A 55,210-nucleotide genomic window follows, 5' to 3' on the forward strand; every position below is an offset into this window, starting at 1 on the left:
CACGTGACCAATCGTGCCAACGTTGACGTGCGGCTTGGTCCGCTCAAATTTCTCTTTTGCCATTTTTCAAATCTCCAAAGAACAGGTTCCCGTGTACAGGTTTAATGTCTGCACGGTGTTGCTGGTTCGCCCCGCACGGGAACAGGGCGGCACACCGTCGCAGACAGCTTGAAACTTACTTTGCGCGTGCGGCCACGATGGCTTCAGACACGTTACGGGGAGCTTCAGCGTAGTGCTTGAACTCCATCGTGTACGTGGCACGGCCCTGGGTGGCTGAACGCAGCGTGGTCGAATAACCGAACATTTCGGACAGGGGCACTTCGGCCTTGATGGCCTTGCCGCCACCGACCATGTCTTCCATGCCTTGCACCATGCCGCGACGCGAGGACAGGTCGCCCATCACGGTACCGGCGTAGTCCTCGGGCGTCTCGACTTCCACAGCCATCATGGGCTCCAGAATCACCGGGTTGGCCTTGCGGCAACCTTCCTTGAAACCGAAGATAGCAGCCATCTTGAAGGCGTTTTCGTTCGAGTCCACGTCATGGTAGGAGCCGAAGGTCAGCGTGACCTTGACATCCACCACCGGGAAACCCGCCAGCACACCGGAGTTGATGGCTTCGATCACGCCCTTCTCGACGGCCGGGATGAATTCACGCGGAACCACACCACCCTTGATGGCGTCGACAAACTCAAAGCCCTTGCCGGCCTCGTTCGGCTCGACTGTGAACACGACATGACCGTACTGGCCCTTGCCGCCGGATTGGCGCACGAACTTGCCTTCGACTTCGGTGACCTTCTTGCGGATGGTTTCGCGGTAGGCCACTTGCGGCTTGCCCACGTTGGCTTCCACGCCGAATTCGCGCTTCATGCGATCCACGATGATCTCGAGGTGCAGTTCACCCATGCCGGCAATGATGGTCTGGCCGGACTCTTCGTCGGTCTTGACGCGGAAAGACGGGTCTTCGGCAGCCAGACGCTGCAGGGCGATGCCCATCTTCTCCTGGTCAGCCTTGGTCTTGGGTTCCACGGCCTGCGCAATCACGGGCTCGGGGAACACCATGCGCTCCAGCGTCAGGATGGCATCCGGATCGCACAGGGTTTCACCCGTGGTCACGTCTTTCAGGCCCACGCATGCAGCGATGTCACCGGCGCGGATTTCGTCCACTTCCAGGCGGTTGTTGGCGTGCATCTGCACGATACGGCCGATGCGCTCCTTCTTGCCCTTGATCGGGTTGTAGACCGTGTCGCCCTTGGTCAGCACGCCGGAATAGACGCGCACGAAGGTCAACTGGCCGACAAAGGGGTCGGTCATCAGCTTGAAGGCCAGCGCAGAGAATTTCTCGCTGTCGTCGGCCTTGCGGGAAGTTTCCTTCTCGTCCTCGTCGAGACCGCCCACCGGGGGGATGTCCACCGGCGAAGGCAGGAAGTCGATCACGGCGTCCAGCATGCGCTGCACACCCTTGTTCTTGAAGGCAGTGCCGCACAGCATGGGCTGGATCTCGGCGCCAATCGTGCGGGTACGGATGCCCAGCTTGATTTCGGCTTCGCTCAGGTCGCCTTCCTCAAGGTACTTGTTCATCAGCTCTTCGCTGGCCTCAGCGGCGGCCTCGACCATGCCTTCGCGCCACTTCTTGGCGGACTCCAGCAGTTCAGCGGGGATCTCTTTGTATTCAAACTTCATGCCCTGGGAAGCCTCATCCCAGATGATCGCCTTCATCTTGATCAGGTCGACCACGCCGGTAAAGTTTTCCTCGGCGCCGATCGGGATCACGATCGGCACGGGGCTGGCCTTCAGACGCAGCTTCATCTGGTCATAGACCTTGAAGAAGTTCGCGCCGGTACGGTCCATCTTGTTCACGAAGGCCAGACGCGGCACCTTGTACTTGTTGGCCTGGCGCCAGACAGTCTCAGACTGCGGCTGCACGCCGCCCACGGCGCAGTACACCATGCAGGCACCATCCAGCACGCGCATGGAGCGCTCCACCTCAATGGTGAAGTCCACGTGGCCAGGGGTGTCGATGATGTTGAAGCGGTGCTCGGGATAGGACAGTTCCATGCCCTTCCAGAAACAGGTGGTCGCAGCGGACGTGATCGTGATACCACGCTCCTGCTCCTGCTCCATCCAGTCCATGGTGGCGGCGCCATCATGCACTTCACCAATCTTGTGGTTCACACCGGTGTAGAAAAGAATACGCTCGGTTGTGGTCGTCTTGCCGGCGTCAATGTGAGCGGAAATACCGATATTGCGATATCGCTCAATGGGCGTTTTGCGTGCCATGATGGTCTTTCGTTAAACAGGTAAGGCCCGCTTGTAGCGGGCCTGAACCACTAGATGGGGACGAAGCTTAGAAGCGGAAGTGGCTGAAAGCCTTGTTGGCTTCGGCCATGCGGTGCACCTCATCGCGACGCTTCATGGCGCCGCCACGGCCTTCGGTGGCCTCGATGATTTCGTTGGCCAGACGCAGTGCCATGGACTTCTCGCCACGCTTGCGGGCGGCTTCCTTGATCCAGCGCATGGACAGAGCCAGGCGACGCACCGGGCGCACTTCGACCGGCACCTGGTAGTTGGCACCACCGACGCGGCGGGACTTCACCTCGACCATCGGCTTCACATTGTTGATGGCGACCGTGAACAGCTCCAGCGCATCCTTGCCGGTTTTCTGTCCAATGGTTTCGAGGGCACCGTAAATGATGCGCTCGGCAACCGCCTTCTTGCCGCCTTCCATGATCACGTTCATGAACTTGGAAAGATCGACATTGCCGAACTTGGGATCCGGCAGGATTTCACGTTTAGGGACTTCGCGACGACGTGGCATTTTTTCACCTCATACTGCTTCAGTTGGCATCTTTTCAGACACCGCGAGAGCCATACATAACTCTCACTTACTCGACCCACCCGGACAATTCCGAGCTTCGGGTCACTACGCTCAAACCGTCTGCCTGACGGAACGAGCACCGAAAAACTCAGGCTTGAAAAATCAAGCCTTCTTGGGGCGCTTGGCGCCGTACTTGGAACGCGACTGCTTGCGGTCTTTCACGCCTTGCAGGTCGAGCGAGCCACGCACAATGTGGTAACGCACACCCGGCAGATCCTTGACACGACCACCGCGAACCAGCACCACGCTGTGTTCCTGCAGGTTGTGACCTTCACCGCCGATGTAGGAAATGACTTCGAAACCGTTGGTCAGGCGCACCTTGGCGACCTTACGCAAAGCGGAGTTCGGCTTCTTGGGCGTCGTGGTGTACACACGGGTGCACACGCCGCGGCGCTGCGGAGAGTTCTGCATCGCAGGACTCTTCGACTTGATGGTCTCGACCTCGCGGCCTTGACGCACTAGCTGGTTAATGGTTGGCATTTAAAAACGTCCCTCAACGTTTGATAAAAACGAAAACGTGAAACCCTTCGGAAATTCCGAAAAGCCTTCGAGTGTATCAGGTCGCCCCCTGACTCGCAATCAATCTCTCGGGGAAACGACGGAAGCAAGCACCCTGCAAAGAGTGGAGCACCTCACTGGACCCAGAGCCTGAAGGCGTCCCAGGCCCGGCCAATCAAGCCAGCCTCTTCAACAGATTCCAGCGCAAGCAATGGAATATTTGAGAGTGTGCGCTCGCCTATATAAACCTTCAAGAAGCCGCTGGCCTGGCCTTTCTTGAGCGGCGCGACCAGCGGCTCTGGTCGTGAGGCCTGGGTACGCAACTGGCCCGCCTGTCCTGTTGGTACCGTCACTACCACGGCCTGCGGGCGTCCCAGGCGGATCTGGGCCGACCGCCCTTTCCAGATTGCCGGGGTAAGCACGGGCTGGTCGGCCTCAAACAGCTTGACGGCTTCAAAGGCAGCAAAACCCCAGTTCAGCAGCTTCTGGGTTTCAGTGGCACGCGCGTTTTCGCTGTCGGTGCCCAGCACCACGGCGAGCAGACGCCGGGCACCTGGCGCACCCGCCGGACCCAAATGGGGAAACTCGCGCTGCGCTGTGGCAATCAGGCAGTAACCGGCCGCCTCGGTATGACCGGTCTTGAGGCCATCCACTGAAGGGTCGCGAAACAGCAGCAGGTTGCGGTTGCTGTCGTTGGCCGGTGGGGTACCTTCATAGCGGTACTTGCGGATGGCATGAAAGTGGGTCCGGTCCGGAAAATCACGCAGCAGCCGTGTCGCCAGGCTGGCCAGATCACGCGCCGTGCTCAGCTGGCCGGGCTGGGACAGGCCGGTCGGGTTGAAGAAACGGGTCGCCTTCATCCCCAGGGCCTGGGCCTGCTCGTTCATAAGCTGGACAAAACGCTCCTCGCTGCCCGCCACGCCTTCTGCCAATGCGACGGCGGCGTCATTGCCTGACTGCACCAGCAGCCCCTTGATCAAGTCTTCCACCGGCACCTTCATGCCGGTCTCCAGGAACATGCGCGATCCAGGTTGCCGCTTGGCACGCTCGCTGACCGGCAGCGTCTGCTTCAACTCCAGCCGACCCAGGCGCAATGCATCAAACACCAGGTAGGCCGTCATCAGTTTGGTCAGGGAGGCTGGCTGGACCGGCACGTCGGCCTCCTTGGCCGCCAGTTGCTGGTCGCTGGTCAGGTCCAGCAGCAGATAGGCGCGTGCCGCGATCTCGGGCGGCTGAGGCTGGCCCTGGGCCGAGACGTTGCCCCAGAGCAGCCCACAGGCTGCGGTCAGGAAAACAAGGAGTGTCTTGATCATGGCGCCGCCGTCAGATGACGCACCACGAGGCTTTTGAGCAGGGGCAGTTGCCCGTGGAAAAAATGACTGCCACCAGGCACCACCGTCACCGGCAGCACCTGGGGCCGTGCCCAGTCCATCACGGCTGCCAGGGGCACGGTGTCATCGTGCTCACCGTGGATCACCAGGGTGCTCTCGTGCAGTTCCTGTGGCACCTGGGCCACCTGGAAGCGGCTGGCCGCCGCGCCGACAAACACCAGCTTTTCGATCCGGCGCGCAGGCCACAGGGGAGCCAGTGCCTGGCTCATCACGAAAGAACCAAAGGAAAAACCAGCCAGCGCAAGCAGGCCTTCAGGCGCGCACTGCTGCACCACCGCCAAAAAGTCCTCGGCTTCACCCCGTCCTTCGTCGTGCACACCCTCGGTGGCCCCGACCCCCCGAAAGTTAAACCGCAGAGCCGTCCAGCCACATTGCACAAAGGCGCGCGCCAGCGTTTGCACCACCTTGTTGTCCATGGTGCCGCCAAACAGGGGATGCGGATGGGCGATCAGGGCGGTGCCGCGCGCACTGACGCCGTCGGCAGGCGCGTCACGCAGTGCTTCAATGCGGCCCGCCGGACCGGCCAGCAGCAGGCGCTCAGTCTGGGAATTCACTCAGCGCCCCAGATGCGGTGGTGTCAACAGACGCTCGACCACCTTGCCGTTCTTGAGATGCGATTCGACGATCTCGTCGATATCTGCCAGGTCCACATAGGAATACCAGACTGCTTCCGGGTACACCACCGCCACCGGGCCACCGGCACAGCGGTCCAGGCAGCCGGCGCGGTTCACGCGCACCTTGCCGGGCCCGGCCAGACCGGCCGATTTGACCTGGGACTTGCAGCGTTCGAACGCCGCCTCGGCCTGGTGGTTGGCACAGCAGGACTCACCTGCGGGGCGCTGGTTGAGACAGAAAAAGACATGCCGCTTGTAATAAGTGGCGGGAACCTCGGGGGCGGTGGGGGTGCTCATGCCTGAATTTTAGGGGCAGGCCTGTCCAGGCCGCCCAGACCCCAGACACGGATCAGCACATACAGCAGCACGGCATAGGGCCAAAGCCATCCCAACCACTGAACTACGCCATGAAAGCGAATGAAACGCCCTTGCTCCCAGACCTGCAGGTTGTGAGCAAAGTAGGGGCTGGCCGGCGCCTGGTTGATCAGGACCAGGTACAGGCCCAGGCCCAGCAACAGCAGGGCGGCACAGACCCGGGCGGGAACACGCGACAGCAGCAGAGCGATCACGCCTGCCAGCACCAGGCCGGCCTTCACCGGCAGGCTGAGCCAGGCCCAGGCATGCGCCGGCCCGTAACTCAGGGCGGCCGACAGCAAGGTGGCACCCGTCGCCGCAGCCAGAACAACCAGTACAAAACCAGCGCGGCGAACCCGGGAAGGGATGATGCTGAAGCCCAGCAGGCAGGGGATCAGGGCGCCGAGCAGCACACAGCTCATTTCCACGCCAGGCACCAGCGGCTGCAGCTCGACCGTACGCAGCGGCAACCACTCCAGCAAAGGGGTATCGAGCAGTATTTCGGCCAGGCCAGCCTCTGCCCTCTCAAATACCTGGCCCAGCCCCAGAGGCACGGCGGCCGGGAGCAGCAAGGCCAAGGGCCACAAGGCCAGCAGCACCAGGGCACCACGGGCCTCCGGCACGAACCAGCGCTCCCGGAAGCGCATCCAGCGGTCGAGGGCACCCATCTTCTCCAGCAGTGTCGCCATCACAGCCCCCAGCCAAGCGCCACCCAGGTTCAATAGAAAGTCGATATTGGAGGGTACGCGGGCCGGCAGATAGCCTTGCAGCGTCTCCATCAGCAGGGACAGGCTGCCGGCGCCCAGCGTCGCCAGGCCAACGGCGCGCGCGCCACGCCCGGTACGCAGGGCGCCGAGCGCCAGCAGAAAACCCAGTGGGGCATAGCCCAGCACGTTGGAGAAAAGATCGAAGGCCGTCCAGTAGTGCGGCCAGGGCGCGATCAGGAAGCCCCAGGGCAAAGGCCCTTGGTCGCGCCAGCCCCCAAAGGGATAGAGGCTGGCGTAGACCACCAGCCCCACATAAACCAGGCTCAAGGGCCAGGCGGACGTCTTGTGCACCGACATGGCGCGCCCATCCGGATCAGAACGGCTTGACAACCACCAACACCACGGCGGCCAGCAGCAGCAACACCGGCACCTCGTTGAACCAGCGGTACCAGACATGCCCGCGCTGGTTTTCGCCGCGCCGGAATTTTTTCAGGAGAGCACCACAGGCATGGTGATAGCCCAGCACGAGCACCACCACCACCAGCTTGAGGTGCAGCCAGCCACTGGCCGGGCCCTGGCCTATGCCATAGCCCAGCCAGAGCCACAGGCCGAACCCCAGGGCCGGCACAGCAAGCACCGTCGTGAAGCGCATCAGCTTGCCCGCCATCAGCAGCAAGCGCTCCCGCTCCGCGATCGAGTCAGCCGGCACCAAGGCCAGATTCACGAAGATGCGCGGAAGATAGAACAGGCCGGCAAACCAGCTGGCAACGAAAACAATGTGGAAGGCTTTGACCCAGAGCATGGCCCGAGTTTAGTCGGGCACAGGGCAGGCGGAGCCACAACCGGCACGACTGGTTGCGGCGCAGACAAACTTTGTGCAACAAAGTTAAGCGCAATGTGCCGAAGCCAAAAAAAACCCCGGCCATAAGCCGGGGTTGCAAGCCTTTTTTGCTGTCACACATCAAGGCCCCGCTCAGGGAGGAAAAGCGGGGGGTGGCGAACCACCCAAGCTCTAATCTAACAAAAACGTTAGCCAAAAGCAAGCCGGCGCCCCAAATCTGGGTAGAACGGGCCTTTTTGGCACTTTTACGCACGCATCCGGGTGCCAGCGGAATCGGGCACAATTTTCACCATGGTGCGGCGCTGCCGCTCATTTGGTCCTTGTGACCATCGTATCTAACTCTCGTACGTAACCCGTTTTACCTCGAGAGAACCCTCCTTGTGGGGTCATCACAGAGCACATCGAATTGAATTCGACGTGCATCGAAAACGGCCACAAGCCGTGCTCGAAAACCGGATGGGAACACTCCCAGGGGTGTCCATTCGTTGCTGAAAGACAACAAAAATGCTCGTGAGAGCAAATATTTTTGTTGCGCCTACCGCGTAGCGGAAGGCAGATGTTGATGCGTTCGAGCTGAGAAGCTCAACACGTCTTGTTTCCTTGAAACCACCCCCGGAAGCGGGGTGTCTTGGCCCCTTACTGGGCATGGAGTAATCCGTGCTTGGAGAGCTAGGGATAAACAGCCTGCGCTCGCGCAGAAAACGCCTCGCAAGAGACGTCCACGATCTGAACAGGACTGATCGGGGCTGGCCAAGAAATGGGTACGGGAAATGTAATGTGAATCGTCGTTCGAACCTTCTTGAAAATTGAGTGGCTTACTCCTGCATTCACCCTCACGGGTGAGAGCCACAGCCAAAAGGCACTCGGGCTGGGGTCATGTGTCATGGCTCATGACTCGCTTCTCTAACGCCCGAAGGAGGATAGACGGTCCCTAACCCCTACTGCTGACCGCCAGTCAGCGGGGCGTGTTGGGTAAGGCGATAAGCCCCACTCTCCGCCACCACTCGTGGTGGCAACCCGCAAGGGCCACGGAGGAGGGGGTAGAGGATGCAGTAGGAAGCAAATGCTCTCGTGTAATGCGAGAGATAGGGGGCCATCCCCCGCACGAAAGTGAGCTGACTTGCTGCTGGCGTAACGTGCGTAATGCCGTTGCTTCTTAAGACGACCCGGAGGGTATGAGCCTCCGGGCCCATACCTCACTCCGGGTTCATTCCTAAATCGGAGGAAGGTATGGAAAATGATCGCAAGGTCTCTGCGCCTCCGCACGAGCCGACGGACTGGTTCTCCATCAACTGGAAGCAAGTCCTGATGTTTGTGGGAAAGGCGCAGCGAGTAATTGCGCAGGCTGAGAAAGATCGAGACTATCGACGGGTCAAGCGACTCCAACGTAGTCTTATCCGCTCGTGGCAGGCTAGGGCTCTGGCCGTTAAACGAGTGACCGAAAACCGGGGAAAGCGGACGAGTGGCATCGACCGCGAACTCTGGGACTCGCCTGAGAGTAAATGGACCGCTATATGGCGGTTGAAGACCCAAGGGTACCGTGCACGCCCACTAAAGCGCGCATGGATCCCAAAACCGAATGGTGACGAACGCCCACTGGGTATTCCCACCATGCTGGATCGCGCAATGCAGGCCCTATTCCACTTGGGACTGGACCCTGCTGCGGAGTGTCACGCGGACCCGAATTCATACGGATTCAGGAAAGCGCGCTCGACGCATGATGCGATGTCACAGCTATTCAATGTTCTGTCCGGCGCCAACGGCGCCCAATGGATATTGGATGCGGACATTAAAGGGTTCTTTGACAACATTAATCACGACTGGCTACTCGCCAATGTTCACATGAACAAGCGGGTGCTACGAACGTGGTTGCGGTCTGGTGTAGTGGATAAACGGCAACTCTGGGCGCTGCAGAAAACGGAGAAAGGTACCCCGCAAGGGGGCGTCATCTCCCCTCTGCTGGCTAACCTGACGTTGGACGGTCTTGAACGCGGCCTGAAGGAGCACTTGGTGGCTCTGTACGGTGTGGCGAAGACCCGAAAGCTGAAGGTGCATCTCGTCCGATATGCCGATGACTTCGTCATTACGGGCGCCTCTCCCGAGGTGCTCAACGACACGGTCATGCCATGGGTGACATCCTTCCTAACGGATAGGGGCCTCACTCTGAACGCGACCAAAACGAAAGTTGTCCATGTGGATGAGGGCTTTGACTTCCTGGGCTGGAACTTCCGTAAATACGGAGGGAAACTGCTCATCAAACCAAGCCGGAAGAATGTTAAGGCGTTCTACCGCAAGTTGGAGGAAGAAGTGACCTCATCACTGCATCTACACACCGACGTCATGATCTTGAACCTGAACCGCAAGCTTCGCGGTTGGGCCGAGTACCACAAGGGTGTGGTGGCAAAGCAGGCTTTCACCAAAATGGATCACCGCCTTTACTGGCGGCTCATGCGGTGGGGTCTGCGGCGTCACCCGCGCTGGGACAAGCACAAGGTATTCCGTCATTACTGGACGGATGCCTCTGGTCGCTTTGAATTCAGCGCCGACACCGTGGATCGCTCGGGAGACAAGCTGACAATCCGGCTATACCGCCTGGCAGACACGAAAATTGTCCGCCACAAGAAGGTTCGTGAGGAATACAACCCTTACGACCCGGCTTGGGAGGTATATGGCGAGGAGCTGAGAGTGAACCGGATGGCCGCGAGCCTCTGGGACACGCAACGCGCCTCGCTCTGGCTGGATCAAGGCGGGCTGTGTGCACATTGCGGCACAGCCATCGAGATCGACGACCGTGACATGCATGACCACCACATCATCCCTCTGGGGTTGGGTGGTACGAATGCACTCTCAAACCGGGTGCTCCTGCACACGGTTTGCCACAGGCAGGTCCACATCCTCGGGGTGATGGTTACCAAGCCGGCCCGCGTATGACGGGTTACTGCCGGTGACGTCAGGAAACTGACCCACCGGGTGTTACGTTGAAGCCGTGCGCGGGGAAACTCGCACACACGGTTTTTAGGGGGGGATATAGTAGTAATACTATGTCCCTACCCTCCACACCCTATGCCCCCTACCCCATGGGCCGACCGCGTCGGTTGCGCCGCGACGAGTTCACCCGCAACCTGGTACGCGAGCACGCACTCAGCGTCAATGACCTGATTTATCCGGTATTCGTCCTCGACGGCCAGAGCCGCCGTGAAGCCGTAGCCTCCATGCCCGGCGTGGAGCGTCTGAGCCTGGACCTGCTGCTGCCGCTGGCCGAAGAGTGCGTCAAGCTGGGCATCCCGGCTATCGCCCTGTTCCCCGTGATTGACAGCAAGCTCAAGAGCCTGGACGGCAAGGAAGCCTGCAACCCCGAGGGCCTGGTTCCCCGCGTGGTACGCGGCCTGAAAGAGCGTTTCCCCGAACTCGGGATCATGACGGACGTGGCCCTGGACCCCTACACCAGCCACGGCCAGGACGGCGTGCTCGACCCGAGCGGCTACATCCTGAACGATGAAACGGTGGCCATCCTGGAAAAGCAGGCCCTGACGCAGGCGCAAGCCGGTGTGGACATCGTGGCGCCCAGCGACATGATGGACGGGCGCATTGGCGCCATCCGCAGCGTGCTCGAGGCCAACCGTCTGGTGCACACACGCATCATGGCCTACAGCGCCAAATACGCCAGCGCCTTCTACGGCCCCTTCCGCGACGCCGTGGGATCCGCTGCCAACCTGGGCAAGAGCAACAAGAAGGTCTACCAGATGGACCCGGGCAACACGGACGAGGCCATCCGCGAGGTGGCCATGGACATCGCCGAAGGTGCAGACATGGTGATGGTCAAGCCCGGCATGCCTTACCTGGACGTGGTGCGCCGCGTGAAGGACGAGTTCCGCGTACCGACCTTCGCCTACCAGGTCTCTGGTGAATACGCCATGCTCAAAGCCGCTGCACAGAACGGCTGGCTGGACCACGATGCGGTGATGATGGAAAGCCTGCTGGGCTTCAAGCGTGCTGGCGCCGATGGGGTGTTGACTTATTTCGCCGTGGCGGCAGCGCGCCTTCTGAAGCGCTGAGCACGCCAGCATGCGCGTCTTCAGCATCAGTCCCGGCGGTGTCAGCGAAAGCAGCGCACCGCCCCAGCAGCTGCCTCCGCTGGGTCATGTCTGGATCGCCTGCACACGCCAGGAGTTCGAAACCGGCTGGTCCCAGCTGCAGGCTACGCTGCAGACCCTGTGCGGCCTGCAGCTGGTGGACCTGCACGTCTCGGACCTGCTCAACGCGCAACTGCCTTCGCATTTCGACTACACCTCGCAATACGACCTGCTGGTCTTTCGCCGCCTGGCCACCGGGGCCCCGCACCACGGGGAGCCGGCCGCCACCAAGCGCGGTGGCCCACCCATCCTGCGACACATCGACACCAGCCCCGTGGGCTTTGCGGTCTTCGAACGGGTGCTGCTCTCGGTCCATCCAGCCGATTGCGCGGCGCGCGATGCCTATGCTTCCCGGCTGCTACAGGTCGTCTCGAACGACGTGCGCACCGCCAGCAGCCGCCTGCCCGCCTCCCCGGCCGACCTGATGCTGCGCATCGTCAACCAGATGGTCGACGGCTTTCTGGAACTGCGACGCGAACTCACACGCCAGCTCGACCATTGGCAGACCGAGTTGCTCAACCCACGCACGCGTTTCAACAATTGGGCAGCCCTGCTGAACACACGGCTGGCCTTGCACCAGCTCGACGAAATCTGCGAAGACCAACGGTCGGCCGTGCAGGACTGGATCGAATCCGTCAAGACCTGGCCCGAGGCCGACACGCCCGCAACGCAGCGCGACCGTGACCTGCTGCTGGTGCGCAGCCGCGACCTGCTGGAGCACATCGAGCGTGTGGTGCACCATGTGCGCCGGCTGGAACAGAGCGTGGAGACCGCCGTGCAGATCCACTTCAACGCCCAGAGCAACCGCACCAACGACATCATGCGTACGCTCACGGTGCTGACCGCCATCTTCCTTCCGCTGAACCTGATTGCCGGCATCTTCGGCATGAACTTCGAGTTCATCCCGCTGATCCACAACGACGAAGGTTTCTGGTGGGCCATGGGGTCGATGGGCTTGACCGCCGTGGCCCTGGTCCTGCTGTTCTGGCGCAAGCGCTACCTGGAGCGCAGCGGGCGCTAGCTAGTTCGGCCCTGGGCCGGCCCCGGCCTCCGGTCCGGTGCCGATCTTCAGATGCACCAGCAGGTCGGCCACCAGTTCCAGCCTGAACAGAGGGCTGTCCACCGCCAGGAACTGCTGCTTGAGCTGGGGACTCACCGGCAGGATGTCGCACCAGCGGTTCGCCAGCCAGCCGCAGTCGTCCCACTGCAGCGGCGGCTGGATAGGCAGCTCGTCGCTGGACTTGGCCTGCGTCTGCATGTGCTGCAACAGGCGTTCCAGGCCGACGCGGACGTGGGCGAGGTCCGCTGGCACCGGCAACGGCGTGTCCTCCTCCAGGTACTCAGCCTCGCCGGTCCATAGGCCGTGTTTCAGTTGCTCGCTGCGCAAGAGGCGAAAGCGCCGTCCTCCGCGGCAGCGGATCAACATCAGCCCCGGCTGTGGTCGCTCGAAAGAGGTGATGTGCGCCATCGTGCCGACGAGATGAAACACCTCAGGCCCGAACGCTGCGTCGCCGGCACGCGGCGGCTGCTTCACCTCGCTGCCACTGCTGAGGCAGACGACACCGAAAGGGGCACCCTCCTTCTGGCAGCGCTGGATCAGGTCCAGGTAGCGCACCTCGAAGATGCGCAGGGGCAGCAGCCCGCCGGGAAACAGCACGGTCTGCAGGGGGAACAATGGCAAGGGAAAGGTGGCGCTCATCTCAGGGTCGGCTCAGCTGGAACAGGCTCGCTCCGTTGTCCCAGGCGATGCGGCGCGCCACGTCAGGAGGCAGCTCGCCCAGCCAGCGCCGGTAAGCGCGCATCAGCTCGTCGTACTGCTGCCAGCGCTGGTTGACCCAGGTGTCCGAGCCGAGCAGAAAGCGATCCGGGTATTTCAGCAGCAGCGCGCGCCATTCGGGGCACAGGCTGCCCTCGCCACAGGTCAGTCCGGGCCGGTAGGACAACTCACCCATCAGCCCGGGGTATTTGTCCAGCAAGGCCTGCACACGTGTGACCGGCGCGCCGCCGATCCCGGTGTGGGCCCAGATCAGGCGCGCGCCGGGCGCATGGGCCATCAGCAGGTCGATGGCCACGTCGTCCACATGGGCCAGCACGGCCAGTTGGTTCTGCGCGGCAAACTGCATCAGCTTCTTTGCCACCGGGCCGTTGGCATTGGCGCTGTCGTACAGATGGAATTCACCGATGCCGCGGTAGGGACCGGCCGCCGTGCCGCGCGCAAACTCGGTCTGCACCATGGTGTAGATGCTCTCGTCACGAAACCAGTTGTCGTAATCGGCCCGGTTGCGATACAGGCGGATGAAAGGCACCACCGTCACGCCAGCGGCGCGGGTCTGCGCCTGGGCCCCGGCCAGAGTCTTGGTGCCGTCATTGGGCCGGCTGTTGGCGACGATGGCCCGCACGCCGTTGCGCTGCATGCGGGCCAGCACGTCCGCCAACGGGTGCGGGCCTTCATAAGCTTCAACGTTGTAGTGCAGGTGGGCATCCAGCAGGGGGCCGTTGTAATCGGCGGCCTGCGCAAGGCCTGCCGTCGCCAGCAACAAGATCCAGGCCGGGAAGCGCCTCAAGGTTTCAGCCCACATGTTTGGCGAAGAAGGCCAGGGTGCGCTCACGGGCCAGAGCGGCGGCGGTGGCGTCATAAGCACCACGATGGTCGCAATTGAAGCCGTGGTTGGCCGCGTAAACATGCACCTCAACGTCCGGGTGGGCTTTCTGGAAAGCCGCCACCCCCTCCAGCGGTATCCAGTGGTCTTTCTCACCGAAGTGCGCCAGCACCGGCACCTTGGGCGTGCGCGCAATCTCGGCCTCGGTGGTGACACCGCCACCGTAATAGGGCACGGCCGCGCTCACACCTTTCAGCAGGCAGGCCGTGCGCCAGGTCAGCAAGCCGCCCCAGCAGTAGCCCACCACACCGACCTTGCCGGCCTGGGCTGCATGGTGGATGGCTGCCTGGATGTCCTGCAGCACACCCGAGGTCGTCGGGTTCATGCCCAGGGCCTCGACCGTGGCCTTGAGCGCCTGGCCCGCACTCATGTCGTCGGGTGTATAGCGCAATTCGACGCCAGGCTTGCTGCGATGGAAGGTGGCGGGCGCCACCGCCAGATAACCCGCGGCCGCATAACCGTCGGTCACGGCACGGATATGGGCGTTGACGCCGAAGATCTCCTGCAGCACCACCACACCGCCACGCGGCTTGCCTGCCGGTTGCGCCACATAGGCGGGAAAGGTGAAGCCGTCGGTGGCTTTGAGGTCGATGAACTGTCCCATGCTTGGCATCTCCAAGTGTGTCGTTTCAGAGGGTGACGCCGAGCTTGCGCGCCACGAAGTCGAGTCGGTCCTGGCCCCAGAAAATTTCGCCGTCGATGACGTAGCTGGGGGCCCCGAAGACGCCGGCAGCAATGGCCTGCTGGGTGTAAGCCTCGTACCGCTCGCGCACTTCTTGGCTGTCCGCCTGCGTCAGCCGCTTCGTGTCCAGGCCGCATTCGGCGAGCAATTCGGCCAGCACCTTGTCGTCGCCTATATTGCGCTCCTGCGCCCAGACGGCGGACAACACGGCACCGGTGATCTTCATGGCGGCTTCGCTGCCGTCGTGCAGATCCACGGCAATGATCAGGCAGGCCGCGTCATCACCGCCAACCGGGAAGTATTTGGGCTGCGGATGCATGGGTATCTTCAGATGCTCACTGAAACGCCGGATTTCCAGCAGCCGGTAAGCCTGGCGCTGCGGTGCGCGCTTCGCCAGGGGCAGACCGCCGGAAGTCGGGAAGACCTTGCCGCCCAGGTCCACGGGCAACACGCGGACGTTGACACCCGCGGCCTGCGCCATGGCTGCGAAACGTGCATGGCCCAGATAGGTCCAGGGGCTTTGCGGAGCGAAGTAATAGTCCACCATGCGGCTCATCGTGTCTCCTCTTGCGTGACTAGGGCCTGTTCACACTCATTTCTGCGGCAATGGTATCTTGTCGTCATCACACCTGCAGGAGCTGGGATTTGGACAAGGTTCTACTGGTCACCGGGGGCGGTCGCGGCATCGGTGCCGCCACGGCATTGTTGGCCGCGCAACGGGGTTATGCCGTCGCCGTCAACTACACGGCCAACTCGCTGGCCGCCGACGAGGTGGTGCGGCAGATCCGCGCCGGCGGTGGCACGGCCATGGCGGTGCGCGCCGATGTGGCCGATGAGGCCCAGGTGCTGGCCATGTTCGGACAGGTCGACGCCAAGATGGGCCGCCTGAGCGCCCTGGTCAACAACGCCGGCGTGGTGGACACCACGCAACGCGTGGACGAGCAGAGCCTGGCACGCTGGCAACGCATGTTCGGCATCAATGTCTACGGCACCATGCTGTGCGCGCGCGAGGCCGTGCGCCGCATGAGCACGCGCCATGGCGGCAGTGGCGGCGCCATTGTCAACGTCGGCAGCGTGGCCTCCATCCACGGCGCGGCCGGGCAGTATGTGGACTACGCGGCCGCCAAGGGCGCCGTGGATGTCTTCACGCTCGGGCTGGCACGCGAAGTCGCTGCCGAGGGCATCCGGGTCAATGCAGTACGCCCCGGCATCGTCGATACCGAAATCCACGCCAGCGGCGGCCAGCCCGGCCGCGCGCAGCGCCTGGCGCCCCAGATCCCCCTGCAACGCCCCGGTACAGCGCAGGAAATCGCCAATGCCATCGTCTGGCTGCTTTCGGATGAGGCCAGCTACGCGACCGGCTCCCTGATGGACGTGACCGGAGGACGCTGATGACCACCAAAACCTTCAAGTACTACTGGGAAGATCTGGCCGTGGGCAGCACGCGCGAGCTGGGCAGCGTGAGCCCGACGCGCGAACAGATCCTGGACTTCGCACGCCAGTTCGACCCTCAGCCCTTCCACCTGGACGAAGCCGCCGCCCAAGCCTCGGTGTTCGGCGGGCTGTGCGCCAGCGGCTGGCACACCTGTGCCATGGCCATGCGCCTGATGGTGGACAACTTCCTCTCCGACGCGGCGGCCCTGGGCTCGCCAGGACTGGAGAGCCTGAAGTGGACCAAGCCCGTTTTCCCCGGTGATGTGCTGAGCCTGCGCCATATCGTGGTGGACAGTCGCCCCATGAACAGCCGGCCCGACGTAGGTCTGGTGCGCACGGTCTGGGAAATGCACAACCAGCAGGGTGACAAGGTGCTGCACATGGAGGGCTGGGGCATGTTCCGCCGGCGCACACCGGCCGCAGCGTCGGCTACCAAGGACTGAGATGGACTTCAAGCCTCTGGTCACCCTGCTGGCCATCGTCAACCCGCTGGCCATCGTGCCCTTTTTCATCCACTACACCCAGGGTTTCACGCGCGAGCAACGCCTGCGTACGATCTGGATCTCCTCGCTGAGCGCGTTTGCGGTGATCGCCATCAGCGCCCTGCTGGGCCTGCAGATCCTGGCCTTCTTCGGCATATCGCTGGCCAGCTTCCAGGTGGGCGGCGGCATGCTGCTGCTGACCTCGGCCCTGGCCATGCTCAATGCGCAACCGGCCGAAGCCAAATCGAACGCCGAGGAAATGCAGAGTGCTGCCGAACGCTCGGCCGCGCGCGCCAGCATCGCCGTGGTGCCCCTGACCATCCCGCTGCTGACCGGACCAGCCACCATGTCCACCGTGGTGATCTACGCCGACAAGGCCCGCGACCTGCTGCAGCTGGGCGCCCTGGTGGGCTACGGCGTGGTGGTGGCGCTGGCTACAGCCCTGTGCTTCGGCCTGGCCGAACCGATCGCGCGCGTGCTGGGCAAGACCGGCATCAACGTGATGACGCGGCTCATGGGCCTGATCCTCGCGGCCCTGGCGGTGGAGGTGATGTCCGACGGCCTGATCAAGCTGTTCCCTGCCCTCGGTCGCTAATAAGAAGCGACTGCGCCATTGGAGCGGGGGTCGTAGCCGCCCTCCAACACACCATTGGGGTGGCGCCGCAACATGCCGGCGTGACCCACCCCCTCGTCCCAGGCACCGATCGTTTCCACCTCGTGGCCCATGGCGCGCAGCTGCGCCACCACCGCGGGGTCGAAACGGCTCTCGAGCTTGAGCGAGTCGCTGGACTGGCCCCAGGTACGGCCCAGCAACCAGCGCGGCCGCTCGATGGCCTGCTGCGGATGGTCACCAAAGCGCATGACGCGGTTGAAGATGGTGGCCTGGGTCTGCGGCTGGCCGTCGCCGCCCATGGTGCCGTAGACCATGGTGCCCCCATCGGCCAACTGGGCCATGGCGGGGTTGAGCGTGTGGAAGGGCTTCTTGCGCGGCGCCAGCGTGTTCACGTGTGCCGGGTCCAGCGAGAAGCTGCAACCGCGGTTCTGCCAGTTCACGCCGCTGGTGGGCAGCACCACGCCCGAACCGAACTCATGGTAGATGCTCTGGATGAAAGAAACCGCAATGCCGTTCTTGTCGATCACACCCATCCAGATGGTGTCGCCCGGCTTGGCCGTCTTGCCCCAGGGCAACGCTGTGTCGGGCTTGAACTCGCGCGCCAGTTCATTGATGCGAGCCGACGTCAGCAGTTCGGCCGGTGGCAGGGTCATGAAGTCGGGGTCGGTCAGGTAGCGGTCACGCACGCGGAAGGCCAGCTTGGTGGCCTCCACCTGTGCGTGAATGAAGGCGGCACTTTCCGGCCCCTGCTGCCAGGCCGGAAAGCGCTCCATCAGCGCCAGGATCAGCAAGGACACCAGGCCCTGCGAAGGCGGCACCATGTTGTGCAGCTGCGCGCCCCCCACGGGCACGGTCAGCGGATCGACCAGCTTGGCCTGGTGCGCCTGCAGGTCGGCCAAAGTCAGCGGGCTGCCCACGGCCGCCAGTTCGGCGGCCATCTGCTTCGCGAGCGCGCCGCGGTAGTACTCGTCCGTGCCCTTGCGGGCGATCAGCGCCAGGGTGGCCGCCAGCCGGGACTGCTTGAACAACTCGCCTTCCTGGGGAACCTGACCCTGCGTGAGGAAAGTCTGCGCAAAACCCGGGCGATCCTTGAGTTCGGCCAGCTTGGCCTGCGTGAGGCTGGCCTGGCTGCGCGTGACGGGGATGCCCTCGCGCGCGAGAAAGATCGCGTCGTCGAGCAGGCGGGACAGCGGCAAGCGCCCACCAAGAGATTGTGAGGACAGCTGCTGCGCCGCGCCCCAGCCCGAGATCGTGCCGGCCACGGTCAGCGCAGCCGTGCCACCGCGAAACGGGATGCTGCCCGTGATGCCCTGGGCCGCATACCATTCGCGGCTCGCGGCGGCGGCACTGCGGCCACTGGCATCGATGCCACCAGGGCGCTTGCCCGGGCCATTGATGACCCAGAAGCTGTCGCCACCGATGGAGTTCATGTGCGGATAGACCACGGCGATGGTGGCTGCGGCGGCGATCATCGCCTCCAGCGCATTGCCGCCCTCGCGCAACACGGACACAGCCGACTCTGCGGCCAGGGAATGGGGCGCCACCGCGATACCGCGGCGGCCGTAGACGGACTGGGACATCAGAACTCCAAACAGAAGAAGCGGACGCACAAACGAAGATGGCGCCACCCACAGGTGACGCCATGCTACCGCGTCGCAGGCCCGGGATGCGCCGGGCCGGGCTCAGGCCTTCTTGGCGGCGCTTTTGGGCGGGTTGCTGTAGGCGAAGCTGGAGTAGGTGTGCTCGGCAAACCGGTGCCAGAGCATGATCTCGGCACGGAACTTCTTCCAGGGCTCGTAGATCTTCTTGAAGGCCGGGTTCTTGGCGGCCTCTTCCTCGTACAGGTCGAAGGCAGCATCCTGGGCCTTGCGCATCAACTCGACCGGGTAGGCATGCAGCTTCACGCCGGCGCCGACCAGTCGCTTGAGCGCATCAGGGTTCTTGAAGTCGTACTTGGCCATCATGTCCAGATTGGCCTCGGCCGCAGCAGCTTCGAAAGCGGCCTGGAAGTCCTTGGGCAGGCTGTCCCAGGCCTTGCTGTTGATGTAGAAGGAGTACATCGAGTTGCTCTCCCACCAGCCGGGGTAGTAGTAGTGCGGGGCCACCTTGTAGAAGCCGAGCTTCTCGTCGTCGTAGGGACCCACCCACTCGGCCGCGTCGATGGTGCCTTTTTCCAGTGCGGGGTAGATGTCACCACCGGCGATCTGCTGCGGCACGGCGCCCAGGCGGGACATGACCTCACCGCCCAGGCCGGCGATGCGCATCTTCAGGCCCTTGAGGTCGGCCGTGCTCTTGATCTCACGACGGAACCAGCCGCCCATCTGCACGCCGGTGTTGCCGCCGGGAAAACTCACGATGTTGTAGTCGCGTAGGAAATCGCGCACCAGCTGCAGGCCGCCGCCATAGTACATCCAGGCGTTCTGCTGGCGCTGGTTCATGCCGAAGGGCACCGTGGTCTCGAAGCCAAAGGCTCGGTTCTTGCCCACGAAGTAGTAGCTGGCCGTGTGCCCGAGCTCCACGCTGCCGGTCTGCACGGCGTCGACCACGCCAAAAGCGGGAACGATCTCGCCGGCCGCATGCACCGTGATCTGGAACTTGCCGCCGGTGATTTCCGCCAGCCGCTTGGACAGCACCTCGGCACCGCCATAGATGGTGTCCAGGCTCTTGGGAAAACTCGAAGCCAGACGCCAGCGCACCGTGGGGCTGGTCTGGGCAACCGCAACCATGGGCACAGCCAGGGCGGCACCGGCCGCGCCGGCAGTCACACTCTTGGAAACAAACGAACGACGATCCAGTTTCATGGGTAAGCTCCTCAGCTAGTAAAAGGATGCTTACTTGGCCGCAAGGACCATGCCTGATTCAGGACACGCATGGTGTGCGGCCACGCACCAAGCTGGCGTCATTGGTTTTTATTGGTCGTGCATCAACGCTGCATCTGCAGCCATTGCACCAATTCGGTCACCGCCGTTTCGGTCGCCGCGTTGAGCGCCCGTACGCCGCCAGCCGCATCGGCGCTGGGCGCCGGCTGTTGCAATTGCCAGTCCCGCTGCGCCAGCAACTGCTCGCCGCCAGCCATGCGTTGCAGCAGACTGGCGCGCAGGCGCAGCAGACCGCTGCTTTCCTGCGCCGCGGTGAACAGCTGGCTGAACTCCTCGAGCTCGATGTGCAGGACTCTGGGCGCCGTCTCACCCGAGGGCGGCAGCGCAAACGAACGCCCCAGGCCTTCGCGCAGACGCTGCTGCAAAAGCTCGGCCGGCGCCATGGCCCAGCGCGCCTGGCTGTAGGCGCGCAGCTGCTGCGCATCGGCATAAGCCAGACGGTAGAGCATGGCCGGGCTGTCCAGCGCCGGACTGGCCTGTACGCGCAGGGCCAGCATCGGGCGGAGATTCGAAGGACTTACGGAGGTTGTGGCAACGGGCGGGCCGAAGTCGTAGCGCAAGGGCGCCGGGGCCCGCTCGGGCAGGGCGCAGGCGCTCAGCAAAGTGGCGGTCAGCAGCCAGGACCAGCGCGTCACGGTAGACACATCGATGCTCCTCATCTTGTACCTCGCGGCACGGAAAAACCGGGCTCGCCCGGACCGGGCAGGGCCAGGGCCGGGCCGTAGATCAGGGCCTGGGGATTCTCGTCCAGGGCAGCAGCCGTGCGGCCCAACTGACGCACCGTGCGCGCGGCCTCGTCAAGCGTGCGGTTCAGGCGCGGCAGGCTGCTCTGCTGCACGGCCTGGCCAGTGCCTGCCAGCGCGCCCACGCCCTGCTGCAGCTGGTCCAGCGTGCCGCCGGGCTGCTGCAGGCGCAGCGCCAGGCGGCCGTATTCATCAGCGGTCTTGCGCACCTGGTCGGCGCTGGCACCCACGGTATTGGCCGATTCGCGCATCGCCTGGAAAGACACGCGCGCCTCCTGCATCGCCGGTGGCACGGCCGCGGCGGCCTCACCAAGGGCATCGATGCTCTTGCGCAGGGCCCGCTGGTTGTCGCTGGCCAGCAGCTGGTTGACACGGCGCGTGGTCTCCTCCAGCTGGGCCAGGATGCGTTCGCCCTGACGCGACCACTGATCCACCAGCCCCGGGCGCATGGGGATGCGCGGCGTCTGGCCGCCCGCAGCGGCCAGCGGATCGCGTGATTCGCCACTGTCATCGAGCTGCACAAAAGCGATGCCGGTCAACCCCTGGTAACCCAGCGTGGCATAGGTCGAGCGGGTGATGGGGGCGCCGGCGTCGAGATCCAGGCGCACCAGCACCTGGCCCGGGTTCAGCGGGTCGAAACCGATGTCGGCCACCTTGCCGATCTTGACCCCGCGAAAGCGCACCGAGGCCTGCGACTGCAGGCCGGTGACGGCATCGCGCGTGGACACCTCGTAGCTGCGCACCGCCCCCGCCTCGCGCGTGAGCCAGACGGCCAGGGCCACCAGCAATGCAGCGATCACCAGCACGAAGGCGCCAGCCGCCAGCGCATGAGCCTTGTTTTCCATAAGCTGCTTTCTACCTATTTCGGCGAATCATGCAACACGGTCTGGGCCCGTCGTCCGCGCTCGCCGAGGAAGAAGTCACGGATGAAGGGGTGGGGAAAGGCCATGACCTCCTGCGGCGTTCCGCTGACGATGACACGTTGCTCGGCCAGCACCGCCACCCGCGTGCTCAGTTCGAAGATGGTATCGAGATCGTGCGTGACCATCACCACGGTCAGGCCCAGTTCATGGTGCAGTGAGCGCAGCAGCACGCAAAAATCGTCAGCGCTGTCGGGGTCGAGGCCGGCGGTGGGCTCGTCCAGCAGCAGCAGAGGCGGATCCATGATCAGGGCACGCGCCAGCGCCACCCGCTTGACCATGCCGCCCGAGAGATCGGACGGCATCTTGTGCGCGTGCGACGGGTCCAGCCCCACCATCTGCAATTTCACTAGCGCCGCGTCACGCACCAGTTCGTCCGGTAGGGTACGCAGCTCCCGCAGGGGGAAGGCGATGTTGTCCAGCACGCTGAACGCAGAGAACAACGCGCCGTGCTGGAACAGCATGCCCACGCGACTGGCCGCGCCAGGAGCGCCGAGCTCGCTGGCCGGCCGGCCCAGCACACTGACGCGCCCGCGCGCGGGCCGCTCCAGCCCCAGCATCTGGCGTAGCAGCACGGTCTTGCCGCTGCCCGAGCCACCGACGACGGACATCAGCTCGCCGTTGTCGATGCGCAGATTCAGCCGGTTGTGCACCACGGACTTGCGCCCGGCGCTGCGAAACACCGAGGACAATCCTTCGATCTCGACCACCGGTGCGCTGCTCATATGCCTATGTTCCTGAACACCACGGCGAACAGCGCATCGACCAGGATGACCACCGTGATTGACACCACCACCGAGGCCGTGGTGCCCTGGCCCAGGCTTTCGGTATTGGGTTTGACGCGCAGGCCGAAATGGCAGCCCACCAGGGCGATGAACACACCGAAGACCACCGACTTGGCCGTGGCCAGGCTCAGGTTGGAGGCCTGCACCGCGTCGGGCAGGGCCAGCAGGAAATAGGCCGGCGACACGCCCATGGTGAGATCGGCCGCGATCATGCCGCCCAACAGGGCGGCCAGCGTGGTCCAGACCGAGACCAGGGGCATGGCCACGGCCAAGGCCAGCACCCTAGGCAGCACCAGTCGCCAGCCGCGCGCGATGCCCAGCACGCGCATGGCGTCGATCTCCTCGGTCACCCGCATCACACCGATCTGCGCCGTGATGGTCGAGCCCGAACGCCCGGCCACCAGGATGGCGCCCAGCACCGGCCCCAGTTCGCGGATCACCGAGATGCCCAGCAGGTTGACGATATAGGGATCGGCGCCGAAAAGCTGCAGCTGTTGCGCCATCAGGTAGGCCAGCACCACGCCGATCAGGAAGCCCACCAGGGCCGTGATGGGCAGGGCCGTGGCACCGATGTGATACAGGTGGCCCGAGAAGTCACGCCAGGGCCCGAGCCGTGGCGCGCGCAGCAGGCGCAGCAGGTCCAGTGCCAGCTGGCCGACCAGGCGCAGCATGCCCTGCAGATGGCCCAGCACCAGCAGGACCTGGCCACCCAGGCGCTGCCAGAGATAGACCGGCCCATGGTGTTCGCGCGGCGGCATGGCCACCGTGTAACGCGCGACGCGTTCGAGCATGGTGCGCTGGGCCGGCAGGGTTTCGAGCTGGCCCGGCCAGCGCCGGCCCCAGCTGTTCCAAAGCAGCTGCGCACCCGTATGGTCCAGGCGCTGGATCTCGCGCAAGTCCCAGGCCTGCAGCGCGGCACTGTCCCGCAGAATGCCCTGCAAGGCCTTCCAGGTCTGCGGTTCGGCCAGCCGCGCAGCGGTCCACTGGCCCTGCAGCACAGCCCCCGCTCCCTGTGCGAGGGGCTGCCGGCTGATGCGGGGCGGGAGGTCGGCCATGTCAGCGTTTTGTGCGGTTGTTGTGGGCTAGTCTGCGATGGTAAGCGGGATTTCACCGCCACAATAGCGGCATCACATGCAGACCTCAGGAGAGCCCATGAGCGCCACCCCCGCCACCGATGAACTGCTGATCGAGCAACGCGGCCCCGTGCTGTGGCTGACGATCCACCGCGAAGCGCGCCGCAACGCGGTCAGCCACAGTGTGTTGGGGGCGATGGCCAGCGCCATCGACACCGCCCAGCGGCAACGTGAGCTGCGCGCCATCGTCGTCACCGGCACGGGCAACAAGGCCTTCTGCGCCGGCGCCGACCTGCAGGCCGACCAGGCCTTCACCACCGACTACTCCGAGCCCCAGGGCCACGTGGCGCGTGTGCTGCGCGCGGCCAAGGCCAGCACCGTGCCGCTGATCGCGCGGGTCAACGGCGCCTGCATGGCCGGTGGCATGGGCCTGCTCGCCATGTGTGACCTGGCGGTGGCGGCCCGCCATGCCACCTTCGGCCTGCCGGAAGTGAAAGTCGGTGTGTTCCCCGCACAGGTACTCAGCGTGCTGCAGCACCAGATCCCGCGGCGCAAGCTGGCCGAACTCTGCCTGACCGGTGAACCGCTGACCTCCGCCGAGGCGCTGGAATATGGCCTGGTGAACTACGTGGACGACGATGTGGACGCGCGCCTCCAATGGCTGCTGGAACGCTTGCTGGACAAGTCCCCGGCCGCCATCCGCCGCGGTCTGTACACCATGAAGAAGATCGAGAGCATGGCCTTCGAGGAGGCCATGTCCTTCACCGAAAGCCAGATCGCGCTTTTCACCTTGACCGAAGACGCCAAGGAGGGGCAGGCCGCCTTCAAGGAAAAGCGCAAGCCGGTCTGGCCGGGACGCTGAGGCAGAACTGTCACAAAACCGGGAGCTGGTTCGTCTAGGGTTCTATGGACGACACAACCCGTTTTTTCAATACCCTGCGCCCCCGCCTGCAGGCCATCGCCTATCGCATGCTGGGCACTGTGGCCGAGGCCGAAGAACTGGTACAGGACGTCTGGCTGCGCTGGCACGAGGCCGAGCAAGCGGAGCTGGACAACGCCGAGGCCTGGCTGGTCACAGTGACCACCCGCCTGGCCATCGACCGCCTGCGCGCGGCCAAGGTCCAGCGCGAGCACTACACCGGCTTCTGGCTGCCCGAGCCCCAGCTCACCCCCGCAGATGGGCCCGCCAGCCCCGAGCAGGTGCTGGAACGCGCCGACGACATCTCCATGGCCTTCCTGGCCCTGCTGGAACGCCTGGCGCCCGAGGCGCGGGCAGCTTTCCTGCTGCGCGAAGTCTTCGATGCCGACTACGACGAGGTGGCGCGCGCCCTGGGCAAGAGCGAAGCCGCCTGCCGCCAGATCGTTTCGCGCGCCAAGGCCCAGTTGAAAGAAGGCCGGGTGCGCCAGCCAGTTTCGCCCGACACCCACTACAAATTGCTCAGCGGTTTCGCCGATGCCGCGCGGCGTGGTGACTTCTCTGCCCTGCAGGCCCTGTTGGCCGAAGACGCCGAGCTGATCGGCGACGGCGGCGGCAAGGTACCGAGCTTTGGCAAGGTGCTGGCCGGCGGCGCGCGCATTGCCCAGCTCTACCTGGCCCTCTGGATGCGCGGTGACAAGGGCGAGCTGTCCCTGCGCCTGGAACTGGCCCACCTCAATGGCCAGTGGGGACTGCTGCGCTTCGTCGACGGCCAGCTGGAATCGGCGCAGAGCTTTGAAAGCGACGGTCGGCGCATCACACGCATCCATGTGCAGCGCAACCCGGACAAGCTGCAGCGCCTGGCCCAGGCCTGGGCTGTCACAAAAGCAGGGGGTACTCCGTCTTGAGGAGTGGAAGCATCGTCTTCACAACCCTCATCACCGGAGTACCCCACCATGACCCAACGCCTTGATTACGCCCGCCTGTCGTCCGAGCTGTTCCGCAAATACCTGGACTTCAGCCTGGCGCTGAAGAAGAGCAGCCTTGAAGCCGGCCTGCAACACCTCGTCACCCTGCGCGCCTCGCAACTCAACGGCTGCGCCTTCTGTGTCGACATGCACGTCAAGGAAGCCCGCATCGACGGCGAACGCGAGTTGCGCCTGCACCATGTGGCCATCTGGCACGAATCGCCCCTGTTCTCGCCGCGTGAGCGCGCCGCTCTGGCCTGGACCGAACTGCTCACGCGCCTGCCCGCCCACGGCGTGAGCGACGCCGACTATCAGGCTGCGCGCGCCGAGTTCAGCGAGCAGGAAATGGCCGACCTGAGCTTTGCCATCGTGGGCATCAACGGCTGGAACCGCCTTTCCATCGGTTTCGCTGCGGTGCCGGGGTCCATGGACAAGGCCTATGGACTGGACAAGGCCGGCCTGCTCTGACCGGCCTGGCCGCGGCGCCCGGGCTTGATCCATATCAAACCACGCCGCGGTCCAGGGCCTAGCATGGCGTCACCCCAACTCAAGGAGGAGACACCATGGTCACCCAGGAAAGCTCCAAGGAATCCGTCCACGTCGCAGGCTTGCTGGCCGCGCTGGCTGGCCTCGTCGGCGTCATGCTGCTGCCCCAGCCTACCGGCCTGCCGGTGGCCGGGCAGATCATGCTGGGCCTGCTGCTGTTCTCCGTCATCCTCTGGGTGACGGAAGCAGTGGACTACGCGATCAGCGCCGTACTCATCACGACGCTCATGGCCTTCATGCTCGGCCTGGCACCCAATGCGGCCAAGCCCGATGCCGATCTGGGCACCAGCGCGGCGCTCACACTCGCGCTCGGCGGCTTTGCCAACACCGCGCTGGCGCTGGTGGCGGCGGCCTGCTTCCTTTCGGCGGCCATGACCATCACCGGGCTGGACAAGCGCATCGCACTCTTCATCCTGTCCAAGGTCGGTGCGCAGACCCATCATGTGCTGATTGGCGCCATCCTGGTAGGCATCGTGCTGTCCTTCCTGGTGCCTTCGACCACCGCGCGCGTCGCCTGCCTGGTTCCCATTATCCTGGGCATCATCCATGCCTTCGGCGTGGACCAGCGCTCGCGTTTTGCCGGCCTGCTGATGATCGCCACCGCGCAGGCCGCCTCGATCTGGAACGTGGGCGTCAAGACCGCCGCTGCGCAGAACATGGTGGCCATCGGTTTCATCGAAAAAGCCTACGGACAGACCATCACCTGGAGCGACTGGCTGATCGCCGCGGCGCCCTGGTCCATCGGAATGTCCATCGCGCTGTATTTCGTGATGATCAAGATGATGCCGCCCGAGACGAAGGAAATCGCCGGCGGCAAGGAAACCATACGCCTGGCTCTGCATGCCCTGGGCCCCATGAGCTGGGCCGAGAAGAAGCTGCTGTTCATCACCCTGGCCCTGCTGGGTTTCTGGGCCACCGAGAAAGTGCTGCACCCCTTCGACACCTCGTCCACCACCATCGCCGCGATCGCGCTGATGTTCACCCCCGGCATCGGCGTCATGGGCTGGAAGCAGGCGCAATCACGCATCCCCTGGGGCACCATCGTGCTCTTCGGCACCGGCATCAGCCTGGGCACCGCCCTCTTGCAGACCAAGGCCGCGGCCTGGCTGGCCAACATCATCGTAGCCAACCTGGGCCTGGTGGGCGCCTCCGCCTTCACGATCCTGGCCCTGCTCTCGCTCTTCCTGATCGTGGTGCACCTGGGTTTTGCCAGCGCCACCGCCCTGGCCTCGGCCATGATCCCCATCATGATCAGCGTGCTGCAGCAGATCGCCGGCGGCCCGGATGCGGCGCCCATGAACCTGGTGGGCATGACCATGCTGCTGCAGTTCGTCGTGAGCTTTGGTTTCATCCTGCCCGTCAACGCGCCACAGAACATGGTGGCCTACGGCACCGACACCTTCACGGTGAAGGACTTCGTGCGCACGGGACTCGTGCTCACGGTGATCGGCTTTGCGTTGGTGCTGCTGCTGGGGGCGACCTACTGGCAGTGGATGGGGTATCTGGGCAAATAGGGCTCAGCGCCAGACCTGCCCGAGCGCCGCCCAGGCGCTGACCAGCACCGGCTCGCTGCGGCGCGCACGCAGGCAGACGAAGCACAGCTGGCAGTCCAGGCTCACGCGGTCGGCCACTACGAGGCCCCGCGCCTGGCTCTCGGTGATCGCGATCGATTCACGCACCAGGGACAATCCCACGCCAGAGCGCACCAGGTCCAGCATGGAGGCCTCCTGGTCCACCAGGGCCACCTGGCGCGGTGTCACCCCCAGCGGGCCGAACACGCCCGCCAGCAGGCGGTGGTGGGCCGAAGCCGGCGGTGTGGCGATCCAGGGCAGAGCGGCCAGGGCCTTCCAGTCGCGGCCCAACACCTGCTCGCCCCAGCCGGCCGGCGCCAGCACGCGGTAGCTGAAGCGCGAGAGCACGCGGGTCTCGTAGGGGCCCGCCGCCTCCGTCTCCCCCGGCAATCCGAGGTAGAAACCCACATCGAGCTCCCCGCGCGCCACCTGCGCCAGCACCTCGCCACTCATGCCCTGGCGCAGCTCGGTCTCGATCTGCGGCGCGGTCTCCACCAGTTCCTTGAGAAAAGCGCCCAGGCGCGTGAACTCGGGATCGAGGATGGTGCCTATGCGCAGGCGTCCGCGCACCGTACTGTGCAGGCTTTGCGCGGCCTGGCTGAAGTCGGCCAGCGCGGCCAGGGCCTTTTCCGCTTGCGGCAGCAGCGCCGCGCCATCGGGCGTGAGGGCCAGGCCGTGGGGCGTGCGCGTGAAGAGCTGCAAGCCTGTAAGTTCGGCGAGAGCCTTGAGCTGTAGGCTCACGGCGGGCTGGCTCAGGTGCAGGCGGGTGGCTGCGCGCGATACATTGCCCTCCCGCGCCACCGCTACGAAGGCGCGCAGGGCCTGGAGTTCGGGTGGGGCGTTCATATTTGGAATATTTATATCACCCTTGAGGGCAAATCATTGGAAAAGCGCCCGGACTTCCCCGACACTTGCGCATTCCCAGGAGACAACATCATGAGCATTACAAATATTGGCCATGCCATTGCCGGCCACATTACGGCGGGCAATTCGGGCCGCGCACAGGACGTCTACAACCCCGCCACGGGCACCGTCAGCAGGCGCGCAGCACTGGCCAATGCGGCCGAGGTCAGCCAGGCCGTGGCCGCTGCGCAAGCAGCCTTTCCCGCCTGGGCCGATACCTCGCCATTGCGTCGCGCGCGCATCCTCTTCAAGTTCCTCGAGCTCATGAACCAGCACCGCGACGAACTCGCGCGCCTGATCACGGCCGAGCACGGCAAGGTCTTCACTGACGCGCAGGGTGAGGTAACGCGTGGCATCGAGATCCTCGAATTCGCCACCGGCATCCCGCAGCTGCTCAAGGGCGACTACACCGAGCAGGTCTCCACCGGCATGGACAACTGGACCATGCGCCAGCCCCTGGGCGTGGTGGCCGGCATCACGCCCTTCAACTTCCCGGTCATGGTGCCCATGTGGATGTACCCCGTGGCCATCGCCTGCGGCAACACCTTCGTGCTCAAGCCCAGCCCCATCGACCCCAGCCCCTCTCTGCTGATGGCCGAGCTGCTGAAAAAAGCCGGCCTGCCCGACGGCGTGTTCAACGTGGTGCAGGGCGACAAGGAGGCCGTGGATGCCCTGCTGGCCCACCCGGACGTGAAGGCCGTGAGTTTTGTGGGCTCCACGCCCATCGCCAACTACATCTACGAAACCGGCGCGCACCACGGCAAGCGCGTGCAGGCCCTGGGCGGTGCCAAGAACCACATGGTGGTCATGCCCGACGCCGACCTGGACCAGGCCGTGGATGGCCTGATCGGTGCGGCCTTTGGCTCGGCCGGTGAACGCTGCATGGCGATCTCGGTGGCGGTGCTGGTGGGCGATGTGGCCGACAAGATCATGCCCAGGCTCATCGAGCGCACCAAGGCGCTGAAAATCAAGAATGGCATGGAGCTGGACGCCGAGATGGGCCCCATCGTGACCGGCATCGCGCACCAGCGCATCACGGGCTACATCGAGCAGGGCGTGAAGGAAGGCGCCAAGCTGCTGGTCGATGGGCGCGGCTTTCAGGGCAAGGCCGCCGGCGCTGGCTGCGACAACGGCTTCTGGCTGGGCGGCACGCTGTTTGATCACGTCACGCCATCCATGCGCATCTACAAGGAAGAGATCTTCGGCCCCGTGCTCTCCTGCGTGCGTGTGCCTGACTTCGCCACCGCCGTAAAACTCATCAACGACCACGAGTTCGGCAACGGTGTCTCCTGCTACACGCGTGACGGCCATGTGGCCCGCGAGTTCTCGCACCGCATCCAGGTGGGCATGGTGGGCATCAACGTACCCATTCCCGTGCCCATGGCCTGGCATGGCTTCGGCGGCTGGAAACGTTCGCTCTTCGGCGACATGCACGCCTACGGCGAAGAGGGCGTGCGTTTCTATACCAAGCAGAAGTCCATCATGCAACGCTGGCCCGAGAGCATAGGCAAGGGCGCCGAGTTCGCGATGCCGACGAGTAAATAGGCCCCCCTGAGTCGGCCCGAAGGCCGCCTTCCCCCCCAGGGGACGCCACCAGCAGCCCGGCGAAGCCGGTTCCGCGGTGGCCCCCGATTTGGCTTGGTTAGCGCATAAAGGTCTCTGCGATGAGCGACATGACTTTCGACTACATCATCATCGGCGCCGGCACTGCCGGCTGCCTGCTGGCCAACCGGCTCAGCATGGACGCGAGCAAGCGCGTGCTGCTGATCGAGGCCGGTCGCAAGGACGATTACCACTGGATCCATATCCCCGTGGGTTACCTCTACTGCATCGGTAACCCGCGCACCGACTGGCTCTACAACACCGAGCCGGCGGCCGGGCTGAACGGCCGCAGCCTGCGTTACCCGCGCGGCAAGACCCTGGGCGGTTGCTCCAGCATCAACGGCATGATCTATATGCGCGGCCAGTCGCGCGACTACGATCAGTGGGCGCAGCTGACTGGTGAGGACAGCTGGCGCTGGGACCGGGTTCTGCCCTATTTCAAGCACCACGAGGATTACTACAAGGGCGCCGATGCCCTGCACGGCACCCGGGGCGTGCCAACGGAGCTGCTCGACACGACGAAGCAACCCCCCGACCTCTACCGCAAGCTGATGCGCCACCACCAGACCGGCGGCGAATGGCGCATCGAGAAACAGCGCCTGCGCTGGGACGTGCTGGACGCCTTTGCCCAGGCTGCGCAACAGGCCGGCATCCCGGCCAGCGAGGACTTCAACCGCGGCAACAACGAGGGTGTGGGTTACTTCGAGGTCAACCAGAAGAGCGGTTGGCGCTGGAACACGGCCCAGGCCTTCCTGCGCCCGACCTGCTATGGCCGCCCCAACTTCGAACTCTGGACTTCGGCCCAGGCTGCGCAATTGGTGATCGAAACCGCGGCGGACGGCAACAAGGCCTGTACCGGCGTGCAGGTCTGGACCGGCCAGGAGATGGTCACGGCCACCGCCACACGCGAGGTGGTGCTGGCCGCCGGGAGCGTGGGCTCCACGCAGATCCTGCAGCTATCAGGCATCGGCCCCGCCGCGCTGCTGCGCCGGCAAGGTGTGCCCCTGGTGCACGAACTGCCAGGTGTCGGCGCCAATCTGCAGGACCACCTGCAGATCCGGTCCGTCTACAAGGTGCAGGGCGTGAAGACGCTCAACACCATGGCCAACTCACTGTGGGGCAAAGCCATGATCGGCCTGGAATACGCCTTCAAACGCAGCGGGCCCATGAGCATGGCGCCCAGCCAGCTTGGCGCCTTCACCAAAAGCGATCCCTCGCAGGCTTGGCCGAATCTTGAATACCACGTGCAGCCGCTTTCGCTGGACGCCTTCGGCGAGCCCTTGCACAGCTTCAATGCCTTCACCGCCAGCGTCTGCAACCTGAACCCGACGAGCCGCGGCAGCATCCAGATCCGCAGCAATCGCTTCGAGGATGCGCCGGCCATCGCACCGAACTATCTGAGCACAGAGCAGGACCGCAAGGTGGCGGCCGACTCACTGCGCGTGACACGCCGCATCGTGGAGCAACCCGCCCTGGCCCCCTACCAGCCGCAGGAATGGAAACCCGGCACGCAGTACCAGAGCGACGAGGAACTGGCGCGCCTGGCAGGCGACATTGCCACCACCATCTTCCATCCGGTGGGCACCACCCGCATGGGCCGGGCCGACGACCCCATGGCGGTCGTGGACCCGCAGCTGCGTGTGCGCGGCATCCGTGGCCTGCGCGTGGCCGATGCCGGCGTGATGCCCACCATCACCAGCGGGAATACCAACTCACCGACGCTGATGATCGCCGAGCGTGCAGCACATTGGATGATTCTGGACGCGAACGCCTAGGACAGATTCACACCGATTTCTCGGGCCAGAACGGGCCCTAGCGTATGCCCCGCACATAACGCTGCGCCTCGACCTCGGCACTTTCAGCGGCCGGCGGAACCAGTGTTTCCACGAGCGCGATCGGGCCGGGCTTGCGACGGCCGCGCTCACCCAGGGCCAGCGCGGCTTCAAGCTTGTCGGCCCACTCGGCCAGGTCCGGGTGGCCGTCTTCCTGGGCACTGGCGCGCGCAAAGCGCACCACTTCGACGGCATATTCCACATTGCTCGCCATCCATTCGGTGTCCGTGACACGTCCGGTCTTGCGTCGGAGCAAGACGTGCAGATGGGCGGCAATCGCCAGTTTCTCGCTCTCAAGCATGGTGGGCCTGCCTGTTCATACAAAAGTTTCTCAGGTGCGAACGAAGGGTGAGGGGACGATGCCTAGCTCCCCATGTGTTCCCGGTGCTGGGAAATGTCCAGTCCGGTCACTTCGGAGCGCTCGTCCACACGCAGCCCGAGGGTCGACTTGATCAGCAGCAAGAGCACGGCGCTGACCACGGCGCTGTAGGCCATCACCGCGACGACCCCCACGAGCTGCACCATGACGCTGCCCTCCACCCCGGAGATGGACTTGCTGGCCAGCAACCCCGTCAGCAGCGAGCCGACAATGCCGCCGATGCCGTGCACGCCGAAGACATCGAGCGAGTCATCGGCGCTGAGCATGCGCTTGAGGCCCGTCGCGCCCCAGTAGCAGGCCAGGCCCGCCACGGCACCAATAAAGAGCGCGCTGCGCGGCGTGACAAAACCGGCGGCCGGCGTGATGGCCACCAGGCCGGCGACCAGCCCTGAGCAAAGGCCCAGCAGGGAAGGGCGGCGGCGCACCAGCCACTCGCCCGCCATCCAGGCCAGCGCACCGGCCGCTGCGGCAATGTGCGTGACGGCCAGGGCCAGCCCCGCACGTCCGTCGGACGCCACCGCTGAACCCGCGTTAAACCCGAACCAGCCCACCCACAGCAGACCCGCACCGGCCATGGTCAGGCCCAGGTTGAAAGGTTCGAAGGCTTCCTTGCCGTAGTGGTGGCGAGGACCCAGGAAGTAGGCGCACATCAGCCCGGACACCCCGGCGTTGATGTGCACGACGGAGCCGCCTGCAAAATCCAGCACACCCATCTGGGCCAGCCAGCCCCCCGGCTCCCACACCCAGTGCGCCACCGGGGCATACACCAGGATGGACCACAGGGCGATGAACCAGAGCATGGCCGAGAAGCGCATGCGCTCGACGAAGGCGCCCACGATCAGGGCGGGGGTGATGATGGCGAAGGTCAGCTGGAACATCGCGTACACCGACTCAGGTACGTTGGGTGCCACATGGCTGACCGCCACCTTGCCGGCATCCTTCAGATAGTCCAGCCCCGCAAAACCGATGCGCCCCAGGCCACCCAGCCACTCGTTGCCCGGCATGAAGGCCAGGGAATAGCCCAGGCCGAACCACAGGATGCTGATCAGGGCGGCGATCGCCGTCACACTGGCCATGGTGTTGATGACACTCTTACGCCGCACCAGGCCGCCGTAGAACAGGGCGATGCCCGGCAAGGTCATGAGCAGCACAAGGGCCGTGGAGGTCATCATCCAGGCCGTATCAGCCCCATTGATCTTGTCCACGCTCACCAGGCCCGGCCGCGTGAGCGGCGGCTCCGCCGGGGGCGGGCTGGGGCTCACCACGGGGGCGGAGGGCGCCGGGCTGACCGGCTCGCCCACCACAGGACCCGCAGCGGCACTGAGCGGCGCAGGAGCCGCAGCGACGGCAGGTTCGGAGGGTGGCACCTGCGCCCCGAGGTTCCAACTGAGACAAAGCGCCAAGATGCCCGGGGCAAGCCGTCCAACGATGTGCATTTTTCTTCCCAACCGTGGTTTGTAAGCCGATTAAGCAAAACCTATGCCACGATGCGAAAGACCTGGGTACACGGTGCGGGCAAACCCCTAGGTTCGGGCCTGCCCCACTGCATTAAATTACGGCCACTCGCAAGCGCGCCACGAGCGCCGCATGAGAGGAACCGAGGAAGACTTTCGATCACACGAACAACAATATTGATACCATCCAGAGCAGATGGCGTTCCCAAGGCACCGCTAACCCCGGTGCCTTTTTATTTGTAGTTTCGGGTTCTCATGGAATTTTTTCTCGTCACGCTGGCCTCGCTGCTGGCCGGTTTTGTCGATGCCGTCGTGGGCGGCGGGGGTCTGGTCCTGCTGCCCGCGCTGTTCGCCACCTATCCCACGGCCCACGCGGCCACCCTGCTGGGCACCAACAAGTCCGCCTCGGTTTGGGGCACGGCCTTTGCCTCGGTGCAGTACGCCCGCCGCGTGGAGATACGCTGGAGCGCCCTGCTGCCCGCCATGGGCCTGTCCTTTGCCGGGTCCCTGGCCGGGGCCTGGGTTGTCACGCTGATCTCGCCGGATTTCCTGCGCCGGCTGCTGCCTGCCGTGCTGGTCGGGGTGCTGGCCTACACGCTGATGAAGAAGGAACTGGGGCGCCACCATGCGCCGCGTTTCACCGGCCGCCAGGAGCTGCTGGCCGCCGGCAGCGTGGGCGGGGTGATCGGCTTTTACGACGGCTTCTTCGGCCCGGGCACGGGCAGCTTCTTTGTCTTCCTGCTGGTGCGCTGGCTGGGGTATGACTTCCTGCACGCCTCGGCCAGCGCCAAGCTGCTGAACCTGAGCAGCAACCTGGCCGCGCTGATCCTGTTCGCCGTCAAGGGCTATGTCTGGTGGCATTTCGCACTGGCACTGGCACTGGCCAATGTCGTCGGCAGCCTGCTGGGCACGCGCATGGCGCTCAAACACGGCGCCGGTTTCGTGCGCGGAGTGTTCATCCTGGTGGTCAGCGCGCTGATCCTCAAGACCGGCTACGACGCCTTTCTGCGCTAGGCCCTTGCCTCAGGGCTCCACGCTCACCTGCACACCGGCCTTGCCCTTGGGCGGCCAGGCCACCTCGGCCGCCAGGCGCGGCTTGCCGATGGGGAAGGCCGCGCGGCCCTGCTTGACGGCGGCCAGGTCTTCCTCGCTCGGGTATTGGCCCAGCAGCCAGTAGTCGAAGACACGGCGCGCCATCGGGGCGGCGTGTTCGGCGCCGAAGCCGGCGTTCTCGACGATCACCGCCAGCGCAATCTTGGGGTCATCCACCGGCGCGAAGGCCATGTACAAGGCATGGTCACGCTGGTGCTCTTCCATCTTGCGCGCGTCATACTTTTCTTTTTGCCCGATGGTCACGGCCTGGGCGGTGCCGGTCTTGCCCGCGCTGAGGTACTTGGCGCCGGCAAAGGAGCGTGCCGAGGTGCCGTCCTGCGTCACCGCCGCCAGCGCCCGGCGCACTATGGCCAGGTTCTGCTGGCCATAGTGCAGGTCCTCTGACGGCCTCTTGGCCACATCCTGGATCGTCTGGCTGCCGGCATCCTGCGTGCCGATCACGAGATGCGGGATGTTCTTGACGCCGTTGTTGGCCAGGGTGGCCGTGGCCGAGGCCAGCTGCAGCATGGTGAAGGTGTTGTATCCCTGGCCGATGCCCAATGAAATGGTCTCACCGGCGTACCACTTCTTCTGCTCGGGCCGCTTGTAGGTCTTGCGTTTCCACTCCTGGCTGGGCAGGACACCGCGCACCTCGCCCTGGATGTCGATGCCGGTGATCTGACCGAAACCCAGGGGTTTCATGAAGTCGTGGATGACGTCCACGCCCAGATCGTTGGCCAGGGAGTAGTAATAGACGTTGCTGGACTTGACGATGCTGCGGTGCATGTCCACCGGCCCCAGCCCGCCGTCCCCGTGGCTGCGAAAGGTGTGGTCACCGAAGGTCCAGGAACCGCCGTCGTAGATGATGGCCGTGGGCGAGCGCTTTCCGGTCTCCAGCGCCGCCATGGCCATGAAAGGCTTGTAGGTCGAGCCCGGCGGGTAGGTGCCGCGCAGGGCCCGGTTCAACAGGGGCTTCTCGATCGATTCGTTGAGGGCCTGCCAGGACTCGGAGTCGATGCCTTCGACGAACATGTTCGGGTCGAAGGTGGGCTTGCTGACAAAGGCCAGGACCTCGCCGTTGCTGGGATCGAGCGCCACCAGCGCCCCGCGCCGCTGGCCGAACATCTCCTCGACCAGGTTCTGCAGCTTGATGTCGATGGACAGCACCACGTTGTTGCCCGGCTTGGCCGTGCTGCTGGCGAGCTTGCGCACGGCGCGGCCGCCGGCCGACGTCTCGACACGCTCGAAGCCGGTGACGCCGTGCAGGTGTTTCTCGAAGCTCTGCTCCACACCGAGTTTGCCGATGTAGTCGGTGCCGCGGTAGTTGGCCTGGTCCTCGTCGTCCCACTCCTCCTGTTCCTTTTTCTCGGCCGGGTTGATGCGTCCGATGTAACCCACCACATGGCTGCCGAGCTCACCCCAGGGGTAGTTGCGGAACAGGCGTGCGCGGATGTCCACGCCGCTGAAGCGATAACGCTGCACCGCGAAGCGCGCCACCTCCTCGTCGGACAGGCGGGTTCGGATGGGCAGGGACTCGACCCCCTTGGTTTCCTCCATCAGCTTGCGGAAACGCCGGCGGTCGCGCGGTGTGATGTCCACCAGTTCGGCCAGCTGGTTGATGGTGCCCTCCAGGTTGTCCACCTGGGCGGGCGTGATCTCCAGCGTGTAGGCCGAGTAGTTGGTCGCCAGCGGGATGCCATTGCGGTCCAGGATCAGGCCGCGCGTGGGCACCAGGGGAACGACCGTGGTGCGGTTGATCTCGGCCTGTTCCTGCAACTCGGCGTGGCGCACCACCTGCAGATAGAGCAGGCGGAAAAAGAGAATCAGGAAACAGGCGAAAACCAGCACCGAGACGACCAGCACGCGCGCACGGAAGCGATGCAGGTCGGCTTCGACGTTGCGCAGTTCGGTCATGACAGACAGTACTCTACAAGGGCCGGTTGGCGTCGGGGTCGGGCGCGCGCCGCTGCGGCAGCAGCAGCAGCAGGGAGGCCACCGGCCACAGCAGGGCTTCGATCAACGGGGCCAGCAGCAAGGAAAAACCCGGGAAATTGCCCCCCACCATCAGGCGCACGGCCAGGGCCACCGCATGGGCGGCGATCAACAGGGGCAGCACGTGCACCGACTGCGAGGCCAGCGTGAACCACAGGAGTCGGCGATGGATGGCAATGGCCAGGAAATTCAGCACGGCGTAGGCCAGGGCGTGTTGCCCCAGCACGCTGCCCTGGTGCACGTCCATCAGCAGGCCGAACATGAAGGCCGCGCCGATGCCGATGCGCTGCGGCTGATGCACGCCCCAGAAGACCAGGGCCAGGGCCAGCAGATCAGGTGCCCAGGCAGCGCGCCCCCACAAGGCGATATTGAGCAGCAGATTGAGGCCGAAGGCAGCAAAGAGGCTGCCCCAGATGAACAGGGGATTGGCCGGCAAAAGCAGCTGCTGGCCGGGACGCATGATCATTTCTGCACCCCCTTGCTGCCGTCTCGTCGACCCGTCTTCAAGGCGAGCGGAGCCTTTTCCTGCGGCCGCGACGGCTGCTGCCCAGCCAGGCTGGGCAGCACCAGCACCTGCGAGGCACCCGCCACCCGGGCCTGCGGCACGCAGTAGATAAGGGCAAAGGGCAGCTCCACGCGGCGTTCGACCTTCTCGACACGCGCCACTGGCAGGCCAGGCGGGAAGACACCGTCGATGCCACTGGTGGTCAGGATGTCGCCGGGCTGCACATCGGCATTGCTGCCCATGTAGCGCAGCTCCAGCGCCCCGCCGTGCAGGCTGGGGTCGCCAAAGGCCACGGCGCGCACGCCGGTGCGGATGTTGAGCACGGGGATGGCCTGGTCGGCGTCGATCACCAGCGTCACCTCGCTCAGCGAAGGGTAGACGCGGGTTACCTGGCCCAATACGCCGGATTCGTCCAGCACCGGGGAGCCGGCGCTCACGCCGTGGATCAGGCCCTTGTCGATGATGACCTTGTGGGCGTAGGGATCGGCCGCGTCGTAGAGCACCTGCGCGGCCAGCCCCGGCGTGGGCATGCGTTCGCGCAGGTCCAGCAGCTGGCGCAGGCGCTTGTTCTCCTGGGACAACTGATCGAATTGCTGCACGCGTGGCGACTGCAGACGCAGCTGCTCGCGGTAGGTCTGCGCGTCTTCCTGCGCACTGCGCAGCGACTGCATCTGGCGGAAGCCGTCGCGGGTCCAGGTCACGGGCTGCACCAGGGCCCATTGCACGGGATAGAGCACCGAGGCGATGGTCATGCGCACCGGGCCGGTCAGCTGAAAGCGCGTGTCGGCCACCATGAGGAACAGCGCCAGGGCGCTGAACAGCATGAGCTTGGACAGGGCCGAGGCGCCCTGCCGGAAGAAGGGGGGAGGAGTCCTGTCCAGCGTACCGAAAGGCATCGCTGTACCTGCCGATTATTCGTTCGTGAAGATGGCGCCCAGACGGTCCATGCGTTCGAGGGCGATGCCACAGCCGCGCACCACGCAGGTCAGCGGGTCCTCGGCCACCAGCACGGGCAGGCCGGTTTCTTCGGACAGCAGACGGTCCAGATCACGCAGCAGCGCGCCGCCGCCAGTCAGCATCATGCCGCGGTCGGCGATGTCGGCGCCCAGTTCGGGCGGGGTCTGCTCCAGCGCGTTCTTCACGGCCGAGACGATGTTGTTGAGCGGGTCGGTCAGGGCTTCCAGGATCTCGTTGGAAGAGATCGTGAAACTGCGCGGCACGCCTTCGGACAGGTTGCGACCGCGCACTTCCATCTCGCGCACCTCGCTGCCGGGAAAGGCCGAGCCGATGTTCTTCTTGATGGACTCGGCCGTGGGTTCACCGATCAGCATGCCGTAGTTGCGGCGGATGTAGTTGATGATGGCTTCGTCGAACTTGTCGCCACCCACACGCACCGAGCCCTTGTAGACCATGCCGCCCAGGGAGATCACGCCAACTTCGGTGGTACCACCGCCGATGTCGACCACCATGGAGCCCGAGGCCTCGGAGACGGGCAGGCCGGAACCGATGGCCGCGGCCATGGGTTCCTCGATCAGGTAGACGTCGCTGGCACCGGCGCCCAGGGCCGATTCACGGATGGCGCGGCGCTCGACCTGGGTCGAGCCGCAGGGCACGCAGATGATGATGCGCGGGCTGGGCTTGAACACACCACGCGGGTGGACCATCTTGATGAACTGCTTGAGCATCTGCTCGGTGACGGTGAAGTCGGCGATCACGCCGTCCTTCATCGGGCGGATCGCCTCGATGTTGCCAGGCACTTTGCCCAGCATGGCTTTGGCTTCGTGGCCGACCGCCTGGATGGTCTTCTTGCCCTGCGGGCCGCCTTCGTGGCGGATGGCCACCACCGAGGGCTCGTCCAGGACGATGCCGCGGTCGCGCACGTAAATCAGGGTGTTGGCCGTGCCCAGGTCGATGGCCAGGTCAGTGGAGAAATACTGACGGAAAGCTCCAAACATTACTCGTTCCTCTCTGAGGGCACGAGCGAGCTTCGCTCGCCCGTCGCCCGGTGCGCAGGATGCGCGGTTGTGACTCGGTGCGCAGCGCCGTAATCCCCGGGAGCAGGAAAGGGCGCCACTAAAGGCGGGATAATACCCTATCCCCTGTGTATAACCCGCTGTTCCGGGGCCCCTCGGCCCCCGGGATTACACCCGGTTTCAACCTGCCCGCCATGTCCCTGACCTCTGCAGACATCTCGCGCATCGCCAATCTGGCCCGGCTCGAGCTCAGCCCGGCCGAAAGCGAACGCATGCGCACGCGCATCAACGGCTTCTTCGACATCGTCGAGCAGATGCGCGCCGTCGACACTGCGGGCATCGAGCCCCTGGCCCATCCCACCATGGCCGCCGCCACCGGCCAGGCCGCGCTGCGCCTGCGCGAGGACCGCGCCACCGAGCCCAACCAGCGCGAAGCCAACCAGCAAAGCGCGCCGGCCGTCGAACGCGGCCTCTTCCTGGTTCCCAAAGTCATTGAATGATGTCTGAACTGCACCAACTCAGCGTGGCCGAACTGGCCCGCCTGCTGCGCGACAAGAAGGTCTCGGCCGTCGAGACAGCCCGGCATTTCCTCGGCCGTATGTCGGCCCACCAAGACCTCGCCGCCTTCGTGGCCGTGGACGAAGAGGCCACCCTGGCCCAGGCCCGCGCGGCCGATGTGGCCCTGGCCGCGGGCTCAGCCACCCCGCTGGCAGGCGTGCCCATCGCGCACAAGGACATCTTCGTCACCAAGGATTTCCCCTCCACCGCCGGCTCGAAGATTCTGGCCGGCTACCGCTCGCCCTTCGACGCAACCGTGGTCCGTCGTCTTGCAGAAGCGGGCACCGTGACCCTGGGCAAGCTCAGCTGCGATGAGTTCGCCATGGGCTCGGCCAATGAAAGCGTGGCCGTACCGGCCGTGGGCCACAGCGCCCCCGCTCCGGTGCGCAACCCCTGGGACAAAAGCCGTGTACCTGGCGGTTCCTCGGGCGGCAGCGCCGCTGCCGTGGCTGCCCGCCTTGCCCCGGCCGCCACGGGCACGGACACCGGTGGCTCCATCCGCCAGCCAGCCTCCTTCTGCGGCCTCACGGGCATCAAGCCCACCTATGGCCGCGCCAGCCGCTACGGCATGATCGCCTACGCCTCCAGCCTGGACCAGGCCGGCCCCATGGCCCGCTCAGCCGAAGACTGCGCCCTGCTGCTCTCGGCCCTGTGCGGCCCGGACCTGGACCGCGACTCGACTTCGCTGGATGTGCCCGCGGAAGATTTCAGCCGCAGTCTCGGCGACAAGCTCCACGGCTTGCGCATCGGCATCCCCAAGGAATTCTTCGGCGCCGGCCTGGCCGCGGACGTGCGTGCAGCCATCGACGCTGCACTGAAAGCCTACGAAAAACTCGGCGCCAAGCTGGTGGAGATCTCTCTGCCGCTCACCGAGCTGGCCATCCCCGTCTACTACATCATTGCCCCGGCTGAAGCCAGCTCCAACCTCTCGCGCTTCGATGGCGTGAAGTTCGGCCACCGTGCCGACCAGTACACCGATCTGCTCGATATGTACAAAAAAACCCGCGCCGAAGGCTTTGGCGATGAGGTCAAGCGCCGCATCATGATCGGCACCTATGTGCTGAGCCACGGCTACTACGACGCCTACTACCTGCAGGCGCAGAAGATCCGCCGCATGATCGCCGATGACTTCCAGCAGGCCTTCAAGGACTGCGACGTGATCGCCGGCCCCGTGGCCCCCACGGTGGCCTGGAAGCTCGGCGACAAGAGCGAGGACCCGGTTGCAGCCTACCTGGCCGATATCTACACCCTGCCTGGCTCCCTGGCCGGCCTGCCGGGCATGAGCCTGCCCGTGGGTTTTGGTGAGGGGAACATGCCTGTGGGTCTGCAGCTGATCGGCAACTACCTGCAGGAAAGCAAGCTGCTCAACGCCGCCCACGGCTACCAGCAGGCCACCGACTTCCACCTCCGCACGCCAGGAGGTTTTTGAGATGACCGCCAAACTCGTCCAGGGCTACGAAGTCGTGATCGGCTTCGAGACGCATGCCCAGCTTTCCACCGAAAGCAAGATCTTCAGTCGGGCTTCGGTCGCGTTCGGTGCCGAGCCCAACACCCAGGCCTGTGCGGTGGACCTGGCCTTGCCAGGCACCCTGCCCGTGATGAACCGCGGTGCGGTGGAACGTGCCATCCGCCTGGGCCTGGCCATCGGTTCGCACATCGCACCACGCAGCATCTTTGCACGCAAAAACTACTTCTACCCCGATCTGCCCAAGGGTTACCAGATCAGCCAGTTCGAGATCCCCGTGGTGCAGGGCGGCGAGGTGTCCTTCTTCCTGGGCGAAGAGAAAAAGACCGTGCGCCTCGTGCGCGCCCACCTCGAAGAAGACGCGGGCAAGTCCCTGCACGAAGACTTCATCGGCCAGAGCGGCATCGACCTGAACCGCGCTGGCACCCCGCTGCTGGAGATCGTGACCGAACCCGACATCCGCTCGAGCGACGAAGCCGTGGCCTATGCCAAGGAGCTACACAAGATCGTGACCTGGATAGGCATCTGCGATGGCAATATGCAGGAGGGCAGCTTCCGTTGCGACGCCAATGTCTCCGTGCGCAAGCCCGGGGCACCGCTGGGCACACGCCGCGAGATCAAGAACCTGAACAGCTTCAAGTTCATGCAGCAGGCCATCGACTTCGAGGTGCGCTGGCAGATCGAACAGATCGAAGACGGTCACGCCATCCAGCAGGCCACCGTGCTCTTCGACCCCGACACCGGCGAGACGCGGTCCATGCGCACCAAGGAAGACGCTGCCGACTACCGTTACTTCCCCGACCCCGACTTGCCGCCCCTGGTGATCGAGTCCGAGTGGATCGAGCGCGTGCGCAGCGAACTGCCCGAACTGCCACGTGCCATGGCCGCGCGGTTCGTGGCCGACTACGGCCTGCCCGAATACGACGCCACCACGCTGACACAGAGCAAGGCCATGGCGACCTATTTCGAGACCACCGCACAAGCCTGCAAGCAACCCAAGCTGGCCAGCAACTGGATCATGGGCGAGGTGTCGCGCCGCCTGAATGCCGGCGAGACGGTCATTGAACAGGCTCCGGTCAGCGCAGCCCAGCTGGCCGCGCTGATCACGCGCATCGCCGACGGCACCATCTCCAACAACGCAGGCCGGCAGGTCTTTGACTCGCTCTGGAGTGGCGAAGGCCAGGATGTGGATGCCCTCATCGAAGCCAAGGGCCTCAAGCAGATGAACGACAGCGGTGCGCTGGAAAAGATCATCGACGACGTCATCGCCGCCAATCCCGACAACGTGGCCCAGTTCAAGGCCGGCAAGGACAAGGCCTTCAATGCGCTGGTGGGTCAGATCATGAAAGCCAGCAAGGGCAAGGCCAACCCGCAACAGGTCAACGACCTGCTACGCAGCAAGCTGGCTTGATCGATCGGGGCAGACGCAGACCGGTCGGCACCGGCCTGCCCGGCTCAGCTGGCTGGCGCGCCGATCTGGGCCCAGAGCTGTTGCAGGCGCAGCAGCTCTTCGTCGAAACGGGCGTTCACACGGACCAATTCGGCGTCCTGGTCGGCGATGAACCGCTCCTGCACGGCCATGCTCTTCTCGTTTTCATCCACCAGACGCTGAAGTGAAGGCGGCACCTTGCTGGGGTCCTTCGCATAGAACTCCAGTTCGACGTCAAGCTCCTTGCGCTGGCGTTGCAGCTCCCGGACGCGGTTCATGGCAGCTTGGCGCACCACAGTGATCTGGGCGAGGGCTTCGGAACGCTCCTTGTCATGCACAGAGCGGCTGGGGTAACGCACCAGCAGGGCGCGCTCGCGACGTTTTTCCTCGGCCTGCCGCGCCTGCTCCTCGGCTTCACGGCGCTTTTTGGCCTCCAGCGCAGCGCGCTCAGGCCCGGTCAGGGTAGGGGGAATGATGGCGCGCACCGTGCCACTGGGGTTGAGCAGCCTCTGCTCGCGGTCGGCACATTCACGGATGGGGCGGTCGGAAGTGAGCTTGCGCCCCTTGGCATCCACACAGGTGTAAATGCCGCCTTCGACGCTGGCCTGTGCGTGCACCTGCAACGCGCTGCCCGCCAGCAGCACGCCCATTCCTACCACCCCTGCCAATCGCTTCATGTTGATCAATCCTGGACGCCGTATTTTTGCCGGTACGCCAGCACACGCTGATGGTCAGCGGCCAGGCCGGTACGGCTGTGTTGTTCCAGATAGTGCAATAAATCAGCCAGTTTCGCAATGGCGGCCACCTGCAATCCCAAGCGATTTCGTACGTATTGCACAGCGCTGTAGGGCACGTCCTGGCCGTTTTCGGTGGCCATTTCCTGCCGGTCCAGGGCGATCACCACGCCATGGGGCGTGGCACCGGCCGCCTCGATCAAGGCGATGGACTCGCGTGCAGCCGTGCCCGCAGACATGACATCGTCCACGATCAGGACCCGGCCCTTGAGCGGCGCGCCGACCAGGGTGCCGCCTTCGCCATGGTTCTTGGCTTCCTTGCGGTTATAGGCAAAGGGCACGTTGCGCCCGTGCCGCGCCAGCTCCACGGCCAGGGCCGCCCCCAGCGGGATGCCCTTGTAGGCCGGGCCGAAGATCATGTCGAACTCGATGCCGGACGCGATCAGGCGGCGGGCATAGAATTCGGCCAGCCGGCCCAGCTTGGCCCCGTCGTCGAACAGCCCCGCATTGAAGAAATAGGGGGAGAGCCGGCCGGCCTTGGTCTTGAATTCGCCGAAACGCAGCACGCCGCACTCGACGGCGAAAGCCACAAAATCCTGGGCCAGGCTGTCCTGCCCACTCACCACACCGTCCGCCATGGGAAATTCCTTGTTCAAACTTGTCAGCCTCAACCTCAACGGCATACGCTCGGCCACCGGCAAGGGGCTGGAGGCCTGGCTGGACCAGACTCGTCCGGATTGTATGGGGGTACAGGAGGTCAAGGCCCAGGCGGAAGACGTGGCGGGCCGCTTCGAAGAGCTGGCCGGCCTGCGCGGCTACTTCCATTACGCGGAGAAAAAGGGCTACTCCGGCGTGGGTCTCTACACCCGGCACGAGCCAAGCGATGTCGTCATAGGCTACGGCTCACCCGAATTCGATGCCGAGGGCCGCTACGTGGAGCTGCGCTTCGACACCCCGCACAGCAAGCTGTCTTTGGTCAGCTGCTACTTCCCCAGCGGCTCTTCAGGCGAGGAACGCCAGCAGGCCAAATTCCGCTTTCTCGACCAGATCTACCCGCACCTGCAGACTCTCAAGCGCGGGCGCGAGTTCATTCTTGTGGGCGACGTCAACATCGCCCACAAGGAAATGGACCTGAAGAACTGGAAGGGCAACCTCAAGAACTCCGGCTTCCTGCCCGAAGAGCGCGCCTGGATGACCAAGCTGCTGGACGAGGGCGGCTTGGTCGACGTCTATCGCCAGCTGGAACCCGAGGCGACCGATGCCGCCTACACCTGGTGGAGCAACCGCGGCCAGGCCTACGCCAAGAACGTGGGCTGGCGCATCGACTACCAGCTGGCCACGCCGGCACTGGCGGCCTATGCACGCAGCGTATCGGTCTACAAGGGTGAGAAATTCAGCGACCACGCGCCGCTGACGGTCAGCTACGAAGGCGTGCTGTAACGCCCGCCGTGGCTCAGTTCCCGGCGTGCAGCTTGGCATGGATGCGCCGTGTCGTGCGCCACACCGCCCAGAGCACCAGCGGGATCAGGGCACCCACGGCCATCTCGGGATTGAGCGGCGCACCTGCGGCCTTGGCCGCCTTGACAACATACAGCAGCAGGCTGACCACGTAGTAGGAAATCGCCGCAATGGACAGGCCCTCCACCGTGGTCTGCAGGCGCAGTTGCAGTTCCTGGCCGCGCGTGAGCTTCTCCAGCAACTGCTGGTTCTGCGCCTCGGTGGCGATATCCACCCGCGTGCGCAGCAAGGCGCTCGCACGTGAAACGCGTTCGGACAGCGAGGTCAGGCGCTGCGAGGTGGCGGCCACTGTGGCCATGGCCGGCGACAGACGGCGCTGCAGAAATTCGCCCAGGGTCTGAGTACCCGGCACGGGCTGCTCGCGCAACTCGACCAGGCGCTGGCCGACCAAGCTGTCATAGGCCCGTGTGGCCGCGAAACGGTAGTCGTGCTCGGCGGTAGCCCGCTCCACGCGCGCGGCCAGTGCGATCAGGATATCGAGCAGCTCCTGTTCCGATGCCTGTTTATTTTCCAGCTGTGCCGTGATGCCAGCGAGTTGCCCCTCGGCCTCGGCCAGCATGGGCCCCAGGCTCTTGGCCACGGGCAGGCCACGCAGGGCCATCAGGCGGTAGGTCTCCAGCTCCAGCAGGCGCTGCGACACACGACCGGCCCGCGTCTCTGTCGTCGCGGTCGGCGCGATCACCAGCAGGCGCTCGAAACCGCTGTCGCGCAGCTGGAAATCCGTGACCACCAGCGAGTGGCCGTTGTTGCCCAGGACCGAAGCCACCACCGGGTGGTCGCCGAACCAGCGACGCGCTTGCGCCAGGCTGGCCTCCGGCGGGGACACCTCGCCATGCACCATGGCCAGCTTGATGGCCGCGATGGTACGGCCCGGTATCTCGCGCAACCACTGGGGGCTCACCACCAGCGCGCGCAGCAATTCCGGATCATCGGCACCCAGGCGCGCATGCGGGGGCAGCGGCTGCACGATGGAGTACCGCGTGAACTCGGTGTGACGCTCCCACTTGACGGTGTAGCCCTCGAAGCGCAGGCGCAGGAAATTGGCCTGCAGGCGCTCCGGCGTCAAATCCTGCTGGCCCGGCAACAGGCGCAGGTGCTCGCACTCCCGCTCGCGACAGATGCCATCGTTGAGTACAGCCACATAGATCACCAGGGCTGGCAGGCGGATGCGCGCCGAGGGACGGGCGTGCACCTCGTTGTGCAACATGGCACGCTGGGTATCGTCGGCTGGCAGCAGGCGGGCGGTTTCAGCAGAAGCGTTCACGTTCATGAGCCGCATTTTGCCGGCATAACGCGATGCCGCCGTGCAAAATGCGACTTTCGCCGCCTGTTTCACCCTCCCTTTTCCCGGCCATGCTCAAGTACCAGACCGTTCCCGTCACTGCCTTCGAACAGAACTGCTCCATCGTCTGGTGCGACGAAACGATGGAGGCTGCCGTCATCGACCCGGGCGGCGACCTGCCGCGCATCACCCAGGTGGCCGCCCAGCTGGGCGTCAAGCTCAAGGCGATCTGGCTGACCCATGCGCACATCGACCACGCCGGCGGCACGGCCGAGCTCGCCCGCCAGCTCCAGCTGCCCATCATTGGCCCCCATCCCGGCGACCAGTTCTGGATCGACCAGTTGGCCGAACAGAGCCGCATGTTCCGTTTCCCGCAATCGGAGCGCTTTACGCCTTCACGCTGGCTGCGGGACGGCGACACGGTGACCATAGGCCACTGCACCCTCAACGTGCGCCATTGCCCCGGCCATACGCCCGGGCACGTGGTCTTCCACTCCCCGGAGGCGCAACGCGCTTTCGTCGGTGACGTGTTGTTTGCCGGGTCCATCGGGCGCACCGACTTTCCCCAGGGCAACCACGGCGACCTGATCCGTAGCATCACCGAACGACTGTGGCCCATGGGCAACGACACTGTGTTCATTCCCGGTCACGGACCCGAAAGCACCTTCGGTCGTGAACGCCAGTCCAATCCATTCGTGGGCGGAACGTAAGCACACGCTACTGTTCATCTTCTCATGTGGCAGGGCGTACAGAAACCCTGTCAGACACTTCAGTAAACGGCGCGGCAGGCCGATCTCCTGAATAATCAAACCCAGTTTGAAACTCAGGAACCATCATGAATCCGCTGCGCGCCCGTCTGCTGGCGCTGGCCCTCTTTACTGCAGCGGCCGGCCCGGCGCCGGCACAAGTTGCCTATGCCGGCCCGGGCCTCTATAGCCTGAGTTACACCCTGCCCGTCAGCGGCAGCTGGGGCCTGCGCAGCGACTACAGCCCGGGCCTGAAGTGGAAAGCTCCTGATAACCGTCTGGATGCCGGCGGCCCTGTCGACATCAACCGCGCCAGCCTGTATGCCGACTGGTTTCCCTTCGGCAGCGGCTTTCGGGTGGTGGGCGGCCTGAATTTCAATGACACCCGCAACGGCCAGGGCATCCTGGGCAGTTATACGGCGGCACCAGCCAGCAGCCCCTATCAGTTGCGCGGCAAATACCCCAGCACCTCCACCTATGTCGGTGTGGGTTATGGCCAGCAAGGCCAGGCCGTCAAGGGGCTGGGTTTTTATGCCGACATGGGGGTTTCGCTGGGCGCCCTGCCCAGCGACGCAGACGCCAGCCAGGGCAGCAATGCCACCGTGGACATGGATGGATGGCGTACGCAAAGCAATGGCTGGCTGGGTTTCCGCTACCTGCCCAGCGTGTCGCTGGGCCTGATCTACCGCTACTGAGCGGCAACCTGGATCCAGATCCTGTTTAGACCGATAGGATCGGTCGTTCATTTTGCCAACGTCCGGCGCCCTCAAAATGAAAAAACGCCTTGTCAGCTCGATCCTCCTGGCCAGCCTCGGTGGTCACATCCAGGCGCAAGACATCTACGGCGGCATCGGCTTGCCCGGCCTGTACACCCTGGGTTATGCCCAGCCCCTGGGCACCAAGTGGGGGGTGCGTGGCGAATATGCGGGCGGCCTGTCGGCCAGCGCCAGCGGCACGGACAACGGTGTGCGCTACGACGCCAACTTCAAGTCCAACCGCGCCGGCCTGTTTGCCGACTGGTTCCCTTTCAGTGGCGGGTTTCGTCTGGTCGGCGGCGTCACAGCCAACGACACCAAACTGAACGTGAATGGCGTGGGCGGCCCCAATACCACCATCGGCAGCGTCACCACCGACACCACAGGCAAGAAATTCAACGTCAGCCTGAAATACCCGAGCACCACCGCCTACCTGGGCCTGGGTTATGGCCACCACGTCTCGACCAAGGGTCTGGGCTTCTACGCCGATGTCGGCGTCACCCTCGGCTCATTCACAGCCGAGATCGATACCGACCTGGTGGGCTACAACGGCATCACCCAGGCCGATGTCGATGCGCAGAAGAAGAAAATGAACGACTCCCTGGGAGGCCTGGGCTACCTGCCCAGTGTCTCCGTGGGCATGGTCTATCGCTTCTAAGTCCTGAGCCCTTCAAGGCACACGCCACTGAAACCGGCCCTACCGGTTTTCACGAACGCGCGGGCGCACGGCGAGCCCGCTCGTAGAGGGGCAGCACCTTGGGCAGGTTCTTTTCGATCTCCGAAATGCGCGTCTTGCCCGAGGGATGGGTGGAGAGCCATTGCGGCGGTGCCCCTTTGCTTGCAGCACCCATCTTGCGCCACAGGCTGACACCGGCACGCGGGTCGTAGCCGGCACGCGCGGCCAGTTCCAGTCCGACCAGATCGGCTTCGGACTCGTCGCTGCGGCTGAATTCCAGCGTCAGCAAATTGGCGCCGCCGCGCGCCACGCCATCGGTCAGACGCGGGTCCACGCCCAGCCAGGCGGCCACCACGGCACCCCCCACGCGGGCCACGCCCTGGGTCACGGCCCCCTTGCCCATGCGCTCACGCGCGTGCTCGCGCAGTGCGTGCGCCATCTCGTGACCCATGACCATCGCCACTTCGTCATCGCTGAGCTCCAGCCGCTCCAGGATGCCGGTGTAGAAGGCGATCTTGCCGCCCGGCATGCAGAAGGCATTGATCTGGGGCGACTTGATCAGGCTGATCGACCATTTCCAGTCCTGCGCGCGCGGATTCCAGGCCAACGCATGGGGAATGATCCTCCTGGCAATGGCCTGCAGCCGCTGGGCCTGCGGATGATCCCTGGGCAGCAGGGCATGCTTGTTGGCAGCCTGCATCTGGAGCTGGGTGTATTGCTGCTCGGCCGTCTTCTCGACCTGCTCGGCTGACACCAGCTTGGTAAAGGCCGAGTTCTTGCCCACGTCCACGCCGTCGCGCTGCGGCTCGGAGCGCTCATTGCAGCCCGCCAGCAGCGCAGCCGCCAGCAGCAGGACGCTCAGAGTTGCAGGGGGGTGTCGTTTTGTTTTGTTCATGGAAGTGGAACGCGAGGGCTGCGCTTATTATTCCCGTATGACACCAAGTGCGCCCGAACCGGCCCAACTCAAGCCCAGCTGGGGCGCCACCCTGCGGGTCTACCTCGAACCCGCCACCCTGCGCATGCTGGCCCTGGGTTTCGCCGCCGGCCTGCCCCTGCTGCTGGTGCTGGGCACGCTGAGCTTTCGCCTGCGCGAGGCTGGCGTCGATCGCGGCACCATCGGCGAACTCAGCTGGGTCGGCCTGGCCTACGCCTTCAAGTGGGCATGGGCGCCCCTGGTAGACCGCCTGCCCCTGCCGGGCCTGACCCGCTGGCTGGGCTTGCGCCGCAGCTGGCTGCTGCTCTCGCAAGCGGCCATCGTGGCCGGGCTGACCGGCATGGCCCTGAACAATCCGCAAAACGGGCTGCAAACCGTGGTCTGGTGCGCGCTGGTCGTGGCCTTCGCCTCGGCCACGCAGGACATTGCGCTGGACGCCTTCCGCATCGAATCGGCCGGGGCCGAGCGCCAGGCCGCGCTGGCGGCGGCCTACCAGACCGGCTACCGCATGGCCATGATCTGGGCCGGGGCCGGCGTGTTGTGGCTGGCCGCACGGGCCGAAGTGGACGCTACCGGCTACCAGGATGCCGCCTGGGCCACGGCCTACCTGATCATGGCCGCGAGCATGCTGCCCGGCATGCTGACCGTGCTGTTCTCGTCCGAACCCGCGCGCCACGAACTGCCGCCGGCACGCAGTGTGGGCGAATGGCTGCAAGGCGCCGTGGTGGAACCCTTCACCGACTTCCTGGGTCGCTACAAGTGGCAGGCAGGCCTGATCCTGGCGCTGATCGCCGTCTACCGCATCAGCGACGTGGTCATGGGCATCATGGCCAACCCCTTCTATGTGGACATGGGTTACACCAAGGATGAGGTCGCCGCCGTGACCAAGGTCTACGGCGTCATCATGACCCTTGTGGGCGCCTTCGTGGGCGGTGTGCTGGCCATGCGTCTGGGCGTGATGCGCGTGCTCATGCTGGGCGCCCTGCTCAGCGCGGCCAGCAACCTGCTGTTCGCCTGGCTGGGCTCGCGCGGGCATGACGTGACGGCGCTGATTTTCGTGATCTCGGCCGACAACCTCTCCAGCGGCATCGCTTCGGCAGCCTTCATCGCCTACCTCTCCAGCCTGACCAACATCAGCTATTCGGCCACACAGTACGCACTGTTCAGCTCCATGATGCTGCTGGCGCCCAAATTCATCGCGGGTTTCTCGGGCCACTACGTGGACGCCTACGGCTACAGCCACTTCTTCGTCTCCACCGCCCTGCTGGGCCTGCCCGTGCTCTTGCTGGTGGGACTGGCGGCACGCGCCGCCCGGCGGGCCCGCAACTGAGGCGTTTACCTATCTTTACAGCCGCGACAAGCGCGGCTGACCGCTCGCCCCCACCATGGCGGCATGAGCGATAGACTTGCTGACATGAGCCAGCCCCTGCTGATGATCGAAGACGATGCCCGTCTGGCCGCCATGGTCAGCGAGTACCTGGCGCAATCCGGCTACGCCGTTGAAGTCGCCGGCAGCGGCGAAGACGGTCTGGCACGGCTGCAGGCCGCAAATCCTGCACCCCAGCTGCTGGTGCTCGACCTCATGCTGCCCGACATGGACGGGCTGGAGATCTGCCGCCGCATCCGCGCCCTGCCCTCGGCCCTGGCGCAGACCCCCATCCTGATGCTCACTGCCAAGGGCGACCCCATGGACCGCGTGATCGGCCTGGAGATGGGGGCCGACGACTACCTGGCCAAACCTTTCGAGCCGCGCGAGCTGCTGGCGCGCATCCGTGCCGTGCTGCGCCGCCGTAGCGGCGGCAATGGCCCGGCACCTGCCAGCCAGCTGCGCTTCGGTTCGCTGGCCATCGACCGCGACGCACGTACCGTCAGCGTCAACAGCCAGGCCTGCGAACTGACCTCCTACCAGTTCGACCTGCTGGTCACCTTGGCCGAGCGCGCCGGGCGCGTGCTCACGCGCGACCAGATCATGGAGGCCGTACGCGGCCGTGAGCTCGAAGCCTTCGACCGCTCAATCGACGTCCACATGGGCCGCATTCGCGCAGCCATCGAGGCCGACCCCAAGGCGCCCAAACGCATCCTGACCGTACGCGGTGTAGGTTACGTCTTCGCGCGCCAGCAGGACTGACGCGTCCGCAGCATGACCACGCCGCTGATACAGCGCCTCTACATCCGCATCTGGCTGGCCGTGGTGGCCGCCATCGTGCTGCTGACCCTGATCTTCGGCTGGATCTGGCGCCAGGAGGCGGAGCGTGAACGCGCCCAGCGCCCAGGCCGCGAGATCATCCTGCGCAACGCGCAGGGCGAGGTGCTGGGCCAGGCCCAGACACGAGGCTCGCGCGTGCCCGGCCAGGGCTGGGAATTCGAAGTGCCCCTGCGCGATGGTCAGACGGTCTTTGTGCAGTTGCCGCGCCCCGGCAACCGGCCACCTCCCGCACCCCCGCTGGGGCCGGCCAGCCTGCCCCCCCCCTACAACCTGCTCGTGATGCTCGGCCTGGTGGCCGCCGCCGTGGCCCTGGGCGCCTACCCCATCGTGCGCCGCCTGACCAAACGGCTCGAGGCGCTGCAGCAGGGCGTGGAGCGCTGGGGCGAGGGTGACCTGGCACGCCGCCTGCCCGAGGACGGACAGGACGAAGTGGCCTTCCTGGCCCAGCGCTTCAACATCGCCGCCGCCCGCGTACAGGCCCTACTGCTCTCGCACAAGGCCCTGCTGGCCAACGCCTCGCACGAGCTGCGCTCGCCGCTGGCGCGCATCCGCATGGGCCTGGAGCTCATGCAGGCCCAGCCCAGTCCAGCGACCCACGAGGAAATCGCGCGCAACATCCGCGAGCTGGACCAGCTGATCGACGAAATCCTGCTGGCCAGCCGGCTCGATGCCAGCCCCGACGATCTGGGGCCGCTGGAGCCTGTCGAACTGGTCGGCCTGTGCGCCGAGGAATGCGCCCGCACCGGTGCGGAGCTGGATACACCCGCCGGCACCACCAGCGTGCTGGTCATGGGCCTCACCCGGCTGCTGCGCCGCGCCCTGCGCAACCTGCTGGAGAACGCCCGCCGGCATGGCGGCGGTGAGGTAACCCTGACCCTGCAAACCCAGGGCACCCACGTCGAGATCCGGGTCTGCGACCAAGGGCCGGGTGTGCCACCCGCCCTGCGCGAACGCATCTTCGAGCCCTTCTTCCGCCTGCCAGGCGCTTCCGAACGCGAGGGCGGCGTGGGCCTGGGCCTGGCCCTGGTGCGCACCATTGCCCAGCGACACGGCGGCACGGTTCGGTGTGAAGAGCGGTCGGGCGGGGGAGCCTGCTTCGTGCTGCGCCTGCCACTGACGGGCTGAGCAGGCAAACACCTAAGGCGTGAAAAACCGCACAGCGCCGGCCCTGCGGGGGCTGGCGCAGACGACCTGTGTTTCCTATGGTTAGGCCAGCTTGGGGGAACACACCATGAGCGCAACCACATCCCGCCCATCGCGGCCCGATCGATCAGACTTCGTCACGCGGCACCAGTGCTACCGCGGCCTGAAAGTCGAGCAGAACCTGCTCAGCCCGTTCACCATGTATGTCGTGGAGCTGGACCAGTTCGGTCTGTTTATCTCGGATTCGCGGCCCGCGGCCTTCGATATGGCTTTCGAGGCTCTGTTCAGCACCATCCCCTTGGTTAAAACGGCCTGACAAGCACCCTGAATGTCTTATTTCGCGACACTTCTAACGCCATATCCCCAATTTGTGGGATATGCCAAAGGCAAACTGCTGGCTATATTTGGTTCCGTACTGCTGTCACAGTCAATTTTTTCCAAATACCGCCGGTTTGCGTTTTCCTCTAGCAGCGCAGGCCAGCGTCAATGATCCCAACGACGTCCTTTCGAGGACTTTTCAAAGCCACCCGCAAGGGTGGCTTTTTTTTATCCGGAATGCGCTAGACCGAAGCGGCCAGGGCCGTGCGCACGCGGTCGGCCGTGATGTCGTTGAGGCAGCGCAGGTGGCCCAGCGGGCATTCGCGCTGGAAACAGGGCGCGCAATCCAGCGGGGGCTGGTAATCCGGGTCCTGCTTGAGCCAGAGCACCTGGGCCCGCGCGCTCAACGGTGGCGTGTGCTCGGGACTGCTGGAGCCAAAGATCGCCACCTGGGGCACGTCCAGCGCGGCGGCCACATGCATGAGGCCGGTGTCGTTGCTGATGACCCGGCGAGCAGCGGCGATCAGGGCAAAGGCTTCGGCCAGGCTCGTGGTACCGGCCAGGTTGCGGCAGTCGACCCCGGAGGCCAGGGCCGAGATCTCGGTACCCAGCGGTGCCTCCTTGCCTGAACCCAGCACGATCACCGGAGCGTCGAGTTGTCGTGCCAGTTCCGCATAACGCTGCACCGGCCAACGTTTGGCTGAACCATATTCGGCGCCCGGCACGAAGACGTAGTAACCATCGCGCGCCAGCCCCTGCTTCGCCAGCACGGCATCACACTGCGCGGCATCAACCTGCAAGTGCGGCTGGTCGGCTTCGATGCCCGTTTCGCCACTGAGCGCCGAGTAGAAGGCCACCATGGGGGGGCGCTTGTCCTTGGGCGGGTTCTTCAGACGGTGTGTGAGCAGGCCCACGCGCGCCTCGCCCAGGTAGCCCACACGCTTCGGGATGCTGGCCAGGAAAGGCAGCAGCGCGCTCTTGAGCGAGTTGGGCAACACATAGGCCACATCAAAGCGGCCCTCGATCTGCCGTGCCAGCGCACGCCGCGCCTTGAGCTGCAGGCCGCCATGGGCGAAGGGGAATTCGATGACCTCGGCCACCTGGGGCATGGCGCGGTAGACCGGCGCCACCCAAGGCAGGGCCCCCACCGTGAGCCGCTCGCCGCGTGCAGCCAGGCGACGCAAAAGCGGCTCGGTCATCACCGCGTCCCCGATCCACTGGGGCGCAATGACAAGAGCCGCGATACCGCGGCCCTGGGCTTTAGTGGTGGGCGGCGAAATGTTCACCGGCCTTCAGCTTGTACACGGTACCGCAGTAGGGGCACTTGGCTTCGCCGGTGTGTGCCACGTCCAGGTAGACCTTGGGGTGGCTGTTCCAGATCTTCATGTCGGCCTTGGGGCTGGGACAGTAGACGCCCCCCTGGGCGTTCAGGTCCTTGGCCAGCAGTTCAACGGTGGACTTGCTCATCTCGTGTTCCTCAGACTTTGGTCAGCCAGTGGGCGTATTTGGGATTGCGGCCGTTGACGATGTCGAAGAAGGCGTTCTGGATCTTCTCCGTGATCGGGCCGCGCGAGCCGATGCCGATCTCGACACGGTCGAGTTCGCGGATAGGGGTGACTTCAGCAGCGGTGCCGGTGAAGAAGGCTTCGTCGGCGATGTAGATCTCGTCGCGCGTGATGCGTTTCTGCACGATCTCCAGGCCCAGGTCCTTGGCGATGTGGAACACGGTGTTGCGCGTGATGCCGTTAAGTGCGCCGGCCGACAGGTCAGGCGTGTAGATCACGCCGCCCTTGATGACGAAGACGTTCTCGCCCGCGCCTTCGGACACGAAGCCGGACGAATCGAGCAGCAGCGCTTCGTCGTAACCATCGTCCGTGGCTTCCATATTGGCCAGGATGGAGTTGCTGTAGTTGCTCACCGCCTTGGCCTGCGTCATGGTGATGTTGACGTGGTGGCGCGTGTAGCTGGAGGTCTTGACGCGGATGCCGCGCTTGAGGCCTTCCTCGCCCAGGTAGGCGCCCCAGGCCC

56 protein-coding genes and 1 pseudogene (1 of these 57 cut by a window edge) are annotated in these 55,210 nt (G+C 64.9%); 24 read left to right on the forward strand and 33 right to left on the reverse strand.

The annotated features are described in order from the left end of the window. The 9 genes and pseudogenes from AC07NT_RS13535 to AC07NT_RS13575 form a co-directional block, all read right to left on the reverse strand. Positions 1-63 (reverse strand): annotated as a pseudogene (locus tag AC07NT_RS13535) (GTP-binding protein); the annotation flags it as partial. Positions 64-175: 112 nt separating this feature from the next. Beyond that, the gene (gene fusA, locus AC07NT_RS13540) at positions 176-2,278 is read right to left on the reverse strand and encodes an elongation factor G (protein WP_498599657.1); all 2,103 of its coding nucleotides are present in this window, start codon (positions 2,276-2,278) and stop codon (positions 176-178) included. Positions 2,279-2,345: 67 nt separating this feature from the next. Beyond that, complete coding sequence (gene rpsG, locus AC07NT_RS13545) at positions 2,346-2,816, reverse strand: 30S ribosomal protein S7 (RefSeq protein ID WP_460487757.1); 471 nt, start codon at positions 2,814-2,816, stop codon at positions 2,346-2,348. Between the two features lie 162 nt (positions 2,817-2,978). After that, positions 2,979-3,356 carry a 30S ribosomal protein S12 gene (gene rpsL, locus AC07NT_RS13550; RefSeq protein WP_057674148.1) on the reverse strand — a complete coding sequence of 126 codons (378 nt, stop codon included), beginning with the start codon at positions 3,354-3,356 and terminating at the stop codon, positions 2,979-2,981. Between the two features lie 152 nt (positions 3,357-3,508). Then, positions 3,509-4,687, reverse strand: coding sequence for a D-alanyl-D-alanine carboxypeptidase family protein (locus AC07NT_RS13555; protein ID WP_498599654.1), 1,179 nt, complete (start codon positions 4,685-4,687; stop codon positions 3,509-3,511). Then, complete coding sequence (locus AC07NT_RS13560; RefSeq protein WP_498599652.1) at positions 4,684-5,319, reverse strand: alpha/beta hydrolase; 636 nt, start codon at positions 5,317-5,319, stop codon at positions 4,684-4,686. Before AC07NT_RS13560 ends, AC07NT_RS13555 begins: the two co-directional genes overlap by 4 nt. Next, positions 5,320-5,676: a (2Fe-2S) ferredoxin domain-containing protein gene (locus tag AC07NT_RS13565; RefSeq protein ID WP_498599650.1), complete on the reverse strand. Its 357-nt coding sequence runs from the start codon at positions 5,674-5,676 to the stop codon at positions 5,320-5,322. Continuing rightward, positions 5,673-6,797 carry a VanZ family protein gene (locus tag AC07NT_RS13570; protein ID WP_498599649.1) on the reverse strand — a complete coding sequence of 375 codons (1,125 nt, stop codon included), beginning with the start codon at positions 6,795-6,797 and terminating at the stop codon, positions 5,673-5,675. Before AC07NT_RS13570 ends, AC07NT_RS13565 begins: the two co-directional genes overlap by 4 nt. Before the next feature lie 16 nt (positions 6,798-6,813). Then, positions 6,814-7,242, reverse strand: a complete 429-nt coding sequence (locus AC07NT_RS13575; protein ID WP_498599648.1) for a CopD family protein — start codon at positions 7,240-7,242, stop codon at positions 6,814-6,816. 1,269 nt (positions 7,243-8,511) lie between these two features. On the opposite strand from AC07NT_RS13575, the gene ltrA reads away from it, so the two are divergent. The 3 genes from ltrA (at position 8,512) to AC07NT_RS13590 (ending at position 12,435) form a co-directional block, all read left to right on the forward strand. Continuing rightward, positions 8,512-10,212 carry a group II intron reverse transcriptase/maturase gene (gene ltrA, locus AC07NT_RS13580; RefSeq protein ID WP_498599647.1) on the forward strand — a complete coding sequence of 567 codons (1,701 nt, stop codon included), beginning with the start codon at positions 8,512-8,514 and terminating at the stop codon, positions 10,210-10,212. A gap of 110 nt (positions 10,213-10,322) precedes the next feature. Next, the gene (hemB, locus tag AC07NT_RS13585; protein WP_498599645.1) at positions 10,323-11,336 is read left to right on the forward strand and encodes a porphobilinogen synthase; all 1,014 of its coding nucleotides are present in this window, start codon (positions 10,323-10,325) and stop codon (positions 11,334-11,336) included. Positions 11,337-11,346: 10 nt separating this feature from the next. After that, positions 11,347-12,435, forward strand: a complete 1,089-nt coding sequence (locus AC07NT_RS13590; RefSeq protein ID WP_498599643.1) for a magnesium transporter CorA family protein — start codon at positions 11,347-11,349, stop codon at positions 12,433-12,435. Here the strand turns inward: AC07NT_RS13590 and AC07NT_RS13595 are convergent, their stop codons facing one another. From AC07NT_RS13595 to AC07NT_RS13610, 4 genes are read right to left on the reverse strand one after another with little or no spacing between them, the layout of a single operon-like run. Then, positions 12,436-13,113, reverse strand: coding sequence for an LON peptidase substrate-binding domain-containing protein (locus tag AC07NT_RS13595; RefSeq protein WP_498599642.1), 678 nt, complete (start codon positions 13,111-13,113; stop codon positions 12,436-12,438). A gap of 1 nt (position 13,114) precedes the next feature. Further along, positions 13,115-13,993 (reverse strand): amidohydrolase family protein, encoded by an 879-nt coding sequence (locus tag AC07NT_RS13600; RefSeq protein WP_498612072.1) that lies wholly within the window; start codon positions 13,991-13,993, stop codon positions 13,115-13,117. Next, positions 13,983-14,678, reverse strand: coding sequence for a dienelactone hydrolase family protein (locus AC07NT_RS13605; protein ID WP_498599638.1), 696 nt, complete (start codon positions 14,676-14,678; stop codon positions 13,983-13,985). Before AC07NT_RS13605 ends, AC07NT_RS13600 begins: the two co-directional genes overlap by 11 nt. Positions 14,679-14,703: 25 nt before the next feature. Further along, positions 14,704-15,312, reverse strand: a complete 609-nt coding sequence (locus AC07NT_RS13610; RefSeq protein WP_498599637.1) for a 2-hydroxychromene-2-carboxylate isomerase — start codon at positions 15,310-15,312, stop codon at positions 14,704-14,706. 89 nt (positions 15,313-15,401) lie between these two features. Here AC07NT_RS13610 and AC07NT_RS13615 point away from each other — a divergent pair, with 89 nt between their 5' ends. The 3 genes from AC07NT_RS13615 to AC07NT_RS13625 are packed head-to-tail and all read left to right on the forward strand — an operon-like array spanning position 15,402 to position 17,267. Then, on the forward strand, positions 15,402-16,148 hold the full coding sequence (locus AC07NT_RS13615; RefSeq protein WP_498599635.1) for an SDR family oxidoreductase: 747 nt from the start codon (positions 15,402-15,404) through the stop codon (positions 16,146-16,148). Then, complete coding sequence (locus tag AC07NT_RS13620; protein ID WP_498599634.1) at positions 16,148-16,633, forward strand: MaoC family dehydratase; 486 nt, start codon at positions 16,148-16,150, stop codon at positions 16,631-16,633. The genes AC07NT_RS13615 and AC07NT_RS13620 overlap by 1 nt, the downstream gene beginning before the upstream one ends. A gap of 1 nt (position 16,634) precedes the next feature. Further along, entirely contained in the window at positions 16,635-17,267 is a 633-nt protein-coding gene (locus AC07NT_RS13625; protein WP_498599632.1) for a MarC family protein, read from the forward strand. Here the strand turns inward: AC07NT_RS13625 and AC07NT_RS13630 are convergent. The 6 genes from AC07NT_RS13630 to AC07NT_RS13655 all read right to left on the reverse strand — a co-directional run bounded on the left by AC07NT_RS13630 (position 17,264) and on the right by AC07NT_RS13655 (position 23,667). Further along, positions 17,264-18,865, reverse strand: coding sequence for a gamma-glutamyltransferase family protein (locus AC07NT_RS13630; RefSeq protein ID WP_498599631.1), 1,602 nt, complete (start codon positions 18,863-18,865; stop codon positions 17,264-17,266). The two genes, AC07NT_RS13625 and AC07NT_RS13630, sit on opposite strands and share 4 nt — an antisense overlap. Before the next feature lie 102 nt (positions 18,866-18,967). Next, entirely contained in the window at positions 18,968-20,080 is a 1,113-nt protein-coding gene (locus AC07NT_RS13635; protein WP_498599676.1) for a TRAP transporter substrate-binding protein, read from the reverse strand. A gap of 128 nt (positions 20,081-20,208) precedes the next feature. After that, positions 20,209-20,808, reverse strand: coding sequence for an ABC-type transport auxiliary lipoprotein family protein (locus AC07NT_RS13640; RefSeq protein ID WP_498599630.1), 600 nt, complete (start codon positions 20,806-20,808; stop codon positions 20,209-20,211). Positions 20,809-20,819: 11 nt separating this feature from the next. Further along, a complete protein-coding gene (locus AC07NT_RS13645; protein WP_498599629.1) occupies positions 20,820-21,752 on the reverse strand; it encodes an MlaD family protein in 933 nt (310 codons plus the stop codon). Between the two features lie 14 nt (positions 21,753-21,766). Further along, positions 21,767-22,552, reverse strand: a complete 786-nt coding sequence (locus AC07NT_RS13650) for an ABC transporter ATP-binding protein (RefSeq protein ID WP_498599627.1) — start codon at positions 22,550-22,552, stop codon at positions 21,767-21,769. Beyond that, positions 22,549-23,667 carry an MlaE family ABC transporter permease gene (locus tag AC07NT_RS13655; RefSeq protein WP_498599625.1) on the reverse strand — a complete coding sequence of 373 codons (1,119 nt, stop codon included), beginning with the start codon at positions 23,665-23,667 and terminating at the stop codon, positions 22,549-22,551. The genes AC07NT_RS13650 and AC07NT_RS13655 overlap by 4 nt, the downstream gene beginning before the upstream one ends. Positions 23,668-23,764: 97 nt before the next feature. Here AC07NT_RS13655 and AC07NT_RS13660 point away from each other — a divergent pair, with 97 nt between their 5' ends. The 4 genes from AC07NT_RS13660 (at position 23,765) to AC07NT_RS13675 (ending at position 27,629) form a co-directional block, all read left to right on the forward strand. Next, entirely contained in the window at positions 23,765-24,547 is a 783-nt protein-coding gene (locus tag AC07NT_RS13660; protein ID WP_498599623.1) for an enoyl-CoA hydratase/isomerase family protein, read from the forward strand. A gap of 44 nt (positions 24,548-24,591) precedes the next feature. Then, positions 24,592-25,509: an RNA polymerase sigma-70 factor gene (locus AC07NT_RS13665; RefSeq protein ID WP_498599621.1), complete on the forward strand. Its 918-nt coding sequence runs from the start codon at positions 24,592-24,594 to the stop codon at positions 25,507-25,509. Between the two features lie 48 nt (positions 25,510-25,557). Beyond that, the gene (locus tag AC07NT_RS13670; RefSeq protein WP_498599619.1) at positions 25,558-26,037 is read left to right on the forward strand and encodes a carboxymuconolactone decarboxylase family protein; all 480 of its coding nucleotides are present in this window, start codon (positions 25,558-25,560) and stop codon (positions 26,035-26,037) included. 95 nt (positions 26,038-26,132) lie between these two features. After that, positions 26,133-27,629 (forward strand): DASS family sodium-coupled anion symporter, encoded by a 1,497-nt coding sequence (locus tag AC07NT_RS13675; RefSeq protein ID WP_498599617.1) that lies wholly within the window; start codon positions 26,133-26,135, stop codon positions 27,627-27,629. Between the two features lie 3 nt (positions 27,630-27,632). Here the strand turns inward: AC07NT_RS13675 and AC07NT_RS13680 are convergent, their stop codons facing one another. Next, the gene (locus AC07NT_RS13680; protein ID WP_498599615.1) at positions 27,633-28,532 is read right to left on the reverse strand and encodes a LysR family transcriptional regulator; all 900 of its coding nucleotides are present in this window, start codon (positions 28,530-28,532) and stop codon (positions 27,633-27,635) included. A gap of 90 nt (positions 28,533-28,622) precedes the next feature. Between AC07NT_RS13680 and AC07NT_RS13685 the strand changes: the two genes are divergently transcribed. Both AC07NT_RS13685 and AC07NT_RS13690 read left to right on the forward strand, forming a co-directional pair. Continuing rightward, positions 28,623-30,134, forward strand: a complete 1,512-nt coding sequence (locus AC07NT_RS13685; protein WP_498599614.1) for a CoA-acylating methylmalonate-semialdehyde dehydrogenase — start codon at positions 28,623-28,625, stop codon at positions 30,132-30,134. 119 nt (positions 30,135-30,253) lie between these two features. Then, positions 30,254-31,966: a GMC family oxidoreductase gene (locus tag AC07NT_RS13690; protein WP_498599613.1), complete on the forward strand. Its 1,713-nt coding sequence runs from the start codon at positions 30,254-30,256 to the stop codon at positions 31,964-31,966. Positions 31,967-32,003: 37 nt separating this feature from the next. Here the strand turns inward: AC07NT_RS13690 and AC07NT_RS13695 are convergent, their stop codons facing one another. Both AC07NT_RS13695 and AC07NT_RS13700 read right to left on the reverse strand, forming a co-directional pair. Next, the gene (locus AC07NT_RS13695) at positions 32,004-32,324 is read right to left on the reverse strand and encodes a hypothetical protein (RefSeq protein ID WP_498599611.1); all 321 of its coding nucleotides are present in this window, start codon (positions 32,322-32,324) and stop codon (positions 32,004-32,006) included. Between the two features lie 62 nt (positions 32,325-32,386). Then, on the reverse strand, positions 32,387-33,838 hold the full coding sequence (locus AC07NT_RS13700) for an ammonium transporter (protein ID WP_498599609.1): 1,452 nt from the start codon (positions 33,836-33,838) through the stop codon (positions 32,387-32,389). A 273-nt stretch (positions 33,839-34,111) separates the two neighbouring features. On the opposite strand from AC07NT_RS13700, the gene AC07NT_RS13705 reads away from it, so the two are divergent. Continuing rightward, positions 34,112-34,870 carry a sulfite exporter TauE/SafE family protein gene (locus tag AC07NT_RS13705; protein ID WP_498599607.1) on the forward strand — a complete coding sequence of 253 codons (759 nt, stop codon included), beginning with the start codon at positions 34,112-34,114 and terminating at the stop codon, positions 34,868-34,870. A gap of 9 nt (positions 34,871-34,879) precedes the next feature. On the opposite strand, the gene mrdA is transcribed toward AC07NT_RS13705, so the two are convergent. Genes mrdA through AC07NT_RS13725 form a run of 4 tightly spaced genes read right to left on the reverse strand, consistent with a single transcriptional unit; the run spans position 34,880 to position 39,400 of the window. After that, positions 34,880-36,862, reverse strand: a complete 1,983-nt coding sequence (gene mrdA, locus AC07NT_RS13710) for a penicillin-binding protein 2 (RefSeq protein WP_498599606.1) — start codon at positions 36,860-36,862, stop codon at positions 34,880-34,882. Between the two features lie 13 nt (positions 36,863-36,875). Beyond that, the gene (gene mreD, locus AC07NT_RS13715; RefSeq protein ID WP_498599604.1) at positions 36,876-37,406 is read right to left on the reverse strand and encodes a rod shape-determining protein MreD; all 531 of its coding nucleotides are present in this window, start codon (positions 37,404-37,406) and stop codon (positions 36,876-36,878) included. After that, complete coding sequence (gene mreC, locus AC07NT_RS13720; RefSeq protein ID WP_498599601.1) at positions 37,403-38,341, reverse strand: rod shape-determining protein MreC; 939 nt, start codon at positions 38,339-38,341, stop codon at positions 37,403-37,405. The genes mreD and mreC overlap by 4 nt, the downstream gene beginning before the upstream one ends. 15 nt (positions 38,342-38,356) lie before the next feature. Continuing rightward, positions 38,357-39,400: a rod shape-determining protein gene (locus tag AC07NT_RS13725; protein ID WP_498599599.1), complete on the reverse strand. Its 1,044-nt coding sequence runs from the start codon at positions 39,398-39,400 to the stop codon at positions 38,357-38,359. 212 nt (positions 39,401-39,612) lie between these two features. Here AC07NT_RS13725 and gatC point away from each other — a divergent pair, with 212 nt between their 5' ends. The 3 genes from gatC to gatB are packed head-to-tail and all read left to right on the forward strand — an operon-like array spanning position 39,613 to position 42,852. Continuing rightward, a complete protein-coding gene (gatC, locus tag AC07NT_RS13730) occupies positions 39,613-39,918 on the forward strand; it encodes an Asp-tRNA(Asn)/Glu-tRNA(Gln) amidotransferase subunit GatC (protein ID WP_498599597.1) in 306 nt (101 codons plus the stop codon). Further along, positions 39,915-41,405: an Asp-tRNA(Asn)/Glu-tRNA(Gln) amidotransferase subunit GatA gene (gatA, locus tag AC07NT_RS13735; protein WP_498599596.1), complete on the forward strand. Its 1,491-nt coding sequence runs from the start codon at positions 39,915-39,917 to the stop codon at positions 41,403-41,405. Before gatC ends, gatA begins: the two co-directional genes overlap by 4 nt. Position 41,406: 1 nt before the next feature. Beyond that, entirely contained in the window at positions 41,407-42,852 is a 1,446-nt protein-coding gene (gene gatB / locus AC07NT_RS13740) for an Asp-tRNA(Asn)/Glu-tRNA(Gln) amidotransferase subunit GatB (protein WP_498599595.1), read from the forward strand. 44 nt (positions 42,853-42,896) lie between these two features. On the opposite strand, the gene AC07NT_RS13745 is transcribed toward gatB, so the two are convergent. Beyond that, on the reverse strand, positions 42,897-43,547 hold the full coding sequence (locus AC07NT_RS13745; protein WP_498599594.1) for a DUF4124 domain-containing protein: 651 nt from the start codon (positions 43,545-43,547) through the stop codon (positions 42,897-42,899). A 5-nt stretch (positions 43,548-43,552) separates the two neighbouring features. Then, on the reverse strand, positions 43,553-44,242 hold the full coding sequence (pyrE, locus tag AC07NT_RS13750; protein ID WP_498599593.1) for an orotate phosphoribosyltransferase: 690 nt from the start codon (positions 44,240-44,242) through the stop codon (positions 43,553-43,555). 10 nt (positions 44,243-44,252) lie between these two features. Here pyrE and AC07NT_RS13755 point away from each other — a divergent pair, with 10 nt between their 5' ends. Then, positions 44,253-45,044 carry an exodeoxyribonuclease III gene (locus tag AC07NT_RS13755; RefSeq protein ID WP_498599592.1) on the forward strand — a complete coding sequence of 264 codons (792 nt, stop codon included), beginning with the start codon at positions 44,253-44,255 and terminating at the stop codon, positions 45,042-45,044. Positions 45,045-45,057: 13 nt separating this feature from the next. Here the strand turns inward: AC07NT_RS13755 and AC07NT_RS13760 are convergent, their stop codons facing one another. After that, on the reverse strand, positions 45,058-46,392 hold the full coding sequence (locus AC07NT_RS13760; protein WP_498599590.1) for a DUF3422 family protein: 1,335 nt from the start codon (positions 46,390-46,392) through the stop codon (positions 45,058-45,060). Positions 46,393-46,475: 83 nt separating this feature from the next. Here AC07NT_RS13760 and AC07NT_RS13765 point away from each other — a divergent pair, with 83 nt between their 5' ends. The 3 genes from AC07NT_RS13765 (at position 46,476) to AC07NT_RS13775 (ending at position 48,563) form a co-directional block, all read left to right on the forward strand. Next, positions 46,476-47,114, forward strand: a complete 639-nt coding sequence (locus AC07NT_RS13765) for an MBL fold metallo-hydrolase (protein WP_498599674.1) — start codon at positions 46,476-46,478, stop codon at positions 47,112-47,114. Between the two features lie 125 nt (positions 47,115-47,239). Next, positions 47,240-47,845: a hypothetical protein gene (locus AC07NT_RS13770; RefSeq protein WP_498599588.1), complete on the forward strand. Its 606-nt coding sequence runs from the start codon at positions 47,240-47,242 to the stop codon at positions 47,843-47,845. A gap of 76 nt (positions 47,846-47,921) precedes the next feature. Continuing rightward, positions 47,922-48,563, forward strand: coding sequence for a hypothetical protein (locus AC07NT_RS13775; RefSeq protein WP_498599586.1), 642 nt, complete (start codon positions 47,922-47,924; stop codon positions 48,561-48,563). Positions 48,564-48,612: 49 nt separating this feature from the next. Here the strand turns inward: AC07NT_RS13775 and AC07NT_RS13780 are convergent, their stop codons facing one another. Continuing rightward, positions 48,613-49,476 (reverse strand): M48 family metallopeptidase, encoded by an 864-nt coding sequence (locus AC07NT_RS13780; RefSeq protein ID WP_498599584.1) that lies wholly within the window; start codon positions 49,474-49,476, stop codon positions 48,613-48,615. Between the two features lie 37 nt (positions 49,477-49,513). Here AC07NT_RS13780 and AC07NT_RS13785 point away from each other — a divergent pair, with 37 nt between their 5' ends. From AC07NT_RS13785 to AC07NT_RS13800, 4 genes are all read left to right on the forward strand, one after another. Further along, positions 49,514-50,845: an AmpG family muropeptide MFS transporter gene (locus tag AC07NT_RS13785; RefSeq protein WP_498599582.1), complete on the forward strand. Its 1,332-nt coding sequence runs from the start codon at positions 49,514-49,516 to the stop codon at positions 50,843-50,845. A gap of 84 nt (positions 50,846-50,929) precedes the next feature. After that, entirely contained in the window at positions 50,930-51,643 is a 714-nt protein-coding gene (locus tag AC07NT_RS13790) for a response regulator (RefSeq protein ID WP_498599673.1), read from the forward strand. 12 nt (positions 51,644-51,655) lie between these two features. Beyond that, positions 51,656-52,846: a sensor histidine kinase gene (locus tag AC07NT_RS13795; RefSeq protein WP_498599581.1), complete on the forward strand. Its 1,191-nt coding sequence runs from the start codon at positions 51,656-51,658 to the stop codon at positions 52,844-52,846. Between the two features lie 106 nt (positions 52,847-52,952). Next, a complete protein-coding gene (locus tag AC07NT_RS13800; RefSeq protein WP_498599580.1) occupies positions 52,953-53,180 on the forward strand; it encodes a hypothetical protein in 228 nt (75 codons plus the stop codon). A gap of 244 nt (positions 53,181-53,424) precedes the next feature. Here AC07NT_RS13800 and waaF read toward each other — a convergent pair whose 3' ends face one another. The 3 genes in view from waaF to AC07NT_RS13815 are tightly spaced (at most 16 nt apart) and all read right to left on the reverse strand, a layout consistent with a single transcriptional unit that may run on beyond the window. Then, the gene (gene waaF, locus AC07NT_RS13805; protein ID WP_498599671.1) at positions 53,425-54,426 is read right to left on the reverse strand and encodes a lipopolysaccharide heptosyltransferase II; all 1,002 of its coding nucleotides are present in this window, start codon (positions 54,424-54,426) and stop codon (positions 53,425-53,427) included. 16 nt (positions 54,427-54,442) lie between these two features. Continuing rightward, a complete protein-coding gene (locus AC07NT_RS13810) occupies positions 54,443-54,649 on the reverse strand; it encodes a zinc-finger domain-containing protein (protein ID WP_498599578.1) in 207 nt (68 codons plus the stop codon). Positions 54,650-54,659: 10 nt separating this feature from the next. Further along, on the reverse strand, positions 54,660-55,210 hold the 3' portion of the coding sequence (locus AC07NT_RS13815; protein WP_498599577.1) for a branched-chain amino acid transaminase. It continues 388 nt past the right edge of the window; 551 of the gene's 939 nt are visible here — the last part of the coding sequence; the start codon falls outside the window, past its right edge; it ends in the stop codon at positions 54,660-54,662.

The organism is Hylemonella sp. GW821-FHT10B10 (assembly GCF_059415585.1).

Bases quoted from the DNA above. Each gene is read 5' to 3' on its own strand.
- AC07NT_RS13605 (WP_498599638.1), bottom strand. From the start codon at position 14,678: ATGGGACAGTTCATCGACCTCAAAGCCACCGACGGCTTCACCTTTCCC.
- AC07NT_RS13790 (WP_498599673.1), top strand. From the start codon at position 50,930: ATGAGCCAGCCCCTGCTGATGATCGAAGACGATGCCCGTCTGGCCGCC.
- ltrA (WP_498599647.1), top strand. From the start codon at position 8,512: ATGGAAAATGATCGCAAGGTCTCTGCGCCTCCGCACGAGCCGACGGAC.
- AC07NT_RS13595 (WP_498599642.1), bottom strand. From the start codon at position 13,113: ATGAGCGCCACCTTTCCCTTGCCATTGTTCCCCCTGCAGACCGTGCTG.
- AC07NT_RS13675 (WP_498599617.1), top strand. From the start codon at position 26,133: ATGGTCACCCAGGAAAGCTCCAAGGAATCCGTCCACGTCGCAGGCTTG.
- AC07NT_RS13565 (WP_498599650.1), bottom strand. From the start codon at position 5,676: ATGAGCACCCCCACCGCCCCCGAGGTTCCCGCCACTTATTACAAGCGG.
- AC07NT_RS13765 (WP_498599674.1), top strand. From the start codon at position 46,476: ATGCTCAAGTACCAGACCGTTCCCGTCACTGCCTTCGAACAGAACTGC.
- pyrE (WP_498599593.1), bottom strand. From the start codon at position 44,242: ATGGCGGACGGTGTGGTGAGTGGGCAGGACAGCCTGGCCCAGGATTTT.
- AC07NT_RS13570 (WP_498599649.1), bottom strand. From the start codon at position 6,797: ATGTCGGTGCACAAGACGTCCGCCTGGCCCTTGAGCCTGGTTTATGTG.
- mrdA (WP_498599606.1), bottom strand. From the start codon at position 36,862: ATGACCGAACTGCGCAACGTCGAAGCCGACCTGCATCGCTTCCGTGCG.
- AC07NT_RS13655 (WP_498599625.1), bottom strand. From the start codon at position 23,667: ATGGCCGACCTCCCGCCCCGCATCAGCCGGCAGCCCCTCGCACAGGGA.
- AC07NT_RS13760 (WP_498599590.1), bottom strand. From the start codon at position 46,392: ATGAACGTGAACGCTTCTGCTGAAACCGCCCGCCTGCTGCCAGCCGAC.
- AC07NT_RS13725 (WP_498599599.1), bottom strand. From the start codon at position 39,400: ATGTTTGGAGCTTTCCGTCAGTATTTCTCCACTGACCTGGCCATCGAC.
- AC07NT_RS13670 (WP_498599619.1), top strand. From the start codon at position 25,558: ATGACCCAACGCCTTGATTACGCCCGCCTGTCGTCCGAGCTGTTCCGC.
- hemB (WP_498599645.1), top strand. From the start codon at position 10,323: ATGTCCCTACCCTCCACACCCTATGCCCCCTACCCCATGGGCCGACCG.
- mreC (WP_498599601.1), bottom strand. From the start codon at position 38,341: ATGCCTTTCGGTACGCTGGACAGGACTCCTCCCCCCTTCTTCCGGCAG.
- gatA (WP_498599596.1), top strand. From the start codon at position 39,915: ATGATGTCTGAACTGCACCAACTCAGCGTGGCCGAACTGGCCCGCCTG.
- AC07NT_RS13630 (WP_498599631.1), bottom strand. From the start codon at position 18,865: ATGTCCCAGTCCGTCTACGGCCGCCGCGGTATCGCGGTGGCGCCCCAT.
- AC07NT_RS13695 (WP_498599611.1), bottom strand. From the start codon at position 32,324: ATGCTTGAGAGCGAGAAACTGGCGATTGCCGCCCATCTGCACGTCTTG.
- AC07NT_RS13685 (WP_498599614.1), top strand. From the start codon at position 28,623: ATGAGCATTACAAATATTGGCCATGCCATTGCCGGCCACATTACGGCG.
- AC07NT_RS13555 (WP_498599654.1), bottom strand. From the start codon at position 4,687: ATGATCAAGACACTCCTTGTTTTCCTGACCGCAGCCTGTGGGCTGCTC.
- AC07NT_RS13650 (WP_498599627.1), bottom strand. From the start codon at position 22,552: ATGAGCAGCGCACCGGTGGTCGAGATCGAAGGATTGTCCTCGGTGTTT.
- fusA (WP_498599657.1), bottom strand. From the start codon at position 2,278: ATGGCACGCAAAACGCCCATTGAGCGATATCGCAATATCGGTATTTCC.
- AC07NT_RS13575 (WP_498599648.1), bottom strand. From the start codon at position 7,242: ATGCTCTGGGTCAAAGCCTTCCACATTGTTTTCGTTGCCAGCTGGTTT.
- AC07NT_RS13590 (WP_498599643.1), top strand. From the start codon at position 11,347: ATGCGCGTCTTCAGCATCAGTCCCGGCGGTGTCAGCGAAAGCAGCGCA.
- AC07NT_RS13610 (WP_498599637.1), bottom strand. From the start codon at position 15,312: ATGAGCCGCATGGTGGACTATTACTTCGCTCCGCAAAGCCCCTGGACC.
- AC07NT_RS13600 (WP_498612072.1), bottom strand. From the start codon at position 13,993: ATGTGGGCTGAAACCTTGAGGCGCTTCCCGGCCTGGATCTTGTTGCTG.
- AC07NT_RS13690 (WP_498599613.1), top strand. From the start codon at position 30,254: ATGAGCGACATGACTTTCGACTACATCATCATCGGCGCCGGCACTGCC.
- AC07NT_RS13660 (WP_498599623.1), top strand. From the start codon at position 23,765: ATGAGCGCCACCCCCGCCACCGATGAACTGCTGATCGAGCAACGCGGC.
- AC07NT_RS13700 (WP_498599609.1), bottom strand. From the start codon at position 33,838: ATGCACATCGTTGGACGGCTTGCCCCGGGCATCTTGGCGCTTTGTCTC.
- AC07NT_RS13795 (WP_498599581.1), top strand. From the start codon at position 51,656: ATGACCACGCCGCTGATACAGCGCCTCTACATCCGCATCTGGCTGGCC.
- gatB (WP_498599595.1), top strand. From the start codon at position 41,407: ATGACCGCCAAACTCGTCCAGGGCTACGAAGTCGTGATCGGCTTCGAG.
- AC07NT_RS13625 (WP_498599632.1), top strand. From the start codon at position 16,635: ATGGACTTCAAGCCTCTGGTCACCCTGCTGGCCATCGTCAACCCGCTG.
- AC07NT_RS13705 (WP_498599607.1), top strand. From the start codon at position 34,112: ATGGAATTTTTTCTCGTCACGCTGGCCTCGCTGCTGGCCGGTTTTGTC.
- AC07NT_RS13745 (WP_498599594.1), bottom strand. From the start codon at position 43,547: ATGAAGCGATTGGCAGGGGTGGTAGGAATGGGCGTGCTGCTGGCGGGC.
- AC07NT_RS13665 (WP_498599621.1), top strand. From the start codon at position 24,592: ATGGACGACACAACCCGTTTTTTCAATACCCTGCGCCCCCGCCTGCAG.
- rpsG (WP_460487757.1), bottom strand. From the start codon at position 2,816: ATGCCACGTCGTCGCGAAGTCCCTAAACGTGAAATCCTGCCGGATCCC.
- AC07NT_RS13780 (WP_498599584.1), bottom strand. From the start codon at position 49,476: ATGAACAAAACAAAACGACACCCCCCTGCAACTCTGAGCGTCCTGCTG.
- mreD (WP_498599604.1), bottom strand. From the start codon at position 37,406: ATGATCATGCGTCCCGGCCAGCAGCTGCTTTTGCCGGCCAATCCCCTG.
- AC07NT_RS13800 (WP_498599580.1), top strand. From the start codon at position 52,953: ATGAGCGCAACCACATCCCGCCCATCGCGGCCCGATCGATCAGACTTC.
- AC07NT_RS13620 (WP_498599634.1), top strand. From the start codon at position 16,148: ATGACCACCAAAACCTTCAAGTACTACTGGGAAGATCTGGCCGTGGGC.
- AC07NT_RS13680 (WP_498599615.1), bottom strand. From the start codon at position 28,532: ATGAACGCCCCACCCGAACTCCAGGCCCTGCGCGCCTTCGTAGCGGTG.
- AC07NT_RS13810 (WP_498599578.1), bottom strand. From the start codon at position 54,649: ATGAGCAAGTCCACCGTTGAACTGCTGGCCAAGGACCTGAACGCCCAG.
- rpsL (WP_057674148.1), bottom strand. From the start codon at position 3,356: ATGCCAACCATTAACCAGCTAGTGCGTCAAGGCCGCGAGGTCGAGACC.
- AC07NT_RS13645 (WP_498599629.1), bottom strand. From the start codon at position 21,752: ATGGAAAACAAGGCTCATGCGCTGGCGGCTGGCGCCTTCGTGCTGGTG.
- AC07NT_RS13770 (WP_498599588.1), top strand. From the start codon at position 47,240: ATGAATCCGCTGCGCGCCCGTCTGCTGGCGCTGGCCCTCTTTACTGCA.
- AC07NT_RS13785 (WP_498599582.1), top strand. From the start codon at position 49,514: ATGACACCAAGTGCGCCCGAACCGGCCCAACTCAAGCCCAGCTGGGGC.
- gatC (WP_498599597.1), top strand. From the start codon at position 39,613: ATGTCCCTGACCTCTGCAGACATCTCGCGCATCGCCAATCTGGCCCGG.
- AC07NT_RS13775 (WP_498599586.1), top strand. From the start codon at position 47,922: ATGAAAAAACGCCTTGTCAGCTCGATCCTCCTGGCCAGCCTCGGTGGT.